This is a genomic window from Salipiger sp. H15 (genome assembly GCF_040409955.1).
In the GTDB taxonomy this organism is placed as follows: Bacteria; Pseudomonadota; Alphaproteobacteria; order Rhodobacterales; family Rhodobacteraceae; genus Salipiger.
Window position 1 is genome coordinate 277,353 of sequence record NZ_CP123387.1, and the last position, 45,434, is coordinate 322,786.

Consider the following 45,434-nt stretch of genomic DNA (forward strand, 5'->3'; position numbering starts at 1 on the left):
GGTCTTCGTCGACCAGCTCGAGCACTGGGGCCAGCCGCGTCCGCCGAGCCCCTACTTCGCCCAGTACGACCGCGTCGTGACCGACGCGATCCGCTCGGTGGCCTTCGGGGGTGACCCCGAGGAGGCGATGCAGAACGCCGAGCGCGAGGTCGCCCGGGCGATGCGCCGCTGACCAGATCCTCCCTGACTGCCGGGCACCGTGACGGTGCCCGGCCCTTTCCCCGAATTCCGGAGCCGGCATGACCGCGATAGACCGACAGATGACGGCCCCCAGCCTGGACCGTCGCCCCGACCGCACCGCGCGCCAGCGCCGCGACACGCGCACGGCCTTCGCCTTTCTCGCGCCCTTCCTGCTGCTCCTGCTGATCTTCCAGTACCTGCCGCTGGCGATGATGGCGAAGAACGCCTTCATGGACTACTCGCTGCTCAACCCCGGCGCGGCCAAGTTCGTCGGGCTGCTGAACTTCGAGGACATGATCCACTTCGACGACGCGCGCGAGAGCCTTGCGGCGACCTTCCTCTTTGCCCTCGTCGTGGTGCTGATCGTCATCCCGCTGGGCTTCGTCCTCGCGCTCTTCCTCAATTCGAGCCTGCCCGCGCGCGGCGTCGTGCGCACCATCATCATGCTGCCCGTGGTGACCTCGGCGGTCGTCGTGGCGACCATGTGGAACTTCCTGCTCGACCCGTCGAACGGGCTGATCAACGGGGTCATGTCGCTGCTCGGCCTGCCGCGCCAGCCTTTCCTGACCTCGCCGAACCAGGCGCTGATCATGATCTCGGTGATGACCGCCTGGCAGCAGGTCGGCTTTGCCGCGATCCTCTTCCTCGGCGGCCTGCAGGGCGTGCCGAAGGAGCTGGCCGAGGCGGCGCGGATCGACGGCGCGACGCGCTGGCAGGTGCTGTGGAACATCACCGTGCCGCTGCTGTCGCGCACCACGCTCTTTGTCGTGGTGATCATGACTGTCTTCTCTCTGCAGGCCTTCGCCCCGGCCTTCCTGATGACCGACGGCGGCCCGCAGGACAGCACCAACCTCATCGTCTACCACATCTACAAGATGGCCTTCGTGATGCAGAACGCGGGCTATGCCTCGGCGCTGTCGGTGGTGCTGCTGCTGATCGTTCTCGGCATCTCGCTGCTGCAGATGTGGCTTCTCCGAGCGAAGTGGAACTACTGATGACCGCCCTGCGCAAACCGCTTGCCCTCAGCCTCGTCCTGCTGCTGATCCTCGCCTGCTTCTTCGCGCCCTTCCTGTGGATCGTGTCGAACTCGTTCAAGCCGCAGCTCGGCATCTTCGCCGATGTCACCCCGATCAGCTGGCGCACCTTCCTGCCGCTCGAGCCGGTGCTCGAGAACTACCGCACGCTCTTCGAGCGCACCAACATCCTGCGCGCGCTGCTGAACACGGCGATCGTCTCGGCGGGGCAGGTGGCGCTGACCCTCGTGCTGTGCGCGATGGCCGCCTACGCGCTGACCCGCATCCGCTTCCGCGGCGCCAAGGCGGTCTTCGTGGTGATCCTGCTGACCTTCCTGCTGCCGGTCGAGGCGATGCTCGTGCCGCTCTTCCAGGTGGTCTCGGGGCTGGGGCTGAACAACACGCTGCTCGGAGTGATGATCCCCTGGATCGCCTCGCCCTTCGGGCTCTTCCTGCTCAAGCAGGCCTTCGAGGAACTGCCGCGCGATCTCGAGGACGCGGCGCGGATCGACGGGGCCGGGCACGTCCGCATCTTCGTCTCGGTGATCCTGCCCAACGTGAAGGTGCCGCTGCTGACGCTGGGCCTCGTGACCTTCCTGTTTTCCTGGAACAGCTTCCTGTGGCCGCTGGTCATCGCGCAGAGCCCCGACATCCAGCTCATCCAGGTGGCCATCGCGCAGCAGGGCTCGCCCACGCAGCTGCCGAACTGGGGCGAGACCTTCGCCGGCGCCACCGTCGCAACGCTGCCGCTCATCCTGCTTTTCCTGCTGCTGCAGAAGTACTTCACGCAGGGCATGGCGATGAGCGGCATCAAGGGCTGACGCCCGACTCCACACACCCAGAGGACCTCCGACCATGACCGATTACCCGAAACCCGAGTGCTATTCCGACGGCGAGTGGGAGGCCCGCGTCTCGCTGGCCGCCGCCTACCGCATGGTGGCGCGGCTGGGGCTCGATGACCTCATCTACAACCACATCTCGATGCGCGTGCCGGGCACCTCGGACCAGTTCCTGATCAACCCCTACGGCCTGCTCTTCAGCGAGATCACCGCCTCGTCGCTGGTCAAGATCAACACGCGTGGCGAGGTGATCGAGGAGACCGAGCACACCGTCAACAAGGCCGCCTTCGTGATCCATGCCGCGGTGCACAAGTCGAGCGAGACCGCGCATTGCGTGCTGCACACCCACTCCGACGCCTCGACGGCGGTTTCCGGCCAGCCGGACGGGCTGCTGCCGCTGAGCCAGTTCGCCATGCGCTTCTACAACCGGCAGGGCTTCCACGACTACGAGGGCGTGGCGATCGACGAGGCCGAGCAGCAGCGCATCGTCGCGCACCTGGGCGACAACCCGGTCATGCTGATGCGCAACCACGGCATCCTCACCGTCGGGCGCACCGCGGGCGAGGCCTTCATGCTGCTCTACTATTTCGAGCGCGCGGCGAAGATCCAGCTGCAGATGCAGGCCGCCTGCGCCTCGGGCATCCCGCTGGTGATCCCGGACCACGACGTCTGCGAGAAGGCGGCGCGGCAGTTCTGGGAGCTCAAGGGCGACATCCTCATCCCCGGCGAGCGTGAATGGCCGGCGCTGATGCGCGATCTCGACCGCGTCGATCCGGGCTACCGCGCATGAGCCGCCAGATCCGTTTCGGCCTGTTCCTGCTCGGCACCGGCAGCCACATCTCGGGCTGGCGGATGCCGGGGGCGATCGACGGGTTCGAGGACATCGCCGAGATCACCGCGATCTGCCAGGAGGCCGAGCGCGGGCTCTTCGACCTGATCTTCATGGGCGACAACCTCAATGCCGATCCCTCGGCGCACCCGTCCTACTGCTCGCGGCTCGAGCCGCTGACCATGCTCTCGGCGGTGGCGATGGCGACAAGGCACGTGGGGCTCGGGGCGACCTCCTCGACCACCTACGGCGATCCCTGGACGCTGGCGCGCGGCTTCGCCTCGCTCGATCACATCTCGGGCGGGCGCGCGGCGTGGAACTCGGTCACCACCTCGAACCCGCAGGCGGCGGCCAATTTCGGCACCACCCACCCCGACCACGCCCGCCGCTACGAGATGTCGGCCGAGTTCATCGAGGTGGTGAAGAAGCTCTGGGGCGCCTGGGACGAGGGCGCGCTGGTGAAGGATCCCGAGAGCGGCACCTATTTCGACGCGGGCAGGATCCACGCCATCGACCACGAGGGACCCTTCTTCAAGGTCAAGGGGCCGGTGAACATCTCGCGCCCGCCGCAGGGACGGCCGCTGATCCTGCAGGCCGGGGGCTCCGAGCCCGGGCAGGAGCTGGCGGCGAAACATGCGGACGTCGTCTTCACCGTGACGCAGGACCGCGCCGAGGCGGCGGAGTTCTACGCCGGGCTGAAGGCGCGCCTGCCGAAGAACGGCCGCAGCGAGAGCGATCTCGTCATCCTGCCCGGCGTGATGCCGGTGGTCGGCCGCACCGAGGCCGAGGCCCGCGCCAAGCTTGCCCGCCTGATGAGCTTCGTCGATGACGAGACCGCGCTCGGCATGCTCTCGGAGCGGTTCAACACCGACCTCCGCGGCCATGACCTCGACGGGCCGATCCCCGACCTCGGCGAGAACGACGCCTACCACGCCTTTGCCAAGGCCATGCTCTCGAAGGCCAAGCGCGAAAACATGACGCTGCGCGACCTCTACTCGCTGGTGGCGGCCGCGCGCGGGCACTGGGTGCTCTGCGGCTCCGCCGAGCAGGTGGCCGACACGTTGCAGGAGTGGTTCGAGAGCGGCGCGGCGGACGGGTTCAACGTCATGCCCGGCTGGTTCATGGACGGGTTCACCGACTTCATCGACCTTGTGCTGCCCATCCTGCAGGAGCGCGGCCTCTACAAGACCGCCTATGCCGAGGGCACGCTGCGCGACAAGCTCGGTCTGCCCGCTTGATCCGCCACGAGGCCGATACGCCTGCCGGCCCGGTCCGGATGACCGCGGCAGGCGGGCAGGGGCGTCCGCTCCTGCTGGTGCACGGCTGGGGCGGGCAGGGGGCGCAATGGGACGCGCTGCTGCCCGGGCTCGCCGCGCGCTTCGCAGTCCACGTCGCCGACCTGCCGGGCGGCCCCGGCGCGCCGCTCTCCGGCCCGGTCGACATGGCGAGCCTCGGGCAGGGGCTGGCGCGGCTTCTGGAGGCGGCGGACCTTCGCGGCGCGCTGCTCGTCGGGCACTCGATGGGCGGGCCGGTGATCGTCGAGGCGGCGCTTGCCGCCCCCGCGCGGGTCGCCGGGCTGCTGGGGCTCGACACGCTTGCCGACCGCGCCTTCTACGGCGGCAGCAGCCCCGCGGTGATGGCCGCCCGCCGCGCCGGCTTCGCCGCCGATCTGCCCGGGCAGACGCGCGCCATGATCCGGGCGATCGCCGCCCCCGCCACGCCCGAGGCCACGGTCCAGGCGATCTCTGCCGACGTGCTCCGCGCGCGGGCCGAAGACCTTCTGGCGCTGCGCGACGCGCTCTTTGGCTGGCGGGCCGGGGACCGGGTGCCGCGGCTCGGGCCGCCGCTGCGGCTGCTGACCTCGGCCGAGGTCGCCGCGGCCCATGCCCGCGACCCTCTGCCCTGCCTCGCCGATGTGCCCGAAACCGTCTACGGAACGGGCCATTTTCCCCAGATCGAAGCCCCGGACCGGCTCCTTCCGGCCCTGCTGGCTGAACTTGACCAATTTGGAATTGACTGAGATGAATGCCGTGGGGGAGGATCTGTATATTCCAATTCGCTTTTGGGTATACTGACACCGCCTTTCCCCTCGGCTCATTCCGGACGTCTCCCTGATGCAGGATCCCATCTAATGAACCAGATCATCGACACGCGACCGGACAAGGCGCGGCTGCGCCAGCCGACCCGCTCCGAAGAGCTGCAGGACGACCTCAAGCGGCTGATCGTCGAGGGGGAAATGAAGCCCGGCGACCGGCTCGACGAGACCGAGATCGCCAAGCGCTTCGCCGTCTCCCGCACGCCCGTCCGCGAGGCGATCAAGGGGCTCGTGGCCAGCGGCCTCGTCGAGGTGCGCGGGCGGCAGGGCACCTTCGTTGCGACCCTCTCCATCCCGATGCTGATCGAGATGTTCGACCTGATGGCGGCGCTCGAAGGTCTCTGCGCCCGGCTCGCCGCGCGGCGCGCCACCCGCGAGGAGAAGGAGCGGATGCTCGAGATCCAGGCCCGGCTCGAACAGGCCTTCACCGACAACGACCCCGAGGCCTTCTACGCGATAAACGAGGAATTCCACGACCTGCTCTACATGGCCGGGCACACGCATTTCCTTGCCGACCAGACCGTCGCGCTGCGGCTGCGGCTGTCGCCCTACCGCCGGCAGGTGACCTTCCAGCCCGGCAAGATGCGCGCGACGCTGACCGAGCACCGGCGGATCATCGAGGCCATCGACGCGGGCGATCCCGACGAGGCGATGTCGGCCGCCAGCGAGCACGTCCGCCTGCTGGGCGATCACCTCTCGGATTTCATCGCGACGATCCCGCCGCATCTGCTGGGATGACCTTGGCCGGCGCCGTGCGGGGCTGATCCCGGACGGCCCCGCGTCACGAGACATGGGGCGGCCCGCGTTCGGGCCGCCCTTTCGCTGTTCGCTTGCCGCTCAGTCCCTGCCGTGCGCGACCTGCTCGGCCGAGACGAGCCGCCGCTGCCAGAGGTAAAGCGCAAGCCCGATGCCGAGGCCGATCAGGTCCGACAGCCAGCCCGCGTCGAGCATGGCGAGCGCGCCGCCGATGAGCAGCAGCCGGGGGATCCAGCCGATCCGCCCGAAGTACCAGCCGATGATCCCTCCCGAGAGCAGGTAGATCCCCAGCAGCGCCGAGATGGTGACATGGATCGTGTCGAACCAGTCGCCCTGCATCAGCAGCGAGTCCGAGAAGAAGAACATGTAGGGCACCACGAAGGCGGCAAGCCCGATGCGGAAGCTCTCGACGCTGGTCTTCATCGGGTCGGACTGCGCCAGCGCAGCGCCTGCGTAGGCGGCCAGCGCCACCGGCGGGGTGATCGCCGACATGACCGCGAAGTAGAAGATGAAGAAATGCGCGGTGAGCGGCTCGATCCCGAGGTTCACGAGGCCCGGCGCGATCACCGAGGCGGCGACGGCATAGGCGGCGGTGGTCGGCATCCCCATGCCGAGGATCACCGCGACGAACATCGAGAAGACCATCGCCAGCAGCTGCGACTGGTCGGCGATGCCGAGCAGCAGCGCCGAGAAGCGCGTGCCGATGCCGGTGAGCGCGATGACCCCGACGATGATCCCCGCCGCGGCGCAGACCGCCACCAGCTGCAACGCCATGCGCGCGCCGAGGTCGAGCGCGTGGAACAGCTGCCGCGGCCCCATGCGGTTCGGCGTCAGCCACGAGACCACGGCGGCGGTGATCATCGCCAGCGTGCCGCAGCGGATCACCGAGTAGCCGACGAAGAGCGCCCAGCTCAGCACCACGATCGGCGCGAAGAGATAGGCCTGCCGCATCAGCGCGCCGAGCTTCGGCAGCGCCGAGCGCGGCAGCCCGACCATGGCGAAGCGCTGCGCCATGAGGTCGACCATGAAGAACACCGAGGCGAAGTAGAGCACCGCGGGGATCAGCGCCGCCCAGATGATGTCGGTGTAGGGAATGCCGGTGATCTCGGACATGATGAAGGCGCCCGCGCCCATGATCGGCGGCATGATCTGCCCGCCCGACGAGGCCGCGGCCTCGACCGCCGCCGAGGTCTGCGCGCGGTAGCCAACCTTCTTCATCAGCGGGATGGTCAGCGAGCCGGTGGCCACCACGTTGCCCGCCGAGGTGCCGTTGATCATGCCCATCAGCCCCGAGGCGAAGACCGCCACCTTGGCCGGCCCGCCGCGCTTGTGCCCGGCGGCGGCGAAGGCGACGTTGACGAAATAGGCCCCGACGTGGGTCGCCTGCAGGAAGGCGGCGAAGACCACGAAGAGGATGATGTAGGTCGACGAGATCGCGATCGGCGCCGAGAGGATGCCGTTGTCGGTGTAGATGTAGGAGAAGAACCGCTTCGCCGTGTAGCCGTCGTGGTGCAGGATCCCCGGCAGCCAGGGCCCGGCGAAGGCATAGGCCACGAAGACCGAGGCGATGATCACCAGCGCCAGCCCGGCCATGCGCCGCACCGCCTCGAGGATCAGGATCACGCCGGTGATCGCCGCCCACATGTCCGAGGGCTGGGCCATGGGCATGCCCGCCCGCAGCTGCAGGGCGCGGGCGAAGTAGATGACGTAGCCGGTCGAGGCGATCGCGGCGAGCGTCAGCAGCACGTCGGTCGGCGTCCAGCGGTTCAGCTTGCGGGCCGAGAAGAGCCAGCCGTGCACCACGGTCAGCGCGGTGCCGAGGGTCAGCGGCAGGCCGAAGCTGGTGATCGTCCAGGCCGGCGGCTTGGCCGAGCCGGTCAGCCACCAGCTGCCCCAGAGCGTGGCGATCGCGGCAAAGCCGTAAAGCACGCAGGCGGCCGCCGGGACCAGCAGCGCGAGGCTCGGCAGGCTGCGGCCGCGCGAGGGTTTTTCGGGATCGACCGTGTGCGCGCCGAAGAGCAGGAAGCCGAGCGCCAGCCCGCCGCCGAGATGCAGCAGCCGGTAGGTCCAGGTCTCCAGCGGGTAGAGGTTCATCACGACGAGGTGGAACAGCGTGTAGGCGGCGCAGGCGGTGGCGAAGGCGTGGTTGCGGATGCCATCGAAGATCCGCTGGTTGCTGGCGGGGGGCTCCTCGTCGACGGCGGAGGTCGCCGAGACAGGGGCGTCGAGCCCGTCGAGCGGGCCCGGCGCGGAAAGGTCACCGCGGGCGGTCGTGGTCATGGCATCACCGGAAAGCAAAGCGTGTCAGGGAAACCGCGGGCCGGGTCCTCCGGCCCGCAGGGCAGCGCGCGAGACCGGCTCAGCGCAGCTCTTCGGGGATGGTGATCCCGATTTCCTCGTAGTAGCGCACGGCGCCCGGGTGGAACTTCATGAAATCGTTGGTGTTCCAGTTCTCGGCCATGGTCTCGACGGCGGATTTGTGGACCTGCTGCATCCGCGCGTTGTCGCCGAGCACCAGCTTGGTGATCTCGTAGGCAAGGCTCTCGGGCAGGCTCTCGTTGGCGATGGCGTAGTTCCACATGGCGACGGTGGCGACATCCGCGTCCTGGCCCTTGTAGGTGCCCGCCGGGATGGTGAAGGGCTGCATCGAGGGCACGGAGTCGGTGAACGCCGCGACATTGTCCTCCGAGAGTCCGATGAAGGTCACGTCCTGCTGGATCGCCAGTTCGGAATAGGCGCCGGTCGGGATGCCCGAGGCGTAGACGAAGGCGTCGATCAGCCCGTCGCCAAGCTGGCCCGCGGCATCCGAGGCGCCGGCGAAGCTGGCGTTCACCTCGATGCCCGCATCCGAGAAGTAGCGCTGCCAGTAGGTCGCCGAGGTGCCCGAGGCCGGGCCGAAGTTCACCCGCTTGCCGGCAAGGTCCTCGACCGTGGCGATGCCCGAGCTCTTCAGCGCCGCGGCCTGCAGCGGCGTGCGGTACATCGGAAAGAGCGCGCGCAGGTTGGCCGCCTCCATGCCGGGCATGAGCTCGCTCTCGCCGGCGATGGCCTCCTGCGCCGGGCCCATGGTGGTGAAGCCGACGAGGGTTTCGCCCGCCTCGACCAGCGCGACGTTCTGGATCGGCCCGCCGGTGACCTCGACGCTGGTGCTGACGCCGAGCGCCTCGCCGATCATCGAGGCCAGCCCCGAGCCCCAGACGAAATAGGCGCCGCCCTGCGAGCCGGTGGAAATCGACAGGCTCGACGGCCAGTCGGACTTGTCCTGCGCGGCGGCGGGCAGCGCGGCGAGCGCGCCGGCGACGAACGCCGACATGGTGATGAGTTTCATGCTGGTCTTCCTCCCAAGGTCTCCTCCGGTGCGGCGCCTCGCGGCAAGGACGCACCCACGACGAACACCATGGCGGGGAGGGGCATTCAGATGAATGCTCAGGAGATTATATTCAAAATCGTTATTATCCGTGCGGGGTTCAGGCGCTGGCCTCGATCTCCTCGAGGTGCCGCTCGAGCGTGGCCAGCAGCGCGTCGCGCTGCGGATCGCGCGTGCCGCGGGTCCAGGCGGCGGCGAGGATCAGCTTCGAGCGCGTCGTGCCCTCGGGCATGGTCAGCCGCACGAAGGTTACCCCGGGCACCGCGATGCGCGAGCTCCAGCGCGGCACGATCGCCAGACCCGCGCCCGAGGCGACGAGGTTGACGATCGTGTGCTTCTCCTCGGCGACCTGCGAGATCCGCGCGGTGAGCCCGGCGTCGAGAAAGAGCTTGATGGTCAGGTCATGCGAATGCGGCCGCGAGCGGCGATCGGGCACGATCAGCGGCGCATCGACCAGATCGCCGATCGACACCTCGGCGCGGCTGGCAAGCGGGTGGTCCGAGGGCAGGGCGACCACGGCGCTCTCGAAGAACAGCGTGCGGAAGTTGATCCGCGGGTCGCGCACGTCGGGCGGGCGGCAGAAGGCAAGGTCGAGGCTGCCGCTCAGCAGCTTGGGCAGCAGGTGGATGGTCTTCTGCTCGATGATCTGCACCTCGAGCGCGGGGTGCTCGGCGCGGACCAGCTGCAGCAGCTGCGGCACCAGCCCGGCCGCCGCGCTGTCGATCGCGCCGACCCGCAGCACCGCGCTTTCGGCCTTGCGGATCTCCCGCACGCGGGCCTCGATCCGCTCGGCCTGATCGACCAGCGCCCGCACCTCCTCGAGCACCGCCTTGCCCGCCTCGGTCAGCGCGACCGACCGGGTCGTGCGCAAGAAGAGCCGGGTCTCGAGCCGCTCCTCGAGCAGGCGGATCTGCCGCCCCAGCGAGGCGGGAAGCATGTCGAGCGACTGCGCCGCGCGCCCGAAATGCAGCGCGTCGGCCGCCGCGAGGAAGCATTTGAGCTGCGCGATGTCCATCCTGCCCCCTCCGCGGACTATTTCAGTTCTGTATATAATCCTGCGAAAGTTGAGAAGTCCACGCCTTGCCCCGTACCTTTTCCCGGTGATTGCCGCACCGGCGTCGCGGGGGAGGAGACAGCGAAGCGCCGGGACCGGCCGGCCGTCCTCTTCCTGCGCGCCGGTCGCAGGCCGACCCATGGAAGAGGACGGTAAGAGCCCATGAAGACCTACAAGATCGCAGCCATCCCGGCGGACGGCATCGGCCCGGAAGTCATCGCCGCCGGGCTGCAGGCGCTCGAGGCGCTGGCCCGGCGCGACGGCGGCTTCGGCTTCGACGTGACCGAGTTCGACTGGAGCTCGGCGCGCTACAAGAGGACCGGCGCGCTGATGCCCGAGGACGGGCCCGAGCAGCTCAAGGCCTTCGACGCGATCTTCTTCGGCGCGGTCGGCGCGCCCGACGTGCCCGACCACATCACGCTCTGGGGGCTGCGCCTGCCGATCTGTCAGGGGTTCGACCAATATGCCAACGTGCGCCCCACCAAGATCCTGCCGGGCATCTCCTCGCCGCTGGCGGGGGTCGGGCCGGGCGATCTCGACTGGGTGATCGTGCGCGAGAATTCCGAGGGCGAGTATTCCGGCCACGGCGGGCGGGCGCACAAGGGGCTGCCCGAGGAGGTCGGCACCGAGGTCTCGATCTTCACCCGCGTCGGCGTCACCCGGATCATGCGCTACGCCTTCGCGCTCGCCCAGTCCCGCCCGCGCAAGTTCCTGACGGTGGTGACCAAGTCCAACGCGCAGCGCTTCGGCATGGTGATGTGGGACGAGATCGCCGCCGAGGTGTCGAAGGAATTCCCCGACGTGACCTGGGACAAGATGCTGGTCGACGCGATGACCGTGCGCATGGTGAAGAACCCGCGCAGCCTCGACACCATCGTCGCCACCAACCTGCACGCCGACATCCTGTCGGATCTCGCGGGGGCGCTGGCCGGATCGCTTGGCGTCGCGCCGACCGGCAACATCGACCCCGAGCGGCGGTATCCCTCGATGTTCGAGCCGATCCACGGCTCGGCCTTCGACATCACCGGCAAGGGCATCGCCAACCCCGTCGCCACCTTCTGGACCGCGGCGCAGATGCTCGAGCACCTCGGCGAGAAACCCGCCGCGGACCGGCTGATGCGCGCGGTCGAGAAGGTCTGCGCCGACGGCATCCTGACGCCGGACGTCGGCGGCAGCGCCACCACGCGCGAGGTGACCGAAGCGGTCTGCGACGCCATCCGCGGCGAGAACATCTGAGCAAGGCCGGATCCCATGAGCAGCAACAGGTTGAAAATCGCCGTCATTCCCGGTGACGGCATCGGCAAGGAAGTCGTGCCCGAAGGGCTGCGCGTGCTCGAGGCGGTGGCCAAGCGCCACAACCTTGGCCTGCAACTCGACGGGTTCGACTTCGCCTCCTGCGATCACTACGCGCAGCACGGCCAGATGATGCCCGATGACTGGAAGGCGCAGGTCGAAAGCCACGATGCCATCTTCTTCGGCGCGGTCGGCTGGCCCGAGACGGTGCCTGACCATGTCTCGCTCTGGGGCTCGCTGCTGCAGTTCCGCCGCCAGTTCGACCAGTACATCTCGCTGCGCCCGGCGCGGCTGATGCCGGGCGTGCCGTCGCCGCTGGCCGGGCGCGGCCCGGGCGACATCGACATGTGGATCGTGCGCGAGAACACCGAGGGCGAGTATTCCTCGATCGGCGGGCGCATGTTCCCCGGCACCGAGCGCGAAATCGTGCTGCAGGAGACGGTGATGACCCGCACCGGCGTCGACCGGGTGCTGGAATATGCCTTCGAGCTGGCCGCGCGCCGTCCGCGCCGGCGGCTCACCTCGGCCACCAAGTCGAACGGCATCTCGATCACCATGCCCTACTGGGACGAGCGGGTCGAGGAGATGGCCCGCGCCTATCCCGAGGTGAGCTGGGACAAGTATCACATCGACATCCTGACCGCGCATTTCGTGCTGAACCCCGACCGCTTCGACGTGGTGGTCGCCAGCAATCTCTTCGGCGACATCCTGTCGGATCTCGGCCCGGCCTGCACCGGCACCATCGGCATCGCGCCCTCGGGCAACATCAACCCCGAGCGCCGCTTCCCCTCGCTCTTCGAGCCGGTGCACGGCTCGGCGCCCGACATCGCGGGGCAGGGGATCGCCAACCCGATCGGGCAGATCTGGGCCGGGGCGATGATGCTCGAGCACCTCGGCCATCCCGAGGCGGCGGCCGAGATCGTCGCGGCCATCGAACGGGTGCTGGCCGAACCCGCCCTGCGCACCCGCGACCTCGGCGGCAGCGCCGACACGCAGACCTGCGGCAGGGCGGTGGCCGATGCGCTTGGCTGAGGCCTCGCCCGCCGAGACCCCGGGCGCGTCCCGCACCTTCCTGCGCGCGCTCTTCGACGCGGCGGTCGCGGCCGCCGACCCGATGCGCTGCATCCCCGAGTGGCTGCCGGAGCGCCCCTCCGGCCGCGTCGTGGTGATCGGCGCGGGCAAGGCCTCGGCCCGCATGGGCGAGGCGGTGGAGCGCGCATGGGGCCCCTGCGAGGGGCTGATCCTCACCCGCGATGGCTATGCGAGGCCGCTGCAGGGGATCGAGGTGGCCCTCGCCGCGCACCCGGTGCCGGATGGGCGCGGACTGCAGGCGACGCGGCGAATGATCGAGCTTCTGGAGGGCTGCGGCGAGGCGGATTTCGTCCTCGCCCTGATTTCCGGCGGCGGCTCGTCCCTGCTGACCTGCCCGGCGGGGGATATCACCCTCGAAGAAGAGCAGGAGATGACCCGCGCACTGCTCTCCTCGGGCGCGCCGATCGCCGAGATGAACACGCTGCGCAAGCACCTGTCGCGCGCCAAGGGCGGCAACCTCGCCGCCGCCGCGTGGCCGGCACGGATGCTCTCGCTGGTGGTGTCGGACGTGCCGGGGGACGACCCGGAGCTCATCGCCTCGGGACCCACCGTTGCCGACAGCACGACACCCGCGCAGGCGCTGGAGATTGCCCGGCGCTGGTCGATCCCGCTCACCCCCGCGATGCGGGCGGTGCTGGCCGGCCCGCCGATGACGCAGCCGCCCGGCGCCCCCAAGCTTGCGCACAGCGAGACCCGCATCGTCGCGGCGCCCGCGCAATCGCTCCGCGCCGCCGCCGCGCGGGCGGAAGAAGCGGGCTGCCGGGTGGAGATGCTCGGCGACGCGCTGGAGGGCGAGGCGCGGGACCTCGCCCATGCCCACGCCGCGCTGGCGCTCGAGACCCGCGCCCGCCTCGGCCCGGACGCGCCGCCGGTGCTGCTGCTCTCGGGCGGCGAATGCACGGTGACGCGCCGGGGAAACGGCCTCGGCGGGCCGAATGCCGAATACGCGCTGGCGCTCGCCCTCGCGCTGCGGGGCGCGCCGGGGATCAGCGCCATCGCCTGCGACACCGACGGCGTGGACGGCGCCGCCGAGGTCGCGGGCGCGATCATCGACGAAGCGACGCTGAGCCGCGCCGCCGCGCTGGGGATCGACCCGCAGGCTGCGCTTGCCGCCAACGACAGCCACGGCTTCTTCGCCGCGCTCGGCACGCAGGTGGTGCCGGGCCCGACGCTGACCAACGTCAACGACTTCCGCGCCATCCTGATCTCGGGGACCGCCCGCTGACCTTCGAAAGGGACAGCCGGCCGCCAGCCACGCGCCGTCTGCGAGACCGACACCCCGAAGGCCGGGCGAGGCGGCAGAGCGCCGAGATGCTCGGTTCAGCGACGAAGGGCGATGCGCTGACGGGCGACTTGAAGCCGTGTGAAGCAGGCGGCGGCGTTTTCGACGCATTGGTTCACTGCAAAAGGCTCGACGGGGCACTGGCCTCCCCCTTGCGTGGTGCCGGGACCGGCGAGGAGCCCGACCGCCTTTTCGAATGCCGCGCGCGCAACTGCGGCCCGCCTGCGGGCGAACCTGAGGCGGCGATCGAGGACGCGGAGACCGCGATCACCATCGCCACCCTGCTCGGAGCGGTCCCGCGCAGGAGCTGCGCCCGAACAGCCGGTGCGGAAACGTGCAGGTCGCCTGCGTTGCCGTCTTCGAGGACCTAGACCAGCAGGCCGGGCAGTTTCCCGGCGTCCGCGGCCTCGTGGCAATGATCGATGAAGGCCTGGATCGTGCGCGACACATGGGCCGCGCGCGACATCGCGATCCCGAGTTGAAGCGGACGAACGTCGCTGTTCAGGGGAATGAACTTCAACAACTTTCCGTCCATGGCCGAATCCGAGACCGTCCGCATGTTCGAGATGCCGAAGCCGAAGCCGTTGGCGACGAGGCTGCGCTGAACCGAGACCTCGCTGGTGCGCTCGGCGATCCGCGGGCGACGCCCGAGGGCGCGGAAGAAGGACAGGAAATAGTCCGAGCTGTGCGGCAGATCGAGAAGGATCATGTCATGATCCACAAGGTCATCGATGGCCAGCTCGCGGCGCGGGGCCAACGGGTGCGCGACGTCGACCATCACGTAGGGCGGCAGGGACTGCAGGGGCTGGAAGTCGATATCGCTCGGCAACGACAGGTCGTAGGTCAGCGCGACATCGATGCGCGACGAGCGCAGAGCATCGAAGATCTGCGCCTGGTCCAGCTCGACCTGGGCGAAATCGACGCTTTCGTACTTGTCGACGAAGCTGCGGCGGAGCTGGGGCACCATCAGCTGGACGAAGGTGCGCATGCACCCGACCCGGAGCGAGCCACGTACGCTGCCGGTGTAGATATGCGCCATGTCGTTGAGCTTGTCGGCGGCTTCGATGACGGCGCGGGCCTGCTCGATGAAGCTCTCGCCGGCGGGGGTCAGCACCGAACCCTGCGAGTGGCGGCGGGTGAAGAGCTGCACCCCGAATCCGGCTTCGAGCTGGGCGATGGCCGAGGACATCGAGGGCGCGGTGACGTTCACCTTGTCCGCCGCTAGGGCGATGCTGCCCGCTTCACCTACCGCGATGAAGTACTCGAGTTGTCGCAGGGTAAATCGGAGGGGCATGTCCTTCACCTTCTACTGACCGGACGGTCCTGAAACCGCCCGCGATGGCACTGTGCCTATTCATCACCCGGAACGCCATAGGAGGGCGCGTGCCCGGGATCGAGGGCCCGTGCCACGTAGTCATCCATCTGGGGCGCGTAAACTTCATAGGCGCCCTCGAGAGCGGCAACTGGGCAGTCCGGGGTCCAGTCGATGCGCAGGTCGGCAAGTGGCCAGCTCTGCGTATCGACCAGAAGCAGCCCGGCGGAGCGGACCGGTCCTGCCTCGCCACCCGCCTCGAGCCCGGCGCGGAGCGCGCCGACGAGCCTTGCGCCAAGATGGCCGGTGCTGTTCGAGAAGGCCTGCACCATGACCTCGGGCACCCCCGCGTCAGCAAGGAGGTTGCCAGCTGCCGCCGCGTCGCGGGTCTCGGCCTCGGACCACATGCCAAGGACCTTCTTGCCGGAATAGACGGCTGCCTGACCGGAGCGATCCACGGCCAGCACCTGCCGGAAGGCCATGTGCGCGCCGCGCCGCTCGAGGATCGCGAGCGCCTCGCGCGGGCTGGCGCCTTTTTCCATGAGCGCCAGCGCGTGGGGGCCGAGCCGCGGATCGGTGATGTTCTGCGTCGCGACGGCACCCACGCCCGCGCGTGCGAAGGCGCAGCGGGCCGCGACCGCCGGCGAGGACGACGAGATCGCGACGCCGAACATCCCGGTCTCGACGCAATGCCCGATGATGGAAAATGTCATGTGACCTCCGAGGGGCGAGCTGCCCCCAGTAACTGTGTTGTCATCCTCGTGGCGGCGGCAGGTGGGAGCCCGCGCCGACCATGACGTCAATCGGGGATGACGGCGGTCGCATCGATTTCGACCAGCCATTCGGGACGGGCCAGCGCGACGACCACGAGCCCGGTGCAGACCGGGTGGACGCCCCTGATGTACTCGCCCATGGTCCGGTAGACCGCCTCGCGGTGCCGGACATCGGTGAGGTAGACCACCAGCTTCGTCACGTGGGCCATCTCGCCACCGCATTCCTCGACAAGCTGGCGGATGTTGCTCATGACCTTGTGGGTCTGCTCGACCGGATCATTGCTCCTGATGTTCTCCGCGGTGTCGAGGTCCTGCGGGCATTGGCCGCGAAGGTAGATCGTCGTGCCGCCCCTGGTGACCACGGCCTGCGCCAGATCATTGTCGAGCTTCTGCTCGGGGTAGGTGTCGCGGGTGTTGAACTTGCGGTGCCGGAGATGCGCCATGGTTGGGTGACTTTCTGAAAAGGGGCACGAAGCCCGCTGGAGATGGGGTCAGGCAGAGGGCCGGGTGGCGCGCATTGCCGGCCGGGACTCGAAGGCGTCATGCCAGTCGGCGAGTGCCGGATGCGCGCTGCGCCAGTCGAGATCGGGAAAACGGAAGCCGAGCCATCCGAGGGCGCAGCCACAGCTGATCGCGCCGATGTCATGGCAGTCGGGTGCAGGCAGGTCGGCATCCATCGCGGCGAGCGCATCGAAGACCTTTTCCCGCTGCTTCTCGATCCAGAGCGCCCAGCGATGATCCTCGGGGCGGACCAGCGTCTCGTAGCGGATCAGCAATGCCGCATCGAGCAGCCCGTCCGCCAGCGCCTGCCGGCGCAACGCCGTCCAACGCGCGGGTCCGGGAGCCGGGAACAGGCCACCGCCGCAGGTGCTGTCGAGATATTCGCAAATCACCCGGCTGTCATAGAGCGGCGTGCCGTCCGCGGTCTGCGCCGCCGGCACCTTGGCCAGCGGGTTGGCCTGCTGGATCGAGAGATCCCGCTCCACCGGATGGGCAGCGGTGTTGCGGAGTTCGATCTCGTCCGCGATCCCCAGCTCATGCGCCACCGCCATGACCTTGCGCACGAAGGGAGAGGCCGAGCCCCAGAACAGCGTCAGGGTCATGCCGCGGCCCCGTCGATCACGAGGGCGATCTTGCCGAAGTTCTGCCCGCTCTCGAGCAGAAGGTGCGCGGCTTGTGCCTCGGCCAGCGGCAGCGCCTTGGACAGCACCGGGCGGACCTTACCGGAACCGATCAGCGGCAGCAGCTGCGCGCGCACCCTGGTGGCGATCATGGCCTTTTCCGCATCGCTCTTGGGGCGCAGGGTCGAGGAACTGAGCCATAACCCCTTGCGCATCACCAGGCCAAGATCGACCGGTGCCATCATGCCCGTCATGAAGGAGAGCCCGATATGGCGCCCGCCCGGCGCCATGCAGGCGAGGTGCCTGTTGACGGCGTCACCGCCGAGAATGTCGAGCACCACGTCGACCCCGGCGTCCGCGGTCAGGCGCATCACCTCGGCGGCGAGGTCGGCGCTGCGGTAGTCGATGGCGTGGACGCCCATCGCCGCGAGGCGGGCGCATTTCTCGGGGCCGCCCGCTGTCACGATGACCTCGGCGCCGATTGCCTTCGCGAGTTGCAGCGCGAGCGTGCCGATGCCGCTGGCGCCGCCCTCGATCAGGACCCGGTCACCGGCCTTGAGCGCGCCGCGGTCAAAGAGGTTGTGCCAGATGGTGAAGAGCCCCTCGGGCAGCACCGCCGCCTCGGCAAGGCTTACCCCGTCGGGCACCGGCAGGCACTGGTCGGCCTTCGCGGTGACCTTCGTGGCGTAGCCGCCGGCCTTGACCAGCGCCATGACCCGGGTGCCGATCAGCGCCGGGTCGACGGCTTCTCCCACGGCCTCGACGGTGCCGGAGACCTCCAGCCCGAGGATGTCGGAGACATCCGCAGGGGCGGGCAGGGCTCCGGAGCGCTGCATGAGATCGGGACGGTTCACGCCCGCCGCCGCGGTGCGGATCAACAGCTCTCCGGCGCCCGGCGCGGCGATGCTGCGCTGCACCAGCTCGAGCACTTCGGGGCCGCCGGTGCCGTTCGCGATCACGGCGGAGATGGTCTGTCCCAGGTCGGTCATGCGGCGGCCCCCTTGTCTTGCCTGGCATAGATCGCCGGCCCGGATTGCGGCAGCGCAATGCCGACGGCGGTGCCTGCCGGCAGCGCCTGGCGCGAGGGCACACGCAGCATCACGCGGCGATCTTCTCCAGCCGCGGACCGGCAATCGAGATGCAGCTCGGCATAGCTTCCCTGGTAGACCGAAAGAGCCACGCTGGCCGGGATGGTGCCAGGCGTGCCCGCCTCGGCAAGTGCGCAATGTTCAGGACGCACGAACAGCGTCACGGGGCCGGGTGCGGGCAGCTCATCCTGATAGGCGTGGACCGAGAGCGGCGTGCCACCGACCGACAGCGCGACACAGGCACCGTCGCGGCTGAGCAGTTCGGCGTCGAACAGGTTGGCATCACCGACGAAGGTCGAGACGAACTGGTTCCGTGGTTGGTCGTAGATCTCGCTCGGGGTGCCGATCTGGCGGATGCGGCCGCGCGACATCACGGCGATCCGGTCGGACATGCTGAGCGCCTCGCCCTGATCGTGGGTGACGAAGACCGTGGTCAGGCCGAGCCGGGTCTGGATCTCCTTCAGCTCGACCTGCATGGCGGTGCGCAGATTGCGGTCGAGCGCCGAGAACGGCTCGTCGAGCAGCAGCACCCGGGGACGGATCACCAGCGCCCGGGCCAGGGCCACGCGTTGCTGCTGGCCGCCCGAGAGCTGCCGGGGTCGGCGGTCGGCGAAGTCCTCGAGCTTGACGAGCGCCAGCGCCTCGCGGACGCGCTGCGCAATCTCGGCCTTGGGCACCCGGCGCGTCCGCAGCCCGTAGGCGACGTTCTGCGCCACGCTCATGTGCGGGAACAGCGCGTAGTTCTGGAAGACGATGCCGATCTCGCGCTGATGCGGCGGCACCTGCGTGACGAGGTCGCGTTCGATGAACAGCTCGCCCTTGTCGGCCTCGAGAAAGCCCGCGATCAGGTTGAGCAGCGTGGTCTTGCCGCAGCCCGACGGGCCGAGCAGCGTCAGGAACTCGCCGCGCCGGATCTTCAGCCAGACCGGCTCGAGCGCGACGATGCCGGAGAAGGACTTCGAGACCCCGTCGATCTGGACAGCGGGATGCTCCCGGGTGGGTTGCGGCGCGGCGGCAGAGATCTCACTCGACATTGAGGACCTTTTCGAGACGGAAGAACTTGTGGACGATCAGCAGGATGAGGGCGACCACGATGACGTAGATCACCGAAACGGCGGCGAGCGTGGGATCGGCATATTCGCGGACGTAGTTGTACATCGCGACCGGCAGCGTCTGGGTGCGCTGGTTGACCACAAAGAGCGACGCGGTGAACTCGTTGAACGACAGGATCGCCGCGAAGAGCCCGCCCGAGATCAAGCCGGGCATCAGCAGGGGCAGGGTGATGGTCAGCAGGACGTGGCGCGGCCCGGCCCCGAGGCTCTCGGCGGCCTGCTCGTAGCGGCGTTCGAAGTTCTGCAGCGACACGTAGACCGAGCGGACGACAAAGGGCATGACGATGATCACGTGCACGGCCACCACGAGCCACATCGACCGCGGCAGCGAGGCCGCCGCCGACAGGATCAGCAGGCCGAGGCCGATGGTGAAATTCGGGATCACCAGCGACGACATCAGGATGCCATTGAGCAGGCCCTTGAGCGGGAACTCGTAGCGGTTCAGGACGTAGGCAAAGCCGGCCCCGGCGATCAACGCGATCACCGCACCGAAGGCAGCGATCCTGAGCGAGTTCAGAAGCCCCTCGCCGAAATCGCGGTATTCGAAGGCATTGGCATACCAGCGCAGCGACCAGCTCTTCGGCGGGAAGCTCAAGATGGCCCCGTCATTGAACGACGCGATGGCGACCACGACGAAGGGCAGCAGCACGAAGCCGAGGATCAGCGTCAACAGGATGCGTCCGGACCAGTCGAGCAGGTGGTCGAGGGGTGTCTTCTTCATTGTCAGTGCGCTCCCATCCGTTCGAGCTTGCGGATGCCGGTGTTGAAAAGGGCCAGCACGGCGACGGTGAAGAGCAACCCGACCAGCGACAGCGATGCGGCCAGCGGGAAGTTGAACGACGCGAAGCCGACCTGGTAGACCAGCGTCGAGATCGTCTGCACCTGCCCGCCGCCGATCATCTGCGGTGTCGCGAAGGCCGAGAAGGTCCAGGCGAAGGCGGTGGAGGTTGCGGCGACGATGCCGGGGATCGAAAGCGGCAGGGTGACAGTCAGGAAGACCTGCACCCGTCCGGCGCCCAGCGAGGTGGCGGCGCGCTCGAGATTGCGGTCGATGTGCGAGAGTGCGGCGGCCAGCATCACCACCACGATCGGCAGGGTGAAATGAACCAGCGCGATGACCACGCCGGGCACCGTGAACATGAACGAGACCGGCCGGTCGATGATGCCCAGCTGCATCAGCGTGGCATTCACGAAGCCCCGGTTGCCAAGCACGATCATCCACGAATAGGTGCGGACGATCTCTCCTAGGAAGAGCGGCGTGAGCGAGATCAGCAGGATCGCGCTGCGCAGTCCGGCGCTCCTGGCGCGGACCATGGCGTAGGCCAGCGGGTAGCCGATCAGGAGCGTGAACAGCGCGGTCCAGACGCACAGCATGACCGTGTTCAGGAAGGCCTGACCGTAGACCAGTTTCCACAGCGTGGTGAAGTTTTCCAGCGTGAAGCCGCCGGGTTCGAGAGAGCCGGGCACGTGCGCGCGCAGGCTGTATTGCACGATGGCAAGAAACGAGGCCGCGATTCCGAATGCGATGAGGATCGACGGCGAGGCAAACCAGCCAAGAAAGGGGCGTTTCGACATGCGGGGCGTCTGCTCCTGTGGAAGGATGTCCCGGCAGCGCTGCGGCTGCCGGGACGGATCGGGCTCGGGGCGCGCGCAATCGCGGCCGCGCCGGTGGCGATCAGTTGCCCGCGATCATGTTCTCCGAGAACCACTTGCGCCATTCGGCGGTCTTCTCGGCGCGCAGCTCGTGCGGGATGATGAGGGTCTGGGTTTCCCACTGCTCGGGCGTAGTGAAGATGCCGGGCAGCTCGGCGAGCTCCTCGGGAAGCACGACGTTCGAGACCACCGGGCTGCCCTTCTTGATCTCGGCGATCTGCGCCTGGACTTCGGGGTCGAGGGCGGCGTTGATGAACTTGTAGGCGAGGTCTTCCTTCTCGGTGCCGGCGGTGATGCCCATCGTGTCGACACCCAGAACCGCGCCCTCCTTGGGGATCGCCAGCTGCACGTCGAGTCCTTCCGACTGCATGTGGTAGGCGTTCATCGACAGCATGATCTGGACCGGGGTCTCGCCCGTCGACAGCAGCTGCTGCGAGTTTGCGTCGTTGGTGTAGAACGCCTTGAAGTTCGGCTTGAGCGCCAGCAGCTTGTCGGTCGCATCCTGCCAGTTCTCGATGTCGACGCCCTCGAGCTTGGCAGCGACCGAGATGATGTGCGACGGGTCGAAATCGGGTGCCGCGATCATGCCTTCGAGCTCGGGCGACCACAGGTCTTCCCAGCTGTCGAAACTGATGCCGTCGGGCAGAAGCTCGGGCAGGTAGCCGATGGTGTAGACATAGGCCCAGGCACCGATATGCGACGGGCTGATCTTGGCCTGCTCCACGAGGTTCACGGCATTCGGGATGCGCGACATGTCAAGTTCCTCGAAGAGGCCGTCATTGCGATAGAGCCAGCCGATGTGCGAGGTGGTGAAGGTGACGTCGCTTTCCGGGGCGTCCCGGTTCAGCATCGCCTGGTTCAGACGGTCGATAGTGCCGCCGGTGATGAATTCGACCTCGACGCCGGTTTCCTCGGTGAACTTCTTGGCGATGGTCTGGTCGATCAGGTCACGGAAGCTGCCGCCCCAGCTGCTGACAACCAGGGTCTCGGCAAAGGCGGCGGGCGCGAGCAAGCTCAGCGCGGCGGCGGACAGAAGGAGTCGTTTCATGATGGCTTTCCTGTTGGGTTGGGAAATCGAATGGCGGTGCTCTGATGGCATGCCGGGTTATTGGCCGGATCGAGATGATCCGGCGGCTTTTCCGGCCCGCGCCTTTGACGCGGGCAAGAAAGAGTGGTGATCCGTCTCGCGGGACTGGCCCGCTTCTCTTCGCGGCGCGGCCGCAAGGTTACGTGCTTGGGCTGACCGGGCCCTTTGTCTGTGCTGGAGCCGGTCTCCTGCCGGTCGGCTCGTTTCTCATCCCCAAGGCTGCCCGAAGACCGCACGAGGCAATAATTGCTAATTTCAACTTCCTGATAAGGCTCCACCAAATGAACATCGCAAATATCTGTTTTTACACGGATATTATCGGATTCCCCGGCGCCTTGCCGAAGCGTGAAATCGGCATTTTCCGCACTGCCTAATATCCGCGCACCCTCGAGACGGTGTTGACCAATTCCTCGCCATTCTGCACAGCCCGGATGTTCGCGACGATCTGCGGCGCGGCGCTTTTCGGAAGCGCGACCGAGGCCAGATGCGGGGTGATCAGAACTCCGGGGAGTGTCCAGAGCGGGTGTTCAGGCACCAGCGGTTCGGCGGCGAAGACGTCCAGCGTCGCGCCGGAGAGATGGCCCGAGCGCAGCGCACCGACCAGGGCATCCTCGTCCACCACCTCGCCGCGCGAGAGGTTCACGAAGGCCGCACCCGGCCTCATCGCGGCAAAGGCAGAGGCTCCGATCCGAGCGCGGGTCGCCGGTGTCAGCGGCAACATGCAGACCACGATGTCGGATTGCGCGAGCAAGTGGGGCAGGGCCTCGTCGCCGCAATGCACGGTGACCCCGGGCAGATCCTTCGGCCGGGTTGCCCAGCCATGGGTGTCAAAGCCCTGCCGCGCGATCTCGGTGGCCGCGAGCGCGCCCAGCTCGCCCAGTCCGAGTACGGCGACCGAAATGTCCCCGGCCGCCTTCGGGTGCCTGTAGGCCCATTCGCGACGCGCCTGCGCGGCTTCGAAATGGGGAATCTCTCGGGCATGGCGCAGCACCGCGAAGAGCGCGAAACTGGCCATCATCTTTCCCATCTCCGGGTCCGACAGGCGGGTGATCGGCAGGTCGGGAAGGTCGTTTCGGGCGACCAGCCTGTCGACCCCGGCGCCGAGGTTGATCACCAGTTCGAGATTGGGAAAGCGGTCGAAGAACCCCTCCGGCGGCATCCACACGAGCGCGAAGCGCACCGTCTCGGGATCGGTGACGGCATCCGAGTTCTCGATCCGCACGTCGTCACCCAGAAGCGGGGCAAGCGCGGCGCGCCAGGGCTCGAAAGGATCGGGGCCGCTGTAGAAGACGAGCGTATCGGTCATGCGGGGGACTCGGAGATCAGCTCGCTCATCGCGCTCAGCCCGAGCAGGTAACCGCGCAGTCCCAGCCCCGCGACGACGCCCGTGGCGGCCTTGGAGATGAAGGAGTGATGGCGGAAGGGCTCGCGCTTCCAGATGTTGCTCATGTGGCATTCGATGATCGGACCGTTGAAGGCCAGCAGCGCGTCGAGGATCGCGATCGAGGTGTAGGTCAGACCGGCGGCGTTGATCAGCACCCCGTCGCAGCTTTGCCGCGCCTCCTGGATCCAGTCGATCAGCACGCCCTCGTGGTTCGACTGGCGGAAGTCGAGCGAGAAGCCAAGCTCCTCCGCCCGCGCAAGGCAGGCAGCCTCGATCTGGGGAAAGCTGTCGGCACCATAGGTGCCCGACGCATCGAGCCCATAGAGATTGGCATTTGGTCCGTTCAGGAACATCACGGTTTTCAAGTTCTTGTCCTTCCATCTGCGGGGGGTGCGTCCGCTCGACCTGCCCGGCGCGACGCGGCGCAAGGCCCCGCGCCGGCCGGAGCGCCGCTCCTCGTCGGGCGGCAGGGCGGTCAGGTGTTTTCGTAGGCGTCGTAGTTTCTCTGGACCCCGATGTGGGTCGCGAGATACTTCGCGTCGTACCAGCATCCGTAGATGAACGAGGACGCGCGGTTGGTCAGCTCGGGAAGCCCGAGGAAGTAGATCCCGTTCTGTGCCGAGATGCCGCGCTTGTGGAAGGGTGTGCCGTCGTCGTTGAAGGCGTCGACTTGCAGCCAGCTGAAATCGAACTTGAAGCCGGTGGCCCAGATGATCGTTCCGATATTCTCCTTCGCCAGGTCGACCGCAAGCACGGGATCGGTGACACAGGCGGGATCAGGTTCGATGTTCCACGCCTCGGGTTCCGGCGGCAGGTTGATGCCGTTGCGCGCGACGTAGTCGTCCGCCTCGCGCAGGACGTCGAGATAGGCGCGATCGCCCTCCAGCAGGTTGGCGCGAAGGTCATCGGCGATCGTGATGACGCCGTTGTCACAGGCCGTCGTCATCCCCAGCACGGTGACGCCCATGTTGCCGAGCCGCCGGAAGTCGACCGTGTGACCACCGTCGTAGCCGGAGACGGCGAAGGCCACGTGCTTCTTCTTGGGGGTGGTCTTGATCTCGTCCCACTTGCCGAGCACACCGAGCCACCAGACATAGTCGCGGTTGCGATAGCGGCGCGGAGGGCGGTAGTGCTCGCCGATCGAGAGAAAGACCTCGCGACCGGACCGGCGCAGCTCTTCGGCGATCTGGCATCCGGAGGCGCCGCCGCCCACCACGAGCACCGCCCCCTCGGGCAGGCTTTCGGGGTTCCTGTAGGCGGAGGAGTGCAGTTGCGTCACACCGGCATCTTCGGGGACGATCCGGGGGAAGCTCGGCACCTGGAACGGGCCGGTTGCGGCGACCACGCGCTGCGCCTCGATCTCGCCCTTCGAGGTCGAGACGATGAAGCCCGGCTTGCCTTCGCACTTGCGGACGCGGGTCACCTCGACGCCGGTGCGGACCGGAGCGTCGAACATCCTCGCGTATTCCTCGAAGTACCGCGCCATGCGTTCCTTCGGCGGAAAGGTCTCGGGGGTCACGTCGTCGAACTCGAGGTTCGGGAAACGGTCATGCCAAGCCGGCCCGTTGGCGACAAGCGAGTCCCACCGCTGCGAGCGCCAGCGTTCCGCAATCCTGTCTTTCTCGAGAACGATATGGGGGATGCCCATCTGCACGAGATGCTCGCTCATCGCAATTCCGGCTTGGCCAGCACCGACAATGACCGTGTCGGTCGTTTCGACTGTCATGATATCTTTCCAGTTCCTGTTCTCTTTTACGCCGGCCGGATAGGGTTGACGCCCAACGAGATTTGAATTCGCGGGCCGGAGACTTCTGCCCTGAAGGTGGCGGCGGGTGCGGCGGGAAGGAAAGAAGATAATTTCTTGGTTGAGGTTAGGCAGCGTTGTCGATGCCGGCGCCGGAGTGCTGCGCGAAAGGTCAGCGGCCCTGATGGCATGAGGTAAGCATATATTTTCTAATGAAAAAGATACGAAATCCGGGTGGCTTGACTGGTGCCTCGCGGATGTTTGGCCTCCTCCACCTCTCCAGCGATCAGGTGGGGCGACCGGAGACGTGATTGAATTTTGGGCTTCTTGAAGATGTGCGAAGCGCCAAGAGCAATTCCGAAAATTACGAGGACATTTGTTGCGAAATACAATGGCGAAGTTGGCCGCGAAAACCATTCGATTTGCGGCCAATATATATCACCCCCGCCTTGAGTTTATCCCGCGCGCATTTCCGAAATACTGCGGCGGCCGGTCTGCGCCATCGCGGATTCCAGTTCCTGTGCGAGCATGCCAAAAAGCGCTCCGGGCCCCCTTGGTCCGAGTGCGGCGATCGCATAGAGGAAAGGTCGCCCAAGAAACACGAAATCGGCACCCGCCTCGAGCGCCTTGAGGATGTCCTCGCCGGTCCGCACGCCGCCATCCAGCGCCAGAGGATAGTCCTTCGGCATGATATCGCGGATTTTCCGCAGCGCATCGAGGGGCGCCGGCGCGCCGTCCAGTTGCCGCCCACCATGGCTCGAAATCTGCACCGCGTCGGCACCCGCATCGCGGGCCCGCATGGCGTCTTCCGGATCGAGGACGCCTTTCAGCACCAGCGCTCCGGACCAGCGCTGCCGGATCCGCGAGAATTCCTGCCAGTCGAGACGTCCCGAGCTCTGCCGGGACATCAGCTGCGCGAGGGTCTCGGCCCCGGCCCCGGGGCGGGCGTAATCGGCAAGGTTCGCGAGCAGCGGCATCCCGCTGCGCGCGGTGGCAAGGCTCCAGACCGGGTGCCGCACGAGGTCGGCGAGCAGGCGCGGCGTGTAGGTCAGCGGCAGTCCGAAGCCGTTGCGCAGATCCCGCAGGCGCCTGCCGGGGCGGGCCACATCGGCGGTGACGACCAGGCTCTCGTAGCCCGCAGCTTCGGCCCGAGCGATCAGGTCCTCGGTGATCTCGGTCGAGGCGCCGACATAGAGCTGGAACATCGCGCTCGACGGGGCCGCCTTGCGCATGCTCTCGAGCTTCGCGGTGGCCGGGGTGGCGGTGACGAAGGGGGCGCCTGCCGCCTCGGCCGCCGCGGCAAAGGCACTGTCCGCGCCGGGCCAAACCAGCCCCGGAAGCCCCACCGGCGCGATGCCGAAGGGCAGAGCCCAGTCACGCTTCAGAAACCTGTGAGAGAGGCTTGCCGGGGTCGCGGAATTGATCAGAACCCGCGGTCTGAGGCAGGTCTCGCGGAAAGCCTGACGGCTGCGCGACAGTGCTGTCTCGTCACCGGCGCCGCCATCGAGGTAGTCGAAGACGAAGCGCGGCAGCCGCTTCCGCGCTTTCTCGCGCAGGTCGGAGACGGAGATCGGCTGCGAGGTCATCAGACCTGGTTCCTTTCGGGGCGCGGCATGGCGCAAACGACACTGAGCATCTGACAATCTCCGGGATGGACCGCACTGGCCCGGGCGGCGCCGGGCGTCGGGGGATGTTCACTGAAGCCGGAGGCGCTCGCAATTTGGAAAATCCTTATCAGCGCGAAGACTTCGGATGTTTTCACGGCAATCGCAAAGCTTGGGCGAGAAGGGCACGGGATGACCGATGCAACCTCCCTGAAGGCACCTCGCACTGCGTCAGGTCCGGGCGCGAGAAAGGGAGGTGTGACCGCCTGATCGGACGTACCAAGGCTGGCATGCACACCAAGCTGCATGCCAGCTGCGACAGCAAAGGCCGCCCGATCAGTCTTTTCGTCTCCGCCGGGCAGGTCGGCGAAACCATCGGGGCGCCCGCGTTGCTGAGCAGCCTGCCAGGCGCCAAGTGGCTGCCCGCTGACACGCGCTTTCGCGGGCGCTCCCTTCAGCGTGCGGAGGCTGCCTTCCGCGCCGGGCCTATCCGCAGCATCCAGACGAAGCCGAGCGTCAGCAGGAGCAGCGCGAGGCTGATCGGGCTGGTCACGAAGATGCTGGGATCGCCCTTGGAGACGATCAGCGACCGGCGCAGGAACTCCTCGAAATAGGGGCCTAGGATGACCCCCATCAGCGCCGGGACCACCGGGTAGCCGCAGACCCGCAGCAGCATGGCGAGCACGCCGATGGCCAGCGCCACCCACATCTGGAAGATCGAGAAGGTGGAGGCGTAGACGCCGACCATCGAGATCATCCCGATGAAGGCATAGAGCACGCCCCGGTTGATCCGCGAGAGGCGCAGGTAGAGCGGGCCGAACAGCAGCACCGACACGAAGATCAGCAGCGAGGCGACGAAGAGCGCCGCGAACATCGGCGAGACGACCATGAAATTGTCCGAAAGCAGCGTCGGTCCGGGCACGAGCCCGTGCAGCAGCAGAACGCCGAAGATGATCGCGGTCACCGCGTCGCCGGGGATGCCCATGGTCAGCAGCGGGATGATTGCGCCGCCGCAGACGCCGTTGTTCGCGGCCTCGGAGGCGGAAAGCCCCTCGTAGGACCCCTTGCCGAACTCGTCGGGCTTTTTCGCGCTGCGCTTGGCCTCGGCATAGGCGATGAACGAGGCCATCGAGGCGCCGCCGCCGGGCAGCATGCCGATCAGCACGCCGAGAACCGAGCTCCGGATCATGGCAAAGGCCCCGACCTCGCGGATCCGCGCGCGGCTCGGCAGGAAGTCGCGGCGGCGCGGCGCGGGCAGGTCGGCCACGGCCTGTGCCTGGCTCAGCCGGGCGGGCATCCCCGCCTGCGCGATCAGCTCGCAGACCGCGAAGAGCCCGATCACCGCGGGCAGCAGGTTGACGCCCTCGATCAGGTTGTAGCTGTCGAAATCGAACCGCCCCTCGGGCAGCATCGGATCGATGCCGACCGTTGCGATCATCAGCCCGATCGCCATGGCGGTGGTGGACTTCAGCAGCGAGCCCTGCGAGACGATCGTGACGGTGACGATGGCCAGCAGCACCAGCGAGAACTTGTCCGGCGTCTGGAAGAGCAGCGCGAGGCTGCTCACCGGCTTGGCGAGCGCGATGAGGATGACCACCCCGGTCAGCCCGCCGATGGTCGAGGCAAAGGCGCTCATCCCCAGCGCCTGCGCGCCTTCGCCGCGCTTCATCAGCGCGTGGCCGTCGACCGTGGTGATCGCACCCGACGGCGCGCCGGGGATGTTCAGCGTGATGCCGGTGATCGAGCCCGCGTAGAGCCCGGCCATGTAGATCCCGGCGACCATGACCAGCGCGTCGGCGACATCCATGCTGAAGGTGAAGGGCAGCAAGAGCGCGATCGCCAGCGTCGCCGTCAGGCCGGGAATGGCCCCGAACACCAGCCCGAGAAGGAAGCCGCCGATGAGGTAGAGGAAGGTCACCGGATGCAACAGCATGAGGAAACCGTCGACGATTTGTGCGGTCATCTCAGAACTCCCAGAGCGGCAGGTAGAGGTCGAAGAGCTGGACGAAGAAGAGCCAGCCGAAGAGGGTGACGCAGAGCCCGGTCACGACGCCGATCAGCGCCGCGCGGCGAAGCTGGCCGCTCTCTTCGTAGTTGAAGTAGCCGGCGATCAGCGCGGTGTAGACAAAGGCCGCCGGCAGGTAGCCGACGTAGAGAAAGCCGATGACGAAGCTTGCGGTCAGGGCGATGGCGAGGACCGGGCCCAAGAGGCCGACCTGCGGGACGTGCTCCGAGCCTTCGGCGGCGGCCAGCGCGGCGGCGGCGGGCTTGCGCAGTTCGGCGCCGAGAATGCAGAGCACCGCGACATAGACGAAGACGCACAGCAGCGCAGGCAGGAAGGACGGGCCCGGCTCGCCCGAGGCGAAGGGGCGGCTCATCTGCAGGATCTGGCTGGCGTAGACGGTGTTCCCGGCCAGCAGCAGCAGCGCAAAGAGGATCTGCCGGGTGGACCGCGGAGAGGCGGAAGTGGACATCGAGGGGTTCCTTTGTCCCGCGCCGCGGCGCAGGGCGCGCGCCGCGCGGAACCGGAGCCGCGCAGCGGTGCGTCGAAACGGAAAATTGGGGCCCGCGACTGCGGGCCCCCAGGGGGGGAGTTACTTGCTCAGCAGGCCGGCCTCGACCAGCTCGTCGGTCAGGGCAAAGGCCTTTTCCTGCGATGTCTTGACATAGGCGGTGGCCTCTTCGGCGCCCATCCAGACGGCACCCATGCCGGTGTCCGCGGCGACCTTCTGGAACTCGGGGTTGTCGAAGACCTTCGCGAAGGCCGCCTCGAGCGTGGCGCGCTGCTCGGCGTCCACCTCGGCCTGGGTGGCGAGCAGGCGGAAGCCGCCCCAGACCACGTCATAGCCACTTTCCTTGAAGGTCGGCACATCCGCGAACTCTTCCGAGCGCTCATCCGCCATCACCGCCAGAACACGGGCCTGACCGGACTGGATCGCGGCATAGGCGGCCGAGATGCTGGTCGAGGCGGCATCGGTCTCGCCGGACAGCAACCCTTCCACCTGCGGACCGGAGCCCTTGGGGTAGGGGATGTGCTGCACGTCGATCTCGGCCTGCTTGGCGAAATCGAGCGCCGGCAGGTGCCAGACACCGCCGAGGCCGACGTTGGAGATCTTCAGCGTTCCGGGGGCCGCCTTGGCCGCCGCGACGAACTCGTCGAGCGTGGTGAAGGGCGCGTCGGCGCGCACGATGATCGCCGTCGGGTGCACGGTCACGGCGCCGAGATAGGCGAGCTGCTCGGTGTCATAGCCCGGCACAAGCTCGTTGTAGGGCACGGTGATGACGCTGTCCCAGGTGAGCGAGCCGATGGTGTAGCCGTCGGGACGCGACTTCATCAGGCGCAGCGTGCCGACGCCGCTCTGCGCGCCGGTGATGTTCTGGGTGTTGACGCCGACGCCGAGCGGCTCCTCGGCGAAGCTGAGGAAGCTGCGCATCACGGTGTCGGTGCCGCCGCCGGCGCTCCAGGGCATGATGTGCATGATGTCCTTGCTCGGGTACTCGGCCGCCTGGGCAGGGCCGTGCAGCGCGGCCGTCAGGGTCGCGGCCGCGGCGAAGAGCTTCGTCACATCCAGTAGTTTCATGGGGAGTCTCCTGTTGGGGGGATGGCAGTCCGGTCTTGTGGCTTTGGGGCTGTGTGCCGGATCAGTAGAAGTAGGGGAGCTTCTTTTCCTTCGCGGCCTCGATCCACGGCGGAACGAAGGGCACGATCTTGTCCTGCGAGGGCACGCGCATCTCGATGAAGCTGGCGCCGGGATGGGCGATGGCCTCGGCCAGCGTGGCCTCGATCTGGTCCTCGGAGGTGATGCGCGCGGTCCGGAAGCCGAAGCCCTCGGCGACCTTCACGTAGTCCACCGCGCCGAAGTCGGTGGTCCAGGGCGCGTCGACATCGTCGAGCAGGATCGCCTCGCCGCGGATCCAGCCGTAGTTGTCGTTGCGGGTCAGGATCACGGTGATGTTCTTGCCGCTGCGCTTGATGGTCTCGAAATCGCCGAGCACGAAGGCCAGCGAGCCGTCACCGGTGAACGAGATCACCGGCCCGTCATTGGCAAAGGCCGCGCCGATGCCTGCGGGCACCGAATAGCCGAGCGCGCCCATCGAGTAGTTGGTGATGTAGCGCCGCCCGGCCTCGCGCACCGACAGCAGCGCCGAGGGGTAGATCGCCGCGACACCCGGCTCGGCGGTGACGATGGCGTTCGGCGGCAGCAGCCTGTCGAGCGCCTGCGTCAGCTTGACCGGCGAGACCGTGCCCTCGGGCATCTCGATGTTGGAGTTGAACACGGCGTCGAGCGCGGTGCGCTTCATCTCGGTCAGGTCGAGCGTCGGGCGCGAGAGGTCCGGGTGCTCGGCCCGGATGATCTCGGCCATGTACTCGAGCGTCGCGCGGGCGTCGCCGACCATGCCGACCTTCAGCGGGTAGTTGTTGCCGACATGCGCCTCGGCCATGTCGAGCTGCAGGAAGGTCGTCTCGGCCGGGTCGCCGTAGAGTTTCCAGTGGTTGGTGCCGCTCGAGTCGGTGTTGGAGCCGACGAAGAAGACGCAGTCGGCGTCCTTCACGTAGGCATTCGAGTAGTCCATGCCGCCGCGCGCGCCGATCACCCGCAGGGCCAGCGGATGGGTCTCGGGGATCGTGCCCTTGCCGGGAGTGGTGGTGCCGACGGGGATCTGCAGCAGCTCGGCCAGCGCCAGAACCGCCTCGCCGGCGCGCGAGATCAGCGCGCCCTGTCCGCAGACGATCGCCGGCTTCTTCGCCGCCAGCAGCGCGTCGATCGCCTTGCGGATCTTGCCGTGGTCGGCGACCGGGCGGTGCGCCGGGTAGCGGCTGTAGTCGCTGTCGGCATAGAGATCGGCGATCTCGGCCTCGTCGTGGAAGACGTTGATCGGCACGCGGATGTGCACCGGCGCGGGACGGCCCGAGGTGGCGACGCGGAAGGCCCGGCGCAGCAGGAAGGGGATGTCCTTCACGTTGGTGAGGTAGAAGGATTCCTTGCAGATGCTCTCGTACATCGCGGTCTGGTCGACCCCGGTCAGCCCGTGCTTCTTGTCCTGGTTCACCGGGATGTCCGAGCTGAAGAAGATCACCGGCACCGAGGAGAGGAAGGCCTCGGTGATGCCGGGGGTGCAATGGGTGACACCGGGGCTCGGAGCCTCCAGCACCGCGGGGCGGCCGGTGATCTTGGCATAGGCCTCGGCGGCGTAGGAGGCGGTGCGCTCGTCGCGGGTCAGCACGTATTCGATGTCGGAGCTGCTCTGCCATTCCTTGTACCAGCCGATCGTCGTCTCGCCCGGAAGCCCGAAGACATGGCTCACCCCATGCAGTTCCAGCATCCTCAGGATGACCTGCGCCCCGTTCATCACTTCGCCCACAACACTCTCCAAGTTTGGCATTCAAGCCGGTGTTCTTGTCTGTATACAGCATAGCACGCAGGTCGGAGTGCAAATCAATTGGTTTTTTTCGCGCCGGCTGCTAAGATCGTGTCGAAGCTCAAGGTTCAGGAATAACCACTTGGAAAGCCATCAGAAAAACAGTGGGTCAGTTGAACGCGCCTATGCGCTTCTCAAGGAGATGGCGGCCAGCTACGAGTTCAAACCCGATTCGAGACTGAACGAGACGGAACTGGCGAAACGTCTCGAAACCAGCCGCACGCCGCTGCGCGAGGCGCTGAACAGGCTGGTCGCCGAGGGCTTCCTGACATTCCGCAGCGGGCAGGGCTTCTTCTGCCGCTCGCTGACCTCGGCAGAGATCATGGACCTCTACGAGGCGCGCGCGGCGATCGAATGCGAGGCGACGCGGCTGGCCGCGCTGCGCGCCGACCCCAGGGACGTCGAGGGCCTCGAGACCTACCTTTCCAGCGCAGACGCCACGTACCAGCCCGGCAATTCGCCGGTGGAACTGGTGCAACTCGACGAGGACTTCCACATCCGCCTCGCCGCGCTCTCGGGAAACTCCGAGATGGTGCGGATGCTCGAGAACATCTACGGCCGGATCCGCTTTATCCGCCTGATCGACCTCAAGACGCTCTCGGAGAAGACGGGGCCGGAATATGTCACCACGGAGCCGCACAAGCGCATCCTGCAGGCGGTGAAGCGCCGCGATCCCGAGGCCGCGCAGGCCGAGATGCGGCGCCACATCGAGCGCCGGCTGGAAGCGGTCACCGAGAACGTCCGCAACGCCTTCGCGCAGCTCTACACCGTGTGACCGCGCGGCCCGCGGCGGTCAGAGCGGATCAAATACCCAGATGCCCGCCCCCAGCGCGGCACCGAAGGGCAGCGCAAGCGACGCGCCGAGCCGGCGCGCGCCGGGCCGGTCCGACAGCAAGGCGGGATCCGGCATCGAAAGACGCAGGCCGACAAATGCCGAGCGTCCGGGATCGACCGCCGCCCCCACCAGCGCCTCGGCCTCCGCCTCGGGCAGGATCTCCAGCGCGCCGCGGTCGAGCGCGATGCGGAACCCCGCGCCGAAGGCCTGCGCGGGACGGCCAAGGCAGCGGGCAAAGCGGGCGGCCGTCTCTGCGGGATCGGGCGCCGACACGAGGATCGCCTTCAGCGCACGGGCGCCGTTTGCGTGCCCGGTCCAGCGCGGCTGCCACAGCGCCGCGGGAGTGTGGTGGACGAGGAACTGCACCCGGCCCTCGGGCATGGTGCCCGCAGCGAGCCGCGCGACAGAGAAGGCCGCGGTTTCCGTCCCGGTTTCGGTGGCCACCTCCCGCTCGAAATGCACGACCGGGCGCATCTCGATCCCCGCCGCTTGCAGGTCCGCGTGGCGGGCACCGGCATCGGCAACGGCAAAGGCCGCAAGGTGCAGCCCGGCGCGATGCTCGAGCGCGGCGAGGAACTCGAGGCCGATCGGCGTGTCGGCGGTATGCACGAGAAACTCCAGATAGCCCTCGGGCAGCATGACGCAGATGTTGCCAGTGCCCGTCAGCGACGGCGCGCCGGTCACGGGATCGGGCTGCACCTGCGCCGAATAGGGTGTGACCGTGAACCCTAGCGCCTCGAGCTCGGCGCGCGCCGCCTCCGCATCGACCACGAAGTGCCCCGAGTGATCAAGGTGGATCGGGTCGGTGGTTGCGGGCAGGTCCTGGGGCATGGGGTGTCTCCGGTGCTTGGGTTGGGGGGCGCGCGGCCCCTGTCTCATGCACGCTGCCGCCACGGAACGCAAATTCCCGATCCCCGAACGGCGATGGCATGCCGCGAAGCGCGACGTTCCGTGTCCCTGCCGCCGCGATGCGCCTCTCGCACCGCTTTCGAGGCCCCGGATGAAGGAGATCAGCGAGAGAGTGAATGCGACACCCCGGAAGTGCCTAGGATGACGCACGCCAACGGAAGCGTTCCGAGAAGGAATGGTGAAACCGAGGTAGCGGATCCTGTCGCACCCCCCCCTTGAGGTCATGGCTTCTTGGAAGGGGGCTGGAGCCCGGACAACGCGAAGCGCCGCGGTTGCCCTAGCGTCCGCCGCAGCCCGTCTTCAAGGGTGCATGACGCTCAATCTTAGACCGGTATCGTGGCCGAAGGGAGCATGCCCCCTCCCTCTTCGTCCACGATACCGGGACAAGGCGCGGCGGAAGTCGTCAGGGCGCGGTACAGGCGAAGTTTTCCGCCTTGGCGGGGTCGCCCGTGCCGCTGTAGCGCGGATAGGCGGGGTATTCACAGACCGGGATGCTGCGCGGCCCGCTGGGGTCTTCGAAGGCATATGTGAGGTCTTCGGGCGGGCGTCCTTTCTCGACCCAATCCGAAATCGCCGTGAACCAGTCCACCCCGCGCATGTCGCCCGCCCCGTTGTGGTTGGACCCGGCCACGGTGAAGAACATCGCGCCATCGCGTGGGGTTTCCATCCCCAGGGCGCGGACGAGCTCGAGCAGTTCAGCGTGCTTTGCCGCATGGGCATTGGGTGACAGCAGCCCGTCGCTGTTGCCGTGCCACGACAAGAGCTTGCCGCCCCCCGCCACGTATTGCGCCACGCCGATCAGGTCATGGTCGGTGCCGCTGCGCAACATTGCCAGCGACAGCGGCGCGGAATTGCGGTCGGGATCGAAGTCGCGCGGGTAGTCCGGGGTGAGCCAGCCGGCATCCCCGGTCGCGATCAGCGCGAAGCCGGAGGCCAGCTGGTTGTATCGCGGTCCGTAACTGCTGAGGTCGGCCCAGTTGTACCCCTTGTACACGACCCGCCCGTCAAGCTCGACGTCGGAGAGGAGGGCATCGAGAGTGGCCACTTGTTCGGGGTTGAGGCAGAGATTGCCGGGGCTCGTGCCGCAGGCCAGTTCGGCGGGCCGGAACTCGCAGGCCCGGGGATTGGCGATGATGCCATCGCGAAGCCCGTCCCCCTCGTCACAGGCCGCGACCGCGGCCTGATACGCAGCGCCGTATTGCTCGGGGCTGAGTTGGCCGGGCGTGCCATCGAATCGGCCGATGTTCAACCAGGCCAGGGTCTGACCCGCCATGTCGATCGTCTCACACCCGGCGACGATGCCATCATATTCCGCCGGCCAGCGCTGCGCAGCGATATAGGCATTGCGCCCGCCATTGGAGCAGCCGTTGAAATAGCTGTGCTCGGGGCGTTTTCCCTGCACTGCCGCGATGGCCTCCTTGGCGAAGAAGATCGTCGTTCCGGTGGCGCGGTAGGCGTAATCAATCGCGGAGTCCCGCGCCTGCGGGCTGTCCCCGGCCCAGACCTGGGGGGCTGCCTCGCCCTCGACCTTGGCGCGGTTGCCTCCGTTCGAGGCCACGTAGGCCACACCGCGATCCGCCACCAGCGGCAGCAGGCCGGTCACTTCCCCGCTGTCGCTACGCGACAGCGCAGAGCGGATGGTTCCGTCGAAGCCGCCGCCGCCGCGCTGCAACAGCTGCCCCGACCAGGCTTTCGGGATCACCAGTTCGATATCGAGGAAGGGGGCGCGGCTTCCGGCCACAACGCAGAAGGACTTGCCTTCAAGCGCGACCGTCTCCGCGCTGGTCACCGTCACGCCGGAAATGATCTGGTTGGCGGTCGCGCTGCAGGACGTCGCGAAATCATCCGGCTCCGAGGTCTGTGACCAGAGCGGATTGCCGATGACAAGGAAAGGAAGCGCCGCCACTAACCGCGTGCATTTCAACATGAATCATCTCCTCCAGAGATTCTGTTTACGTTGCGGCAAGAAATAACCGACCGGTCGGTTAATGCAACGTCAGACTTTGGCATCCGGGGTCTTGATGCGGTTTCCTCACAGGGTGTCGAGGTCGGCATGAGTTCAACGCTGCGACCGCCGCCACGGCGCGTTCCAGGTGCCTCATTCGGCGTAAGGATCGATTGTCGCCGCCGCAAGGTCTTGCACGAGCCTGGCGGTGCCAGGAGGCAGCACCTCCCGGAGAGGGGGCGCAGGCCGAACACCACCCCGTCTGAGCCTATGTGACCAAGGGACTCGAAGACTTCGCTCCGCCGCACTTTGACACGTCGCATGAAACCATTCGGGTTCGGCGACGGCGTAATGGCGCAGGTGGCGCGGTGCCTCGGGATCGACTACCGATAGGCAGCCACCAGCACGGAAACAGGGCAATGACTCAACTCACTACCAGAAGCGAAACTCCCATATCGCGAATGGGCTACGGGGCCATGCAATTCGGCCGGACTGTGGACGAGGACGGCGCCCGCGAAATGTTCCGGGCCTGTACCGATGTCGGGATCAACATCTTCGATACCGCCTTCAGCTACGAGAAAGGCGAGTCCGAGCGTATCCTGGGCAAGCTGGTCTCTCCCTTCGAAGGCGAGGTGATCGTCGCGACAAAGGCGCCGAACGATCGGCCAGCGTCGGCGGACAATCTGCGCGACGCCTTTGCGCAAAGCCGCCAACGGCTGGGTCTGGCCTGCATCGATATCTACTATCTGCACCGGTTCGACCCCGTGACGCCCCTGGAGGAGACCTTTGGAACCCTCGCCGAGATGCAGTCGCGGGGGGAAATCCGGCACATCGGGGTCTCGAATTTCGCGGCCTGGCAGATCATGAAGGCGCAGGCGGTCTGCGCGAAATTCGGCACCCGGATCGAGGTCTGCCAACCGATGTACAATCTCGTCAAGCGTCAGGTCGAGGTGGAAATCCTGCCTGCATGCAACGACCAGGGCATCGCGGTCTGCGCGTACTCGCCATTGGGGGGCGGTTTGCTGACGGGAAAATACGCAGAGGGCGCGCGCGGGCGTCTTTCCGAAGATCCCACCTACGCGTCGCGCTACGGCCAGCCGTGGATGCACGAGGCGGCCCGCGGGCTGAGCGCCTTGGCGCAAAGCCGCAACGTGCCTGCAGCAACGCTTGCCGTGGCATGGGGCGCGCGCAATCCGGGGATCACGTCAATGCTGATATCCGCGCGCAATACCGCTCAATTGCAGCCTTCTCTCGACGCGCTGAACCTTGTCTTGCCGGATGATCTCTATGCCGAGATTTCCGCGCTCAGCCCCGAACCGCCGCCGGCAACTGATCGGTCGGAAAGGAACTGATCGCGGCACTGGGCCACTGAGACCCGGTTTGTCCGGGCCGTCACGGGCGAAACCGGCATTCAGCACCGGTCGCCTATCGATCCTGCGCCGCTTGGCCGAGGGTGGTCGCGTGTCGATCCGCTGGAACCCGGCTCAGTCTCCCGGGACCGACCTGCCCGCTCCACCGCGGAAGTCAGGCGAACCCCGGAAGACTGAAACCTCTGGCCCAAAGCGGAAGCGCAAGCGTCGCGACGAGCGCCTCGAGCGGTCGCCGCTTCAGTCCGACAGCGGATCGGGCCGTCGGCGCATGGCGATGCCGAAGGAGAAGAGCAGCATCAGCGCTGTGAAGCCGTAGATCACCAGCGCGATCGGGCTCCGCAGCAGGATGCCGAAGTCTCCGCCCGAGATCGACAGCGCGCGGCGCAGGTTGTTCTCCATGTCCGCGCCGAGCAGCAATCCCAGCACCACCGGCACCAGCGATATCTCGATCTTGCGCAGCGCGTAGCCGAGCAGGCCGAAGCCGATCATCACGAAGAGATCGAAGCTGGAATGGCTGATCGAGTAGATCCCGATGAAGCTGACCATGACCACGATCGGCATCAGCAGCCACTGCGGCAGCGACAGCAGCCGGGTGAAGATGCCCACCATCGGCACGTTGAGCAGCAAGAGCACGAGGTTGGCGAGATAGAGCGCCGCGATCAGCCCCCAGACCAGATCCGGCTGACGCTCGAAGAGCAGCGGGCCGGGCTGGATGTTGAGCGAGACGAGCAGCGCCAGCATCACCGCCGTGGTGCCCGAGCCGGGCACGCCCAGCGTCAGCATCGGGATGAGCGCACCGCCCGAGGCGGCGTTGTTGCCCGCCTCCGGCGCCGCGATGCCACGCGGATCGCCGGTGCCGAAGGTGCCCTCCTTGTCGCTGATCTGCTTTTCGGTGCTGTAGGACACGAAGGCGCCGAGCGAGGCGCCCGCGCCCGGCAGCACGCCGCAGATGAAGCCGATGACCGAGCCGCGCAGCGCCGCCGGGAAGCCCTCGAAGACCTCGCGCAACCGGGGCAGGGCGCGGCCGAGCTTGGCGGCTCCCGCGCCAGAGGTGGCGTGGCTCTCGAAATACATGATGATCTCGCTTACCGCGAAGAGCCCGACGATGGCCACGATCGGATCGAACCCGTCGTAGAGGTGGTAGGACCCGAAGGTGAACCGCGCCGTGCCGGTGGCGGGATCGAGCCCGACGCTGGCCAGCAGCAACCCGAGCACCGCCGCGAGCAGCGTCTTGAACGGGTTCACCCCGGTCACCCCGCCGATCGTGGCGAAGGCCATGACGTAGAGCGCGAAGTAATCCGCCGGGCCGAAGTGGATCGCCGCCTTGGCGAGCAGCGGGGCAAAGAATGTCAGGCCGAGCGTGGCGAAGGTCGCCCCGGTGAAGGAGGCCACCGCCGATATGCCGAGCGCCTTGGCGGCGTGGCCCTTGCGGGCCATGGGATAGCCGTCGAGCGTCGTCATGATGGCCGGCTCGTCGCCGGGGATGTTGAGCATGATCGAGCTGATCCGCCCGCCGTACATGCAGCCGTAGTAGATGCAGGACAGCATGATGAGCGCCGAGCCCGGCTCGAGCTTCATCGCGAAGGCGACGGGGATCAGGATCGCCACGCCGTTCACCGGGCCGAGCCCGGGCAGCGCGCCGATCAGCGTGCCGGCAAAGCAGCCGAAGACCGCCAGCGCGAGGTTGAGCGGCGTCACGGCGACGGCGAACCCGCCGATGAGTGAGGTCAGGATGTCCATGGGGTCTCGCTAGCCGAGGATCGCGGGGGCGAAGGGCAGGGGCAGCCCGAGCACCCTGTCGAAGATCACGAAGAGGGACAGGCCCACGGCAAGCCCGGTGATGCCGGCCTTCAGCGGGCGCGCGCCGAAGAGCAGCGCGAGGCAGGCGGTCCCGAGCGTGGTCGAGAGCGGGAAGCCGAGCGGCTCGAGCAGCAGCACATAGCCCGCCAGCACCGCCACCGTGGCGATCTGCCGGGTCAGCGCCGGCCGGGACTGCGCGGCCGGGTTGGGATCGGGGCGCAGGATCAGCCCGAGGCTGAGGATGGCCGCCAGTGCGGCGACCATCTGCGGGAACACGGCGGGTCCCAGGGGATCCCCGAAACCCGCCTCGTATCCGCGTGCGACCCAGAAGGCCGAGACCGAGATCATGAAGACCACGGTCCCGACGATGCGGTCGATCATTTGATGACCCCGATGCTGCGCGAGATCTCTTCCATCTGCTTGGCCTGGTCCGCGACATAGGCCTCGAACTCGTCGCCACCGCGCCAGACGGTGATCAGGCCGTTGCCCTCGGCGGCGTCCTTCCACTCCTGGGTGTCGAAGAGCGATTTCAGCTCGTCCACCCAGGCCTGGTAGTCCTCGTCCGAGACATCGCCGCCGGTGTAGAAGCCGCGCCAGTTGTAGCCGGTCACGTCATAGCCCTGATCCTTGGCGGTGGGGGCGTCGGGGAAGGCCGGGATCGGCTCGTCCGACAGCGCCGCGAGGATCTTGATGTCGCCCGACTCCACGAAGCCGGCGATCTCGCCGAGGTCGGTCGACACCGCGCCGACCTGGCCGCCGAGCATCTGGGTCACGGCGGGGCTGCCGCCGTCGAACTGCACCCAGCGGATCGCCTTGTAGTCGTCGCCGGGCATGCCCGCGGCGTCGGCCAGCATCAGCAGGCGGATGTGGTCCCAGCCACCGGCACCCGAGGAGCCCGCCACCGGAACCGAGGTCGGATCGGCCTTCAGCGCGTTGAGCAGGTCGCCGATGGTCTCGTACTCGGAATCCGCCGGGACGGTGATCACGCCCACGTCGGTGCCGAGCATGCCGACCCAGCGCATCACGTCGACGCCGCCCGGGTACTTGCCCTGCGCGATCTGTGTCACGCCCACGGTCGAAGTGGCGACCAGCAGGTCGCCCTCGGAGGCGCGCTTGCCCGCCACGTTGGCGAAGGCCACCGCGCCGACGCCGCCGGGCATGTTGGTCACCTGGACGGCGCTGTCCTCGAGCCCGAGCTCGGTCAGCAGGCGGCCGACGGTGCGGCAGGTGAAGTCCCAGCCGCCGCCCGGGTCCGCGGGCGCGATGCATTCGGCCGCGCTTGCGGCGGTGGCGGTCAGCCCCGTGGCGAGGATCGCCGCGGTGACGAGGTTGCGCGTATAGGACATGGTTCCTCCCTTTCGTCCTTCGGCCCGTCGGGCCATTTTCGTCGGGGTCTCCCTCCCCGGATCGTCTCAGTGCGTGTCGTCGCGGTCCCGGTTGTGGTCCCGCTTGTGATCGACGACGCCGCGCGTGCCGAGAAACCGGCGCGCGCTCTCCACGGCCGCGAGGATCTGGTCGCGCACCTCGCGGGTGTGCAGCCGGACCTTGCGGGCCGCCTCGTCCGCGTCGCCGGCGGCGACGAGGTCGAGAATTTCGGTATGTTCCTGCCAGGCGGTCTCGCGCTGCGCCGCGTCGCTGGCCAGGAGCCAGCGCAGCCGCAGCGCGCGGCCCACCGCGGCGCGCACGGCGTCGCGCAGGAAGGGGTTGCCCGAGAGCGCCGCCAGCTCGACATGCACGTCGAGCCCCGAGGCGAGCCAGTCCTCGACGCGGAAATCGGTGCGGCCGCGGTCGATGGTGCGGCGCAGCGCCGCGAGGTCCTCGGGCCGCGCGCGCCGGCAGGCAAGCCGCACGGCGGTGTCTTCCAGCTCTTCGCGGAATTCGAAGAGGTCGCGGATCTCCTGCAGGTCGATGGGCGCGATCACGTAGCCGCCACGCGGGTCGCGGTCGACCAGCCCCTCGGCGATCAGCGCCGCCAGCGCCGCGCGGATCGGCGTGCGCGACATGCCGTAGCGCTCCTGCAGGCTGCGTTCCGAGACGGGTTCACCGGGCGCAAAGGCCATCGACAGGATGTCCCTGCGGATATCCTGGAGCGCGCGTTCCGCCTGCGGCAATGCCGCGTTTTCCGCCGCCTCGTCGGTGCTCATGGTCTGCATTGACCCTCCCTGCATCGGTGGTATACCACCTCGGTAGACCACATCAACAGCTTTTGGAGGAGGGCTCATGACGCAGGTCACGCTGGAGGGATTCCCCGAGAGAGTGCGCATCGTGGATGTCGGCCCCCGCGACGGGCTGCAGGCCTGGCCGGCGCCGGTGCGCACGGATGTGAAGATCGAGATGATCAACGGGCTGATCGCGGCGGGCGTGCCGCAGCTCGAGGTGACCTCCTTCGTCGCGCCGCGCGCCGTGCCCAACATGGCCGATGCCGCCGAGGTCATGGCCGCCATCGACCGCAGCCGCGGCGCCGAGCTGACCGCGCTGGTGCCCAACGCCCGCGGCGCCGCCCGCGCCATCGAGGCCGGAGTGGACGCGATGGTGGTGTTCCTCTCGGCCTCCGAGAGCCACAACCAGGCCAACGTGAACTGCGCCCGCGACGTCTCGCTCGCCGCCGCCGCCGAGATCGCGCGGATGGGGCAGGAGGCGGGAGTCGCGGTCTACGGCGCCATCGCCACCGCCTTCGGCTGCCCCTTCGAGGGCGACGTGCCGGTGGCGGACATCCTGCACGTGGCCAGGGCCTACGCGGACAACGGCATCACCAGGATCACGCTCGGTGACACCACCGGCATGGCGACGCCGCGGCTGGTGCAGGAGCGCTGCCGCGCGCTTGCGGCCGAGCTGCCCGAGGCCGATGTCGCGCTGCATTTCCACAACACCCGCGGGGTGGGGCTCGCCTGCGCCTATGCCGGGCTGCTCGAGGGCATCACCCGCTACGAGGCCAGCGTCGCCGGGATCGGCGGCTGCCCCTTCGCGCCCGGCGCGACCGGCAACGCCTGCACCGAGGATCTGGTCTACATGCTGCATGAAAGCGGGGTCGAGACCGGCATCGATCTCGACGCGCTCATCGCCGTCGCGCAGCGCACCGAGGCGGCGCTGGGGCAGAAGCTGCCGGGGCAGGTGATGAAGGCCGGGCCGCGCCTGCGCCAGTACGGGCGCGACGAGGTCCGTTCGTCGAGCGGGAGCCGCGCATGAGCCCTGCCGAGCTGAAGCCGCCGCTCGACGGCATCCGCGTCATCGACCTCACGCGCGTGCTCTCGGGGCCGTTCTGCTCGATGCTGCTCGGCGACATGGGCGCCGAGGTGATCAAGATCGAGAGCCCCGGCGGCGATCCGGTGCGCGGGCAGGGCCACCACAAGAACGGCTTTTCCTGGTATTTCGCGGGGTTCAACCGCAACAAGAAATCCGTGGTGCTCGATCTCTACTCGGACGAGGGGCGCGACGCGCTGGCGCAGCTGCTCGAGACCGCCGACGTGCTGGTCGAGAACTTCCGCCCCGGCGTGCTGGCGCGCATGGGTTTCCCGCCGGAGCGGCTCGACGAGATCAACCCGCGCCTCGTGGTGGCCAGCGTCAACGGCTTCGGCTCGACCGGGCCCTACACCGACCGCCCCGCCTTCGACTTCATCGCGCAGGCGATGAGCGGGTTCATGAGCGTCAACGGCCCCGAGGGCACGCCGCCGCTGCGCGCCGCGCAGCCGGTGACCGACCTCGTCGCCGGGCTCTACACCGCCTTCGGCATCGTCTCGGCGCTGCACGGGCGCAACCGCGACGGGGAGGGGCAGGCGGTCGAGACCTCGATGGTCAACGGCGTGCTGAGCATGATGGCCTATCTCGCCTCCGAGCATTTCGTCACCGGCGAGAACCCGCAGCGCACCGGCAACGACCACCCGCTGGTGGCGCCCTACGGGCTTTACGACACCGCCGACGGGCAGATCGCCATCGCCGCCTCGAACGACCAGGTGCTGGGCCGGCTGCTGGCCGAGATCGGCCTGCCGGATCTGCTGTCCGACCCGCGGTTCGACAGCAATGACAAGCGCTTCGCCCGCCGCGAGGAGTTGCACGGCATCCTCGACGCGGCGCTGGCGCATGACACGCGCGAGAACTGGATCGCGCGCCTCAACCGGGCGGGTGTGCCGACCGGCAAGATCCAGACGCTGAAGGAGGTCTTCGCCGACCCGCAGATCCAGGCGCAGGAGATGGCGATCGACGTGCCGCATGGCGACGACCGCGGCATGGTGCGGATGCTGGGCTTCCCGGTGAAGCTGAGCCGCACCCCCTGCGAGGCCCGGCTGCCCGCGCCCCGGCTCGGCGAGCACACCGAGGAGGTGCTGGCGGCGCTGCGCGCGCACCAGGGCTAGCTCAGGACCTCGGAAACGGCTCCCGGCGCGCCGCGACCGGCACTGTTCATCAGGATGTCGATCCCGCCGAACGTGCTGACCGGCGCTTCGATTATCGCTTCCACCGAGACGCTGTCCCGGACATCGACCTCGATGGCACTGGCGGAGTTTCCGATTTGGTCCGCGATGCCCCTGGCCTTCGTTGCGTCACGGTCGGCGACAACCACCTGGCCAAGCCGAAGCGCGGCACCTCGGCCGGGATCACCCCGAAAGCGCTCCGCATCGACCGGATGGCGGCGGATGCGGAGGCTCAACGCCACGCGGCGTGCGGGAAGTTGCGTTTTCGCGATTGGTAATGCCCATCACAACGGACCGTTGTGGCTCGATGTGGAGACCTTTGCGGACGCTGGACTGATCACCCTGTCTGTCGTGAACAGCGCAACCTATGTTGTTCCTTTTAGCGCGCGGAAGCCTGTCTACGGGACGAAGCCCATGGCATTCGCGGTACCGCGTGCCGACGGCTCGGTACTGATGTTCGATCAGGCGACCGCGGCAATGGCAAATGGCGAAGTGCGCATAGCCGCGAAGGAGGGTCGGCAATTGCCCGAAGGCGTCGGACTTGACGCGCAGGGCCAGCCAACTCGCGATCCTCTGAAAGTCCTGGATGGAGGTGCACTCCTGCCGTTCGGTGGTCACAAGGGGTCTCAGATTGCAATGATGATCGACTTGCTGGCGGGGGCGCTGACCGGCAGCAACTTTTCGCATCAAGTCGACTGGTCAGGATATCCCGGTGCCGAGTCCGCCTACACGGGGCAAACTTTCATCGTGATCGATCCCGCGAAGGCCAATTCAGCCACGCCATTCAGTTCTCGGGTGGAGGAGTTGGTTCGGAAGCTCTCCGAAGCAGGGCAGACACGTCTCCCAGGAGACACCCGAAAGCAGGCACGCGCGCGATCCGAGGCTGAAGGCATCAAGATCGATGCGGAAACATACTCGGAGCTTCTTGCATTGGCCTGACGCAGAAAGAAGCTGGAGCCAGAAATCTGCCTCGTCCCGCATCACCTTGTTGCGTCAGACGCTCTGTAGCTGAGTGGGCCCCCTTATTTCAGATCGAGGCACTGGAAAAGTAATCGCGCGCGCCTTGCGTAATCCGCTACAGCCACCCCACCAGTATCGGTACGAGGAAGCTTGTCAGTACGGCGTTCAGCGCCATTCCGATCCCGGCATAGGCGCCGGCGACAGGGTTCACCTGAAACGCGCGAGCCGTCCCGATGCCATGCGCGGCAACACCAACTGCAAAGCCGCGCGCGCGCCAGTCCTTGATGCCGAGTGCGTCCATCAGCGGCGTGATGGTGATCGCCCCAATGATCCCCGTCAGGATCACAAGCGTGGCTGTCAAAGTTGGCAATCCCCCAAGCGCTTCCGAAATCCCCAGTGCCACCGGGGCCGTTGTGGACTTGGGTGCGAGTGACAGGACAACCACATCCGGCAACCCCAGGAGCTTGGCGATCAGGATCGCCGAGGTGGCAGCGACAACAGATCCGACGAACAATGCGGCAAAGAGCGACGCTTTGAGAAATCTTCAGGCCAGGCGCCGAGCGTCGGCGCGTTGCAAGTCGTCCCCCCGAAAAGGATGTATCCATCGCACGCGTCGCGCTCCAGCAGCTGCAGGCTGAGCTGATCCGGGGCCTTTCCTGCGGCGCCGACCAACCGGAGCTGAATCCCGAGATGTAAACAGGCGTCTGATGCACCGCAGAGGAACTCACCCATTCGGGGTCGGCGATCCTGCGCTCCGGTGGACCGATCAAGATCAGTCCAACGATCGGCACACCGTTCGATGCATGCCGTGATCCGTTGCTGGCGCTCCTCGAGGGCTTTTTGAATTGGCTCTCCAAGCTGAAGACCAATCCATGGAAAAGGGGCTGGCCGAATTTGAGGGAGCCGGCCAGGCCAGGGGTCAGCGGGCCGGGAAGAAGAAGAAGCCCGCTGGGGTGATGGCACCCTGCAAGACGAGTTTCAGGGCGGGGCGGGCGTACCGCCAACCGCCCGATCACCTCTCTGCAGGACTTCCAGAACCTGAAATTGCGGGTCATCCAGGCACCGGCATTTGTGGAGTCGTATCAGGCGCTTGGCGCCCAGCCCACGCCC

General features: G+C 67.6%; 43 protein-coding genes and 3 pseudogenes (1 of these 46 only partly in view). 18 read left to right on the top strand and 28 right to left on the bottom strand.

The genetic code is table 11. From position 1 onward, the window contains the following. The 7 genes from PVT71_RS25925 to PVT71_RS25955 form a co-directional block, all read left to right on the top strand. A protein-coding gene (locus PVT71_RS25925) for an extracellular solute-binding protein (RefSeq protein ID WP_353476091.1) crosses the window boundary here: on the top strand, window positions 1-172 show its end. Its footprint begins 1,124 nt before the window's first position; only the last 172 of its 1,296 coding nucleotides appear in the window; its start codon lies off the left edge, out of view; its stop codon occupies window positions 170-172. Window positions 173-260: 88 nt separating this feature from the next. Further along, complete coding sequence (locus PVT71_RS25930) at window positions 261-1,175, top strand: sugar ABC transporter permease (RefSeq protein WP_353476092.1); 915 nt, start codon at window positions 261-263, stop codon at window positions 1,173-1,175. Further along, on the top strand, window positions 1,175-2,014 hold the full coding sequence (locus PVT71_RS25935) for a carbohydrate ABC transporter permease (protein ID WP_353476093.1): 840 nt from the start codon (window positions 1,175-1,177) through the stop codon (window positions 2,012-2,014). Before PVT71_RS25930 ends, PVT71_RS25935 begins: the two co-directional genes overlap by 1 nt. Window positions 2,015-2,048: 34 nt before the next feature. Continuing rightward, the gene (locus tag PVT71_RS25940) at window positions 2,049-2,822 is read left to right on the top strand and encodes a class II aldolase/adducin family protein (RefSeq protein WP_353476094.1); all 774 of its coding nucleotides are present in this window, start codon (window positions 2,049-2,051) and stop codon (window positions 2,820-2,822) included. Continuing rightward, on the top strand, window positions 2,819-4,099 hold the full coding sequence (locus PVT71_RS25945) for an LLM class flavin-dependent oxidoreductase (RefSeq protein ID WP_353476095.1): 1,281 nt from the start codon (window positions 2,819-2,821) through the stop codon (window positions 4,097-4,099). The genes PVT71_RS25940 and PVT71_RS25945 overlap by 4 nt, the downstream gene beginning before the upstream one ends. Further along, on the top strand, window positions 4,096-4,881 hold the full coding sequence (locus PVT71_RS25950) for an alpha/beta fold hydrolase (RefSeq protein WP_353476096.1): 786 nt from the start codon (window positions 4,096-4,098) through the stop codon (window positions 4,879-4,881). Before PVT71_RS25945 ends, PVT71_RS25950 begins: the two co-directional genes overlap by 4 nt. A gap of 111 nt (window positions 4,882-4,992) precedes the next feature. Next, window positions 4,993-5,694: a GntR family transcriptional regulator gene (locus tag PVT71_RS25955; RefSeq protein WP_353476097.1), complete on the top strand. Its 702-nt coding sequence runs from the start codon at window positions 4,993-4,995 to the stop codon at window positions 5,692-5,694. A gap of 99 nt (window positions 5,695-5,793) precedes the next feature. Here the strand turns inward: PVT71_RS25955 and PVT71_RS25960 are convergent, their stop codons facing one another. From PVT71_RS25960 to PVT71_RS25970, 3 genes are all read right to left on the bottom strand, one after another. Further along, complete coding sequence (locus PVT71_RS25960; protein ID WP_353476098.1) at window positions 5,794-7,992, bottom strand: TRAP transporter permease; 2,199 nt, start codon at window positions 7,990-7,992, stop codon at window positions 5,794-5,796. Window positions 7,993-8,071: 79 nt separating this feature from the next. Then, entirely contained in the window at window positions 8,072-9,040 is a 969-nt protein-coding gene (locus PVT71_RS25965; protein ID WP_353476099.1) for a TAXI family TRAP transporter solute-binding subunit, read from the bottom strand. 139 nt (window positions 9,041-9,179) lie between these two features. Then, window positions 9,180-10,094, bottom strand: a complete 915-nt coding sequence (locus PVT71_RS25970) for a LysR substrate-binding domain-containing protein (protein WP_353476100.1) — start codon at window positions 10,092-10,094, stop codon at window positions 9,180-9,182. A gap of 201 nt (window positions 10,095-10,295) precedes the next feature. On the opposite strand from PVT71_RS25970, the gene PVT71_RS25975 reads away from it, so the two are divergent. From PVT71_RS25975 to PVT71_RS25985, 3 genes are read left to right on the top strand one after another with little or no spacing between them, the layout of a single operon-like run. Next, window positions 10,296-11,369, top strand: coding sequence for a tartrate dehydrogenase (locus PVT71_RS25975; RefSeq protein WP_353476101.1), 1,074 nt, complete (start codon window positions 10,296-10,298; stop codon window positions 11,367-11,369). Between the two features lie 15 nt (window positions 11,370-11,384). Beyond that, window positions 11,385-12,458 carry a tartrate dehydrogenase gene (locus tag PVT71_RS25980; protein WP_353476102.1) on the top strand — a complete coding sequence of 358 codons (1,074 nt, stop codon included), beginning with the start codon at window positions 11,385-11,387 and terminating at the stop codon, window positions 12,456-12,458. After that, on the top strand, window positions 12,445-13,743 hold the full coding sequence (locus PVT71_RS25985; protein ID WP_353476103.1) for a glycerate kinase: 1,299 nt from the start codon (window positions 12,445-12,447) through the stop codon (window positions 13,741-13,743). The genes PVT71_RS25980 and PVT71_RS25985 overlap by 14 nt, the downstream gene beginning before the upstream one ends. 424 nt (window positions 13,744-14,167) lie before the next feature. Here the strand turns inward: PVT71_RS25985 and PVT71_RS25990 are convergent, their stop codons facing one another. From PVT71_RS25990 to PVT71_RS26030, 9 genes are all read right to left on the bottom strand, one after another. Continuing rightward, complete coding sequence (locus PVT71_RS25990; RefSeq protein ID WP_353476104.1) at window positions 14,168-15,094, bottom strand: LysR family transcriptional regulator; 927 nt, start codon at window positions 15,092-15,094, stop codon at window positions 14,168-14,170. A gap of 56 nt (window positions 15,095-15,150) precedes the next feature. Continuing rightward, the gene (locus PVT71_RS25995) at window positions 15,151-15,825 is read right to left on the bottom strand and encodes a DUF1028 domain-containing protein (protein WP_353476105.1); all 675 of its coding nucleotides are present in this window, start codon (window positions 15,823-15,825) and stop codon (window positions 15,151-15,153) included. Window positions 15,826-15,911: 86 nt separating this feature from the next. Then, window positions 15,912-16,328, bottom strand: coding sequence for a RidA family protein (locus PVT71_RS26000; RefSeq protein WP_353476106.1), 417 nt, complete (start codon window positions 16,326-16,328; stop codon window positions 15,912-15,914). A gap of 48 nt (window positions 16,329-16,376) precedes the next feature. Next, the gene (locus tag PVT71_RS26005; protein WP_353476107.1) at window positions 16,377-16,988 is read right to left on the bottom strand and encodes a glutathione S-transferase family protein; all 612 of its coding nucleotides are present in this window, start codon (window positions 16,986-16,988) and stop codon (window positions 16,377-16,379) included. Further along, complete coding sequence (locus PVT71_RS26010; protein ID WP_353476108.1) at window positions 16,985-17,995, bottom strand: NAD(P)H-quinone oxidoreductase; 1,011 nt, start codon at window positions 17,993-17,995, stop codon at window positions 16,985-16,987. Before PVT71_RS26010 ends, PVT71_RS26005 begins: the two co-directional genes overlap by 4 nt. Beyond that, complete coding sequence (locus tag PVT71_RS26015; protein WP_353476109.1) at window positions 17,992-19,128, bottom strand: ABC transporter ATP-binding protein; 1,137 nt, start codon at window positions 19,126-19,128, stop codon at window positions 17,992-17,994. The genes PVT71_RS26010 and PVT71_RS26015 overlap by 4 nt, the downstream gene beginning before the upstream one ends. Continuing rightward, entirely contained in the window at window positions 19,118-19,927 is an 810-nt protein-coding gene (locus PVT71_RS26020) for an ABC transporter permease (protein ID WP_353476110.1), read from the bottom strand. Before PVT71_RS26020 ends, PVT71_RS26015 begins: the two co-directional genes overlap by 11 nt. Before the next feature lie 2 nt (window positions 19,928-19,929). Then, window positions 19,930-20,781 (bottom strand): ABC transporter permease, encoded by an 852-nt coding sequence (locus PVT71_RS26025; RefSeq protein ID WP_353476111.1) that lies wholly within the window; start codon window positions 20,779-20,781, stop codon window positions 19,930-19,932. Window positions 20,782-20,881: 100 nt separating this feature from the next. After that, a complete protein-coding gene (locus PVT71_RS26030) occupies window positions 20,882-21,907 on the bottom strand; it encodes a polyamine ABC transporter substrate-binding protein (RefSeq protein ID WP_353476112.1) in 1,026 nt (341 codons plus the stop codon). Between PVT71_RS26030 and PVT71_RS26035 the strand changes: the two genes are divergently transcribed. Beyond that, window positions 21,906-22,037: a hypothetical protein gene (locus tag PVT71_RS26035; protein WP_353476113.1), complete on the top strand. Its 132-nt coding sequence runs from the start codon at window positions 21,906-21,908 to the stop codon at window positions 22,035-22,037. The genes PVT71_RS26030 and PVT71_RS26035 overlap by 2 nt on opposite strands. 279 nt (window positions 22,038-22,316) lie before the next feature. Here the strand turns inward: PVT71_RS26035 and PVT71_RS26040 are convergent, their stop codons facing one another. From PVT71_RS26040 to PVT71_RS26055, 4 genes are all read right to left on the bottom strand, one after another. Next, a complete protein-coding gene (locus PVT71_RS26040; RefSeq protein ID WP_353476114.1) occupies window positions 22,317-23,252 on the bottom strand; it encodes a glyoxylate/hydroxypyruvate reductase A in 936 nt (311 codons plus the stop codon). Next, window positions 23,249-23,683: a type II 3-dehydroquinate dehydratase gene (locus PVT71_RS26045; protein WP_353476280.1), complete on the bottom strand. Its 435-nt coding sequence runs from the start codon at window positions 23,681-23,683 to the stop codon at window positions 23,249-23,251. Before PVT71_RS26045 ends, PVT71_RS26040 begins: the two co-directional genes overlap by 4 nt. 122 nt (window positions 23,684-23,805) lie before the next feature. Further along, window positions 23,806-25,056 (bottom strand): NAD(P)/FAD-dependent oxidoreductase, encoded by a 1,251-nt coding sequence (locus PVT71_RS26050; protein ID WP_353476115.1) that lies wholly within the window; start codon window positions 25,054-25,056, stop codon window positions 23,806-23,808. A gap of 473 nt (window positions 25,057-25,529) precedes the next feature. Then, a complete protein-coding gene (locus PVT71_RS26055) occupies window positions 25,530-26,696 on the bottom strand; it encodes an alpha-hydroxy acid oxidase (protein ID WP_353476116.1) in 1,167 nt (388 codons plus the stop codon). A 174-nt stretch (window positions 26,697-26,870) separates the two neighbouring features. On the opposite strand from PVT71_RS26055, the pseudogene PVT71_RS26060 reads away from it, so the two are divergent. Next, window positions 26,871-27,100, top strand: a pseudogene (locus tag PVT71_RS26060) (IS5/IS1182 family transposase); the annotation flags it as partial. Window positions 27,101-27,132: 32 nt separating this feature from the next. Here PVT71_RS26060 and PVT71_RS26065 read toward each other — a convergent pair. The 4 genes from PVT71_RS26065 to PVT71_RS26080 all read right to left on the bottom strand — a co-directional run bounded on the left by PVT71_RS26065 (window position 27,133) and on the right by PVT71_RS26080 (window position 32,042). Next, on the bottom strand, window positions 27,133-28,641 hold the full coding sequence (locus PVT71_RS26065) for a tripartite tricarboxylate transporter permease (RefSeq protein ID WP_353476117.1): 1,509 nt from the start codon (window positions 28,639-28,641) through the stop codon (window positions 27,133-27,135). A gap of 1 nt (window position 28,642) precedes the next feature. Next, window positions 28,643-29,152 (bottom strand): tripartite tricarboxylate transporter TctB family protein, encoded by a 510-nt coding sequence (locus PVT71_RS26070; protein ID WP_353476118.1) that lies wholly within the window; start codon window positions 29,150-29,152, stop codon window positions 28,643-28,645. A gap of 120 nt (window positions 29,153-29,272) precedes the next feature. After that, window positions 29,273-30,259 (bottom strand): tripartite tricarboxylate transporter substrate binding protein, encoded by a 987-nt coding sequence (locus tag PVT71_RS26075; protein ID WP_353476119.1) that lies wholly within the window; start codon window positions 30,257-30,259, stop codon window positions 29,273-29,275. A 61-nt stretch (window positions 30,260-30,320) separates the two neighbouring features. Then, complete coding sequence (locus PVT71_RS26080; RefSeq protein WP_353476120.1) at window positions 30,321-32,042, bottom strand: thiamine pyrophosphate-binding protein; 1,722 nt, start codon at window positions 32,040-32,042, stop codon at window positions 30,321-30,323. A 139-nt stretch (window positions 32,043-32,181) separates the two neighbouring features. On the opposite strand from PVT71_RS26080, the gene PVT71_RS26085 reads away from it, so the two are divergent. Then, window positions 32,182-32,874: a GntR family transcriptional regulator gene (locus PVT71_RS26085; protein WP_353476121.1), complete on the top strand. Its 693-nt coding sequence runs from the start codon at window positions 32,182-32,184 to the stop codon at window positions 32,872-32,874. 18 nt (window positions 32,875-32,892) lie between these two features. On the opposite strand, the gene PVT71_RS26090 is transcribed toward PVT71_RS26085, so the two are convergent. Continuing rightward, the gene (locus tag PVT71_RS26090; protein WP_353476122.1) at window positions 32,893-33,765 is read right to left on the bottom strand and encodes a VOC family protein; all 873 of its coding nucleotides are present in this window, start codon (window positions 33,763-33,765) and stop codon (window positions 32,893-32,895) included. Window positions 33,766-34,246: 481 nt separating this feature from the next. Then, a complete protein-coding gene (locus PVT71_RS26095; RefSeq protein ID WP_353476123.1) occupies window positions 34,247-35,770 on the bottom strand; it encodes a tannase/feruloyl esterase family alpha/beta hydrolase in 1,524 nt (507 codons plus the stop codon). Window positions 35,771-36,207: 437 nt separating this feature from the next. Between PVT71_RS26095 and PVT71_RS26100 the strand changes: the two genes are divergently transcribed. Further along, a complete protein-coding gene (locus PVT71_RS26100) occupies window positions 36,208-37,140 on the top strand; it encodes an aldo/keto reductase (protein WP_353476124.1) in 933 nt (310 codons plus the stop codon). 255 nt (window positions 37,141-37,395) lie between these two features. On the opposite strand, the gene PVT71_RS26105 is transcribed toward PVT71_RS26100, so the two are convergent. The 4 genes from PVT71_RS26105 to PVT71_RS26120 all read right to left on the bottom strand — a co-directional run bounded on the left by PVT71_RS26105 (window position 37,396) and on the right by PVT71_RS26120 (window position 41,111). Further along, window positions 37,396-38,898: a tripartite tricarboxylate transporter permease gene (locus PVT71_RS26105; protein ID WP_353476125.1), complete on the bottom strand. Its 1,503-nt coding sequence runs from the start codon at window positions 38,896-38,898 to the stop codon at window positions 37,396-37,398. Between the two features lie 9 nt (window positions 38,899-38,907). After that, entirely contained in the window at window positions 38,908-39,339 is a 432-nt protein-coding gene (locus PVT71_RS26110) for a tripartite tricarboxylate transporter TctB family protein (protein ID WP_353476126.1), read from the bottom strand. Further along, on the bottom strand, window positions 39,336-40,304 hold the full coding sequence (locus tag PVT71_RS26115) for a tripartite tricarboxylate transporter substrate-binding protein (protein WP_353476127.1): 969 nt from the start codon (window positions 40,302-40,304) through the stop codon (window positions 39,336-39,338). Before PVT71_RS26115 ends, PVT71_RS26110 begins: the two co-directional genes overlap by 4 nt. 66 nt (window positions 40,305-40,370) lie before the next feature. Continuing rightward, window positions 40,371-41,111 (bottom strand): GntR family transcriptional regulator, encoded by a 741-nt coding sequence (locus PVT71_RS26120; RefSeq protein ID WP_353476128.1) that lies wholly within the window; start codon window positions 41,109-41,111, stop codon window positions 40,371-40,373. A gap of 67 nt (window positions 41,112-41,178) precedes the next feature. On the opposite strand from PVT71_RS26120, the gene PVT71_RS26125 reads away from it, so the two are divergent. Both PVT71_RS26125 and PVT71_RS26130 read left to right on the top strand, forming a co-directional pair. Further along, complete coding sequence (locus PVT71_RS26125; RefSeq protein WP_353476129.1) at window positions 41,179-42,144, top strand: hydroxymethylglutaryl-CoA lyase; 966 nt, start codon at window positions 41,179-41,181, stop codon at window positions 42,142-42,144. After that, window positions 42,141-43,307, top strand: a complete 1,167-nt coding sequence (locus tag PVT71_RS26130) for a CoA transferase (protein WP_353476130.1) — start codon at window positions 42,141-42,143, stop codon at window positions 43,305-43,307. Before PVT71_RS26125 ends, PVT71_RS26130 begins: the two co-directional genes overlap by 4 nt. On the opposite strand, the gene PVT71_RS26135 is transcribed toward PVT71_RS26130, so the two are convergent. After that, the gene (locus PVT71_RS26135; RefSeq protein WP_353476131.1) at window positions 43,304-43,600 is read right to left on the bottom strand and encodes an SDR family NAD(P)-dependent oxidoreductase; all 297 of its coding nucleotides are present in this window, start codon (window positions 43,598-43,600) and stop codon (window positions 43,304-43,306) included. The two genes, PVT71_RS26130 and PVT71_RS26135, sit on opposite strands and share 4 nt — an antisense overlap. On the opposite strand from PVT71_RS26135, the gene PVT71_RS26140 reads away from it, so the two are divergent. Then, window positions 43,587-44,303, top strand: coding sequence for an Ldh family oxidoreductase (locus tag PVT71_RS26140; protein ID WP_353476132.1), 717 nt, complete (start codon window positions 43,587-43,589; stop codon window positions 44,301-44,303). The genes PVT71_RS26135 and PVT71_RS26140 overlap by 14 nt on opposite strands. A gap of 136 nt (window positions 44,304-44,439) precedes the next feature. Here the strand turns inward: PVT71_RS26140 and PVT71_RS26145 are convergent. Then, window positions 44,440-44,850, bottom strand: a pseudogene (locus tag PVT71_RS26145) (LrgB family protein); the annotation flags it as partial. Window positions 44,851-45,332: 482 nt separating this feature from the next. Here PVT71_RS26145 and PVT71_RS26150 point away from each other — a divergent pair. Continuing rightward, window positions 45,333-45,422, top strand: a pseudogene (locus PVT71_RS26150) (hypothetical protein); the annotation flags it as partial. Window positions 45,423-45,434: the final 12 nt, after the last annotated feature.

Excerpts from the sequence above, each read along its gene's own strand:
- PVT71_RS25930 (WP_353476092.1), top strand. The coding sequence starts at position 261 with ATGACGGCCCCCAGCCTGGACCGTCGCCCCGACCGCACCGCGCGCCAG.
- PVT71_RS25935 (WP_353476093.1), top strand. The coding sequence starts at position 1,175 with ATGACCGCCCTGCGCAAACCGCTTGCCCTCAGCCTCGTCCTGCTGCTG.
- PVT71_RS25940 (WP_353476094.1), top strand. The coding sequence starts at position 2,049 with ATGACCGATTACCCGAAACCCGAGTGCTATTCCGACGGCGAGTGGGAG.
- PVT71_RS25945 (WP_353476095.1), top strand. The coding sequence starts at position 2,819 with ATGAGCCGCCAGATCCGTTTCGGCCTGTTCCTGCTCGGCACCGGCAGC.
- PVT71_RS25955 (WP_353476097.1), top strand. The coding sequence starts at position 4,993 with ATGAACCAGATCATCGACACGCGACCGGACAAGGCGCGGCTGCGCCAG.
- PVT71_RS25960 (WP_353476098.1), bottom strand. The coding sequence starts at position 7,992 with ATGACCACGACCGCCCGCGGTGACCTTTCCGCGCCGGGCCCGCTCGAC.
- PVT71_RS25965 (WP_353476099.1), bottom strand. The coding sequence starts at position 9,040 with ATGAAACTCATCACCATGTCGGCGTTCGTCGCCGGCGCGCTCGCCGCG.
- PVT71_RS25970 (WP_353476100.1), bottom strand. The coding sequence starts at position 10,094 with ATGGACATCGCGCAGCTCAAATGCTTCCTCGCGGCGGCCGACGCGCTG.
- PVT71_RS25975 (WP_353476101.1), top strand. The coding sequence starts at position 10,296 with ATGAAGACCTACAAGATCGCAGCCATCCCGGCGGACGGCATCGGCCCG.
- PVT71_RS25980 (WP_353476102.1), top strand. The coding sequence starts at position 11,385 with ATGAGCAGCAACAGGTTGAAAATCGCCGTCATTCCCGGTGACGGCATC.
- PVT71_RS25985 (WP_353476103.1), top strand. The coding sequence starts at position 12,445 with ATGCGCTTGGCTGAGGCCTCGCCCGCCGAGACCCCGGGCGCGTCCCGC.
- PVT71_RS25990 (WP_353476104.1), bottom strand. The coding sequence starts at position 15,094 with ATGCCCCTCCGATTTACCCTGCGACAACTCGAGTACTTCATCGCGGTA.
- PVT71_RS25995 (WP_353476105.1), bottom strand. The coding sequence starts at position 15,825 with ATGACATTTTCCATCATCGGGCATTGCGTCGAGACCGGGATGTTCGGC.
- PVT71_RS26000 (WP_353476106.1), bottom strand. The coding sequence starts at position 16,328 with ATGGCGCATCTCCGGCACCGCAAGTTCAACACCCGCGACACCTACCCC.
- PVT71_RS26005 (WP_353476107.1), bottom strand. The coding sequence starts at position 16,988 with ATGACCCTGACGCTGTTCTGGGGCTCGGCCTCTCCCTTCGTGCGCAAG.
- PVT71_RS26010 (WP_353476108.1), bottom strand. The coding sequence starts at position 17,995 with ATGACCGACCTGGGACAGACCATCTCCGCCGTGATCGCGAACGGCACC.
- PVT71_RS26015 (WP_353476109.1), bottom strand. The coding sequence starts at position 19,128 with ATGTCGAGTGAGATCTCTGCCGCCGCGCCGCAACCCACCCGGGAGCAT.
- PVT71_RS26020 (WP_353476110.1), bottom strand. The coding sequence starts at position 19,927 with ATGAAGAAGACACCCCTCGACCACCTGCTCGACTGGTCCGGACGCATC.
- PVT71_RS26025 (WP_353476111.1), bottom strand. The coding sequence starts at position 20,781 with ATGTCGAAACGCCCCTTTCTTGGCTGGTTTGCCTCGCCGTCGATCCTC.
- PVT71_RS26035 (WP_353476113.1), top strand. The coding sequence starts at position 21,906 with ATGATGGCTTTCCTGTTGGGTTGGGAAATCGAATGGCGGTGCTCTGAT.
- PVT71_RS26030 (WP_353476112.1), bottom strand. The coding sequence starts at position 21,907 with ATGAAACGACTCCTTCTGTCCGCCGCCGCGCTGAGCTTGCTCGCGCCC.
- PVT71_RS26040 (WP_353476114.1), bottom strand. The coding sequence starts at position 23,252 with ATGACCGATACGCTCGTCTTCTACAGCGGCCCCGATCCTTTCGAGCCC.
- PVT71_RS26045 (WP_353476280.1), bottom strand. The coding sequence starts at position 23,683 with ATGTTCCTGAACGGACCAAATGCCAATCTCTATGGGCTCGATGCGTCG.
- PVT71_RS26050 (WP_353476115.1), bottom strand. The coding sequence starts at position 25,056 with ATGACAGTCGAAACGACCGACACGGTCATTGTCGGTGCTGGCCAAGCC.
- PVT71_RS26065 (WP_353476117.1), bottom strand. The coding sequence starts at position 28,641 with ATGACCGCACAAATCGTCGACGGTTTCCTCATGCTGTTGCATCCGGTG.
- PVT71_RS26070 (WP_353476118.1), bottom strand. The coding sequence starts at position 29,152 with ATGTCCACTTCCGCCTCTCCGCGGTCCACCCGGCAGATCCTCTTTGCG.
- PVT71_RS26075 (WP_353476119.1), bottom strand. The coding sequence starts at position 30,259 with ATGAAACTACTGGATGTGACGAAGCTCTTCGCCGCGGCCGCGACCCTG.
- PVT71_RS26090 (WP_353476122.1), bottom strand. The coding sequence starts at position 33,765 with ATGCCCCAGGACCTGCCCGCAACCACCGACCCGATCCACCTTGATCAC.
- PVT71_RS26095 (WP_353476123.1), bottom strand. The coding sequence starts at position 35,770 with ATGTTGAAATGCACGCGGTTAGTGGCGGCGCTTCCTTTCCTTGTCATC.
- PVT71_RS26100 (WP_353476124.1), top strand. The coding sequence starts at position 36,208 with ATGACTCAACTCACTACCAGAAGCGAAACTCCCATATCGCGAATGGGC.
- PVT71_RS26105 (WP_353476125.1), bottom strand. The coding sequence starts at position 38,898 with ATGGACATCCTGACCTCACTCATCGGCGGGTTCGCCGTCGCCGTGACG.
- PVT71_RS26110 (WP_353476126.1), bottom strand. The coding sequence starts at position 39,339 with ATGATCGACCGCATCGTCGGGACCGTGGTCTTCATGATCTCGGTCTCG.
- PVT71_RS26115 (WP_353476127.1), bottom strand. The coding sequence starts at position 40,304 with ATGTCCTATACGCGCAACCTCGTCACCGCGGCGATCCTCGCCACGGGG.
- PVT71_RS26120 (WP_353476128.1), bottom strand. The coding sequence starts at position 41,111 with ATGCAGACCATGAGCACCGACGAGGCGGCGGAAAACGCGGCATTGCCG.
- PVT71_RS26125 (WP_353476129.1), top strand. The coding sequence starts at position 41,179 with ATGACGCAGGTCACGCTGGAGGGATTCCCCGAGAGAGTGCGCATCGTG.
- PVT71_RS26130 (WP_353476130.1), top strand. The coding sequence starts at position 42,141 with ATGAGCCCTGCCGAGCTGAAGCCGCCGCTCGACGGCATCCGCGTCATC.
- PVT71_RS26140 (WP_353476132.1), top strand. The coding sequence starts at position 43,587 with ATGCGGAGGCTCAACGCCACGCGGCGTGCGGGAAGTTGCGTTTTCGCG.